41 protein-coding genes and 1 pseudogene (2 of these 42 only partly in view) are annotated in these 57671 nt (G+C 63.3%); 14 read left to right on the top strand and 28 right to left on the bottom strand.

Annotation, left to right across the window (positions count from 1 at the left end; genetic code table 11):
* From GIB19_RS08295 to GIB19_RS08285, 3 genes are all read right to left on the bottom strand, one after another.
* Window positions 1–10405, bottom strand: the 5' portion of a protein-coding gene (locus tag GIB19_RS08295) for a non-ribosomal peptide synthase/polyketide synthase (RefSeq protein ID WP_274885172.1). 1967 nt of this gene lie to the left of the window's left edge; 10405 of the gene's 12372 nt are visible here — the first part of the coding sequence; its start codon is at window positions 10403–10405; its stop codon lies beyond the left edge, outside the window.
* 1 nt (window position 10406) lies between these two features.
* Window positions 10407–16886, bottom strand: a complete 6480-nt coding sequence (locus GIB19_RS08290) for a non-ribosomal peptide synthetase (protein WP_274885171.1) — start codon at window positions 16884–16886, stop codon at window positions 10407–10409.
* Window positions 16887–17250: 364 nt separating this feature from the next.
* Window positions 17251–18234, bottom strand: a complete 984-nt coding sequence (locus tag GIB19_RS08285) for a TauD/TfdA family dioxygenase (protein ID WP_274885170.1) — start codon at window positions 18232–18234, stop codon at window positions 17251–17253.
* A 179-nt stretch (window positions 18235–18413) separates the two neighbouring features.
* On the opposite strand from GIB19_RS08285, the gene azu reads away from it, so the two are divergent.
* Window positions 18414–18866, top strand: a complete 453-nt coding sequence (gene azu / locus GIB19_RS08280) for an azurin (protein ID WP_186703828.1) — start codon at window positions 18414–18416, stop codon at window positions 18864–18866.
* A gap of 46 nt (window positions 18867–18912) precedes the next feature.
* Entirely contained in the window at window positions 18913–20565 is a 1653-nt protein-coding gene (locus GIB19_RS08275; RefSeq protein ID WP_274885169.1) for a cyclic peptide export ABC transporter, read from the top strand.
* A gap of 160 nt (window positions 20566–20725) precedes the next feature.
* On the opposite strand, the gene GIB19_RS08270 is transcribed toward GIB19_RS08275, so the two are convergent.
* Together GIB19_RS08270 and cysK are read right to left on the bottom strand one after the other, a co-directional pair.
* Window positions 20726–21661 carry an aspartyl/asparaginyl beta-hydroxylase domain-containing protein gene (locus tag GIB19_RS08270; RefSeq protein WP_238215933.1) on the bottom strand — a complete coding sequence of 312 codons (936 nt, stop codon included), beginning with the start codon at window positions 21659–21661 and terminating at the stop codon, window positions 20726–20728.
* Window positions 21662–21833: 172 nt separating this feature from the next.
* Window positions 21834–22808: a cysteine synthase A gene (gene cysK, locus GIB19_RS08265; RefSeq protein ID WP_274885168.1), complete on the bottom strand. Its 975-nt coding sequence runs from the start codon at window positions 22806–22808 to the stop codon at window positions 21834–21836.
* A 133-nt stretch (window positions 22809–22941) separates the two neighbouring features.
* On the opposite strand from cysK, the gene GIB19_RS08260 reads away from it, so the two are divergent.
* From GIB19_RS08260 to GIB19_RS08250, 3 genes are all read left to right on the top strand, one after another.
* Window positions 22942–24015: a DUF748 domain-containing protein gene (locus GIB19_RS08260; protein ID WP_274885167.1), complete on the top strand. Its 1074-nt coding sequence runs from the start codon at window positions 22942–22944 to the stop codon at window positions 24013–24015.
* A 229-nt stretch (window positions 24016–24244) separates the two neighbouring features.
* Entirely contained in the window at window positions 24245–25090 is an 846-nt protein-coding gene (locus GIB19_RS08255) for an AAA family ATPase (RefSeq protein WP_027594591.1), read from the top strand.
* Window positions 25091–25100: 10 nt separating this feature from the next.
* Window positions 25101–26279: a vWA domain-containing protein gene (locus GIB19_RS08250; protein ID WP_265968506.1), complete on the top strand. Its 1179-nt coding sequence runs from the start codon at window positions 25101–25103 to the stop codon at window positions 26277–26279.
* A gap of 669 nt (window positions 26280–26948) precedes the next feature.
* Here the strand turns inward: GIB19_RS08250 and GIB19_RS08245 are convergent.
* On the bottom strand, window positions 26949–27509 hold the full coding sequence (locus GIB19_RS08245) for an RHS repeat-associated core domain-containing protein (protein WP_274885165.1): 561 nt from the start codon (window positions 27507–27509) through the stop codon (window positions 26949–26951).
* Window positions 27510–27724: 215 nt separating this feature from the next.
* Here GIB19_RS08245 and GIB19_RS08240 point away from each other — a divergent pair.
* Window positions 27725–28039 (top strand): annotated as a pseudogene (locus tag GIB19_RS08240) (hypothetical protein); the annotation flags it as partial.
* Window positions 28040–28075: 36 nt separating this feature from the next.
* Here GIB19_RS08240 and GIB19_RS08235 read toward each other — a convergent pair.
* The 5 genes from GIB19_RS08235 to GIB19_RS08215 form a co-directional block, all read right to left on the bottom strand.
* The gene (locus tag GIB19_RS08235) at window positions 28076–28867 is read right to left on the bottom strand and encodes an RHS repeat-associated core domain-containing protein (protein WP_274885164.1); all 792 of its coding nucleotides are present in this window, start codon (window positions 28865–28867) and stop codon (window positions 28076–28078) included.
* Window positions 28868–29198: 331 nt separating this feature from the next.
* Window positions 29199–30116 (bottom strand): 5-oxoprolinase subunit C family protein, encoded by a 918-nt coding sequence (locus GIB19_RS08230; RefSeq protein WP_274885163.1) that lies wholly within the window; start codon window positions 30114–30116, stop codon window positions 29199–29201.
* Complete coding sequence (gene pxpB, locus GIB19_RS08225; RefSeq protein ID WP_274885162.1) at window positions 30113–30808, bottom strand: 5-oxoprolinase subunit PxpB; 696 nt, start codon at window positions 30806–30808, stop codon at window positions 30113–30115. The genes GIB19_RS08230 and pxpB overlap by 4 nt, the downstream gene beginning before the upstream one ends.
* Window positions 30805–31584, bottom strand: a complete 780-nt coding sequence (locus GIB19_RS08220; protein ID WP_274885161.1) for a 5-oxoprolinase subunit PxpA — start codon at window positions 31582–31584, stop codon at window positions 30805–30807. Before GIB19_RS08220 ends, pxpB begins: the two co-directional genes overlap by 4 nt.
* Before the next feature lie 9 nt (window positions 31585–31593).
* The gene (locus GIB19_RS08215; RefSeq protein ID WP_099455040.1) at window positions 31594–32880 is read right to left on the bottom strand and encodes an MFS transporter; all 1287 of its coding nucleotides are present in this window, start codon (window positions 32878–32880) and stop codon (window positions 31594–31596) included.
* 131 nt (window positions 32881–33011) lie between these two features.
* On the opposite strand from GIB19_RS08215, the gene GIB19_RS08210 reads away from it, so the two are divergent.
* Complete coding sequence (locus GIB19_RS08210) at window positions 33012–33923, top strand: LysR family transcriptional regulator (protein WP_027594599.1); 912 nt, start codon at window positions 33012–33014, stop codon at window positions 33921–33923.
* 135 nt (window positions 33924–34058) lie between these two features.
* On the opposite strand, the gene GIB19_RS08205 is transcribed toward GIB19_RS08210, so the two are convergent.
* The 3 genes from GIB19_RS08205 to GIB19_RS08195 are packed head-to-tail and all read right to left on the bottom strand — an operon-like array spanning window position 34059 to window position 35875.
* A complete protein-coding gene (locus tag GIB19_RS08205) occupies window positions 34059–34580 on the bottom strand; it encodes a DUF2937 family protein (protein WP_027594600.1) in 522 nt (173 codons plus the stop codon).
* A gap of 9 nt (window positions 34581–34589) precedes the next feature.
* A complete protein-coding gene (locus tag GIB19_RS08200) occupies window positions 34590–35363 on the bottom strand; it encodes a class II glutamine amidotransferase (protein WP_027594601.1) in 774 nt (257 codons plus the stop codon).
* A gap of 14 nt (window positions 35364–35377) precedes the next feature.
* On the bottom strand, window positions 35378–35875 hold the full coding sequence (locus GIB19_RS08195) for an MFS transporter (RefSeq protein WP_274885158.1): 498 nt from the start codon (window positions 35873–35875) through the stop codon (window positions 35378–35380).
* Window positions 35876–36007: 132 nt separating this feature from the next.
* Between GIB19_RS08195 and GIB19_RS08190 the strand changes: the two genes are divergently transcribed.
* Window positions 36008–38050 carry a S9 family peptidase gene (locus tag GIB19_RS08190; protein WP_274885157.1) on the top strand — a complete coding sequence of 681 codons (2043 nt, stop codon included), beginning with the start codon at window positions 36008–36010 and terminating at the stop codon, window positions 38048–38050.
* Between the two features lie 335 nt (window positions 38051–38385).
* On the opposite strand, the gene GIB19_RS08185 is transcribed toward GIB19_RS08190, so the two are convergent.
* A complete protein-coding gene (locus tag GIB19_RS08185) occupies window positions 38386–38664 on the bottom strand; it encodes a hypothetical protein (protein ID WP_274885156.1) in 279 nt (92 codons plus the stop codon).
* Between the two features lie 132 nt (window positions 38665–38796).
* On the opposite strand from GIB19_RS08185, the gene GIB19_RS08180 reads away from it, so the two are divergent.
* Both GIB19_RS08180 and GIB19_RS08175 read left to right on the top strand, forming a co-directional pair.
* Window positions 38797–39168, top strand: coding sequence for a YajD family HNH nuclease (locus GIB19_RS08180; protein ID WP_027594605.1), 372 nt, complete (start codon window positions 38797–38799; stop codon window positions 39166–39168).
* A 71-nt stretch (window positions 39169–39239) separates the two neighbouring features.
* Window positions 39240–39710, top strand: a complete 471-nt coding sequence (locus tag GIB19_RS08175) for an RNA methyltransferase (protein ID WP_027594606.1) — start codon at window positions 39240–39242, stop codon at window positions 39708–39710.
* Between the two features lie 163 nt (window positions 39711–39873).
* Here the strand turns inward: GIB19_RS08175 and GIB19_RS08170 are convergent, their stop codons facing one another.
* The 5 genes from GIB19_RS08170 to GIB19_RS08150 all read right to left on the bottom strand — a co-directional run bounded on the left by GIB19_RS08170 (window position 39874) and on the right by GIB19_RS08150 (window position 45955).
* Window positions 39874–41364, bottom strand: coding sequence for an aldehyde dehydrogenase (locus GIB19_RS08170; RefSeq protein ID WP_099430179.1), 1491 nt, complete (start codon window positions 41362–41364; stop codon window positions 39874–39876).
* A 2-nt stretch (window positions 41365–41366) separates the two neighbouring features.
* Window positions 41367–42269, bottom strand: a complete 903-nt coding sequence (locus GIB19_RS08165; protein WP_027594608.1) for a dihydrodipicolinate synthase family protein — start codon at window positions 42267–42269, stop codon at window positions 41367–41369.
* 75 nt (window positions 42270–42344) lie between these two features.
* The gene (locus GIB19_RS08160) at window positions 42345–43673 is read right to left on the bottom strand and encodes an MFS transporter (protein ID WP_238215911.1); all 1329 of its coding nucleotides are present in this window, start codon (window positions 43671–43673) and stop codon (window positions 42345–42347) included.
* 183 nt (window positions 43674–43856) lie between these two features.
* A complete protein-coding gene (locus tag GIB19_RS08155) occupies window positions 43857–45176 on the bottom strand; it encodes an NAD(P)/FAD-dependent oxidoreductase (RefSeq protein WP_274885155.1) in 1320 nt (439 codons plus the stop codon).
* Window positions 45177–45238: 62 nt separating this feature from the next.
* A complete protein-coding gene (locus GIB19_RS08150) occupies window positions 45239–45955 on the bottom strand; it encodes a GntR family transcriptional regulator (protein WP_274885154.1) in 717 nt (238 codons plus the stop codon).
* A 333-nt stretch (window positions 45956–46288) separates the two neighbouring features.
* On the opposite strand from GIB19_RS08150, the gene GIB19_RS08145 reads away from it, so the two are divergent.
* Entirely contained in the window at window positions 46289–46630 is a 342-nt protein-coding gene (locus GIB19_RS08145; RefSeq protein WP_027594612.1) for a YgaP-like transmembrane domain, read from the top strand.
* A 232-nt stretch (window positions 46631–46862) separates the two neighbouring features.
* Here GIB19_RS08145 and GIB19_RS08140 read toward each other — a convergent pair whose 3' ends face one another.
* The gene (locus GIB19_RS08140) at window positions 46863–48077 is read right to left on the bottom strand and encodes a hypothetical protein (RefSeq protein ID WP_274885152.1); all 1215 of its coding nucleotides are present in this window, start codon (window positions 48075–48077) and stop codon (window positions 46863–46865) included.
* Between the two features lie 41 nt (window positions 48078–48118).
* Complete coding sequence (locus GIB19_RS08135) at window positions 48119–48568, bottom strand: YcgN family cysteine cluster protein (protein ID WP_027594614.1); 450 nt, start codon at window positions 48566–48568, stop codon at window positions 48119–48121.
* A gap of 144 nt (window positions 48569–48712) precedes the next feature.
* Here GIB19_RS08135 and GIB19_RS08130 point away from each other — a divergent pair, with 144 nt between their 5' ends.
* Window positions 48713–49306 (top strand): nitroreductase family protein, encoded by a 594-nt coding sequence (locus tag GIB19_RS08130; RefSeq protein ID WP_027594615.1) that lies wholly within the window; start codon window positions 48713–48715, stop codon window positions 49304–49306.
* Window positions 49307–49422: 116 nt separating this feature from the next.
* Here GIB19_RS08130 and GIB19_RS08125 read toward each other — a convergent pair whose 3' ends face one another.
* The 4 genes from GIB19_RS08125 to GIB19_RS08110 all read right to left on the bottom strand — a co-directional run bounded on the left by GIB19_RS08125 (window position 49423) and on the right by GIB19_RS08110 (window position 53603).
* Window positions 49423–50355 carry a D-2-hydroxyacid dehydrogenase gene (locus GIB19_RS08125; RefSeq protein ID WP_274885151.1) on the bottom strand — a complete coding sequence of 311 codons (933 nt, stop codon included), beginning with the start codon at window positions 50353–50355 and terminating at the stop codon, window positions 49423–49425.
* Window positions 50356–50433: 78 nt separating this feature from the next.
* Window positions 50434–50727, bottom strand: a complete 294-nt coding sequence (locus GIB19_RS08120; protein WP_027594617.1) for a YcgL domain-containing protein — start codon at window positions 50725–50727, stop codon at window positions 50434–50436.
* Window positions 50724–51857, bottom strand: a complete 1134-nt coding sequence (gene rnd / locus GIB19_RS08115; protein ID WP_265970164.1) for a ribonuclease D — start codon at window positions 51855–51857, stop codon at window positions 50724–50726. Before rnd ends, GIB19_RS08120 begins: the two co-directional genes overlap by 4 nt.
* Window positions 51858–51965: 108 nt before the next feature.
* Window positions 51966–53603: a phosphoethanolamine transferase gene (locus GIB19_RS08110; RefSeq protein ID WP_274885150.1), complete on the bottom strand. Its 1638-nt coding sequence runs from the start codon at window positions 53601–53603 to the stop codon at window positions 51966–51968.
* 297 nt (window positions 53604–53900) lie between these two features.
* Here GIB19_RS08110 and GIB19_RS08105 point away from each other — a divergent pair, with 297 nt between their 5' ends.
* Complete coding sequence (locus tag GIB19_RS08105) at window positions 53901–54137, top strand: YdcH family protein (RefSeq protein WP_274885149.1); 237 nt, start codon at window positions 53901–53903, stop codon at window positions 54135–54137.
* 61 nt (window positions 54138–54198) lie between these two features.
* Here the strand turns inward: GIB19_RS08105 and GIB19_RS08100 are convergent, their stop codons facing one another.
* The gene (locus GIB19_RS08100) at window positions 54199–55383 is read right to left on the bottom strand and encodes a trans-sulfuration enzyme family protein (protein WP_265970162.1); all 1185 of its coding nucleotides are present in this window, start codon (window positions 55381–55383) and stop codon (window positions 54199–54201) included.
* 128 nt (window positions 55384–55511) lie between these two features.
* Between GIB19_RS08100 and GIB19_RS08095 the strand changes: the two genes are divergently transcribed.
* A complete protein-coding gene (locus tag GIB19_RS08095; RefSeq protein WP_274885147.1) occupies window positions 55512–55973 on the top strand; it encodes an Lrp/AsnC family transcriptional regulator in 462 nt (153 codons plus the stop codon).
* 122 nt (window positions 55974–56095) lie between these two features.
* Here the strand turns inward: GIB19_RS08095 and GIB19_RS08090 are convergent, their stop codons facing one another.
* Window positions 56096–57671 carry the 3' portion of an FdhF/YdeP family oxidoreductase gene (locus GIB19_RS08090; protein WP_274885146.1) on the bottom strand. It continues 749 nt past the right edge of the window, so the window shows 1576 of its 2325 coding nt (coding positions 750–2325); its start codon lies off the right edge, out of view — the gene reads right to left on this strand; it ends in the stop codon at window positions 56096–56098.

Below are 57671 nucleotides of genomic sequence, written 5' to 3'. Positions count from 1 at the left end.
TGGCTTGCAGCAGATGGCTCAGGTGGCGAGCGACCTGCTGGAGGGTGGCCGGGTTCCACCGCGCGAGGTCATGGCGGTACTGGATCGACAATGTCTCGCCGAGGCTTACCAACAGGGTCAACGGGTAATTGGTCTGCTCCTGAATACCCACATCACCAAACTGCAAACCACCTGGCGCGCCCTGCTTGAGTGCCTCGGACACTGGGTAGCTTTCAAAGACCACCAAGGTGTCGAACAGCGCCTCGCCGCCCAGGCCGGCCCAACGCTGTACATCGTAAAGCGGCGTATGTTCGAACTCGCGCAGGGCCAGGTTGCTCGCCTGCACCTGGGCAATCCAGTCACCCACGGTCTGCTCCGCACGCGGGGCACCGACTACCGGCAGGGTGTTGATGAACAGGCCGATTTGCTCCTCGACGCCCGCCAGCTCAGCCGGACGCCCCGCAACCGTGGCACCGAAGCACACGCTGGCCTGGCCGGTGTAGCGCTGCAGCACCAGCAACCAGGCAGCTTGCACCAAGGTATTGACGGTAACCCGGTTGGCACGGGCAAAGGTTTCGATGCGAGCGGTTTGCTGCGCGTCAAAATGTTGCTCCAGATCGTGCTGGCCCGTGCCGGTGCTTGCCTGCGGTTCGCAAATGGCTTGAACCAGGTGCGTGGGGGCCTGCAGGCCATTCAACTGCACCTTCCAGAAGGCTTCTGCCGCAGCACCGTCCTGGCGTTGCAGCCAGGCGATGTAGTCACGGTAGTTGCCTGCCTGGGCCGGCAGCGGGTAACCGGCGTAGTGTTGCAGCACCTCGCCCAGCAAGCGTGAGCTGCTCCATCCATCCATGAGGATGTGATGGCTGGTGTAGATCAACTGGTGGCGCCCAGCACCGGTACGCACCAGCACCAAACGCAACAAAGGTGCCTGGTCCAGGGTAAAGCCCTGCTCACGCTCGCCTGCGGCAAGTGTCTGCAGCGCGTGCTCCAGTTCAGGCAGGCCGCGCCAGTCATGCTCGGTAAACGGCAGCGCCACGCGCTTGTGCACCACTTGCACCGCCTGATCGAGCGTGCCCTGCCAAACAAAGCCGCTGCGCAGTACAGGGTGGGCGTCCAGCGCCGTTTGCCAGGCCTGCCTGAAGCGCTCCACATCCAGGCCATCCACATCCACCCGCAACTGGTTGATGTAGTTACCCGCCTGCTCTTCATAAAGCGTGTGGAACAACATCCCTTGCTGCATCGGCGAGAGCGGGTAGATATCCGCAATCTGGGTGGCAGGCACCGGCAGGCTGTCCAGCTGAATTTGGTTGAGGCCGGCCAGCGGGAAGTCCGATGGCGTAACGCCACGGCTGTGCTCCAGGCAGCAATGGGCAACGATCTCGGTCAACGCCTGCTGGTAGGCTGTCGCCAGTCGCTCGATGGTTTCGGCCTCATGGATGGCCTGGCTATAGCCCCACTCCAGGCGCAGCTCACCCCCGTAAACCTGACCACTCAGGGAAAGCAGGCTGCTCAGCGCAGACGCTTCGTTCTGCTTGATGCCATCATTTTCCTGCGCGGGCACGAACAGCCCCGACTCATCGAAGCTGCCGTCGAACTGGCCCAGGTAGTTGAACACGATCTCACCCTGCGGCAGTGCCGCCAGGGTTGCGCTGGCCTCGGTACCGCCCAGGTAACGCAGCAGGCCGTAGCCCAAGCCTTTGTTCGGGACCGCTCGCAGTTGCTCCTTGATGGTCTTGATCGAGCTCGCCACGTCAGACTGGGGGCTGAGCTTGACCGGGTACATGCTGGTGAACCAGCCCACCGTGCGGCTCAGGTCGATGTCATCGAACAGGTCTTCACGGCCATGGCCTTCCAGGCGCACCAATACTTCTTCGCGCTGGGTCCAGCCACCGACTACCTGTGCCAACGCTGTCAGTAGCAGGTCGTTGATCTGAGTGCGGTAGGCGGCGGGGGCGTCCTGCAACAGTTGCCGCGTGGTTTCACGGTCCAGACGCGTCGTGAACGAAGCGGCATGGCGCTGCTGATTGCTGCCCTGCAGGTGGTCACAGGGCAAGGCATCACTGGCGTCCTGCAACTGCCCTTGCCAGTAGCCCAGTTCGGCCTGCAATTCTGCGCCGTGGGCGTAGGCTTGCAAGTGCTCTGCCCAGGCCTTGAACGAACTGGTCTTGGCCGGCAGGCTGACAGGCTCGAACGCTGCAAGGGCGCGGTACGCCTGCTGCAGGTCTTCCAGCAGGACGCGCCAGGACACACCATCCACCACCAGGTGATGGATCACCAGCAGCAAGCGCTGGCTGCCATCCGGTAACGAAGCCAGCACAGCTCGCAGCAGCGGGCCCTGTTCGAGTACGAGGCTGCGCTGCGCATCGTTGGCGACGTGCTCCAGTGCCGCTGCGTCCGGCAGGTCAAGCACCCACAAAAGTTGAGCCGCTTGCGCCTGAGCAAATTCGGCCTGGCCCGTCTCTTCAGACTGCACGAAGCGCAACCTCAAGGCATCGTGATGCTCGACCAGGGCACGCAAGGCGGCGTCCAGCTGTGTGGCCTGCAAGCTGGCATTCGGCTTGAGCAGCACGGACTGGTTCCAGTGATGGCGCTCGGGCACCTCGCGCTCGAAGAACCAGTGCTGGATCGGGGTAAGTGGCAACGTACCGGTAACAGCCCCCTGATCGATGAACGTGCTGTCTTCACGGCGGGCCACGGCAGCCAGAGCCTGCACCGTCTGGGCCTCGAACAGCTCCTTGGGCGTGAACTGGATATCCACGAGGCGGGCTCGGCTGACCACCTGCAGCGAGATGATCGAATCACCACCCAGCTCGAAGAAGTTATCGGTCAGGCCGACCTTCTCCAGCTTCAGCACATCCGCCCAGATCGCCGCGATCTGTTGCTCCAGCTCACTCTGCGGCGCCACGTACTCGCCTTGCAGCAGGCTGGCATCCGGTTGTGGCAGGGCCTTGCGGTCCAGCTTGCCGTTCGGTGTTACCGGCAGCTTGCCCAGCAGCAGCAGGTGCGCGGGCACCATGTAATCCGGCAGGCTGGCCTTGAGGGCCTCACGCAGGCTGTCGCGCAATGCGGCCTCGTCTTGCGTGCTGTCGGCGGGTACCACATAGCCCACCAACTGTTTACCGCTCGGCCCGTCCTGGGCCAGCACCACCGCTTCCTGCACCGCTGGCAATTCCAACAGGCGCGCTTCGATTTCACCCAGTTCAATCCGCAACCCGCGGATCTTCACCTGGTGGTCGAGACGCCCGGCGTAGTCGATCACGCCGTCGGCGTTGTAACGCGCCAGGTCACCGGTGCGGTACAGGCGCCCACCGTTGTCGCTGAACGGGTCCGGCACAAAACGCTCGGCCGTCAGCGCCGGGCGCTGGTGATAAGCACGGGCCAAACCTACGCCGCCCAGGTACAGCTCGCCGGCGCTGCCGCGTACTGCCGGTTGCAGGCTGCCTTCGAGGATGTGGGTCTTGAGGTTGTCGATCGGCTGGCCGATCGGCACGCTGATGCTTTCGTCCGCGCGGCAGGTCCAGTGGGTGACGTCGATGGCCGCTTCGGTCGGGCCGTACAGGTTGTACAGGCCGGCGGCTGGCAGGCGTTGCAGGGTCTGGCGCGCCAGCTCGGCCGGCAATGCCTCGCCACTGCACACCACGCGCTTGAGGCTGCGGCAGCTTTCCACCGCCTCGTGGGTCATGAACGCCTGCAGCATCGACGGCACGAAGTGCAAGGTGCTGATGGCGTACTGGTTGATGGTGTCGACCAGCAGCTGCGGGTCGCGGTGGGCGCCCGGCTGGGCCATGACCAGGCGCGCGCCGGTCATCAGTGGCCAGAAGAACTCCCACACCGACACGTCAAAGCTGAACGGGGTTTTCTGCAGCACGCTGTCACTGGCGTCCAGGCCATAGGCCTTCTGCATCCACCACAGGCGGTTGACCAGTGCCTGGTGGCTGTTGCCGGCGCCTTTCGGGCGGCCGGTGGAGCCGGAAGTGTAGATCACATAGGCGAGGTTCAGCGGGACCATGTCGATAGCTGGGTTGGCATCGCTGTAGCCATCGAGGTTTTCGCTGTCCAGGTCCAGGCTGCGCAGCCCAGCCGGGATCGGCAAGGCATCGCGCAGGTGCGACTGGGTCAGCAGCAAGGCAATGCCGCTGTCTTCGAACATGTAGCTGAGGCGGTCCTGCGGGTACTCCGGGTCCAGCGGCACATAGGCGCCACCGGCTTTGACGATACCCAGCAAGCCGATGACCATCTCCAGGCTGCGCTCCATGGCGATGCCCACCAGCACGTCCGGGCCCACGCCCAGTTCACGCAGCTTGTGCGCCAGCTGGTTGGCTTTGCCGTTGAGTTCGGCGTAGCTCAGGGTCTGCTCACCAAACACCAACGCCGGGGCGTCCGGAGTGGCGAACACCTGGGCTTCGATCAGTGAGTGGATACTGCGCTCATTCGGGTACGCCGCGAAGGTGTCGTTCCAGCCCTCGACCATCAACTGCTGTTCTTGCAGGCTCAGCATCGGCAGCTCGCCGACCACTGCATCCGCATCGGCGACCAATGCCTGCAGCAGGCGGGTGAAATAACCCGCCAACCGGCCAATGCTCTCGTCGCTCCACAGGGCACGGTCGTGGCTGTATTGCATCGACAGGGTCGCGCCCAGTTCTACTACCAGCGTCAGCGGGTAGTTGGTCTGCTCTTGCACAGCCACGTCGCCAAAGCGCAACCCGCCCGGCGCGCCTTGTTGCAGCGCCTCGGACACCGGGTAGTTCTCGAACACCAGAATGCTGTCGAACAGCGCGTCACCGCCCTGCCCGGCCCAGCGCTGCACATCGTACAGCGGGGTGTGCTCGAACTCGCGCAACGCCAGGTTGCAGCCTTGAACCTGGGCGATCCACTCGGCCACGGTCTGCTCGGCACGGGGCGCGCCAATCACCGGCAGGGTGTTGATGAACAGGCCGATCTGCTCTTCCACCCCGGCGAGGTCCGCGGGGCGGCCGGCCACCGTGGCGCCGAAGCACACGCTGGCCTGACCGGTGCAGCGCTGCAACAGCAGCAACCAGGCCGATTGCACCAGGGTGTTGACGGTAACGCGGTTTGCCCGGGCGAAGGCTTCGATGCGGGCGGTCTGCTCGGCATCGAGGGCCAGGCGATGATCACCGTAGCCGCTGCCCGCATCGCCTGCGCAACCGGCAATGGCCTGGGCCAGACGCGTCGGCTCGTCGAGCGCGGCCAACTGGGCCTGCCAGTAGGCTTCGGCGACCGCCGTGTCCTGGCTTTGCAGCCAGGCGATATAGTCGCGGTAGTGCGTGGCCTGGGCCTTTGGCGCCATGCCTGCGTAACGTTGCAGCACTTCACCCAGGAGGAGTGAGGTGCTCCAGCCATCCATCAAGATGTGGTGGTTGGTGTAGATCAGGTGGTGGCGGGCTTCGCCCGTTTGCACCAGCACCAGGCGCAGCAGCGGCGCTTCGGTCAGGTCGAACCCTTGTTGGCGCTCGCCTTCGGCCAGCGCCTGCAGGGCCTGCTCAAGCGCCGGCTGGCCACGCCAGTCATGCTCGCTGCACGGCAACGCCACCGATTTGCGCACCACCTGCACGGCCTGCTCCAGCTCGCCCTGCAGGACGAAACCGCTGCGCAGGATGTCATGGGCATCGAGCGCGGCCTGCCAGGCCTGCTTGAAGCGCTGTACATCCAGCCCCTCGACATCGACCCGCAACTGGTTGATGTAGTTGCCGGCCTGTTGGTCGTAGAGCGTGTGGAACAGCATGCCCTGCTGCATCGGCGACAGCGGATACACATCGGCGATCTGCGCTGCAGGTACAGGCAAGCTGTCCAACTGGCCCTGGGTGAGCGCGGCCAATGGGAAGTCCGAAGGCGTCACGCCGTGGTGCTGCGCCTGGCAGCAATGCTCGACCAACTCGGCCAGTGCCTGCTCGTAGGCCTGGGCCAGCTGCTGGATGGTTTCCGGGTGGTAGACGTCTTCGCTGTAGGTCCACTCCAGGAACAGCTCGCCGCCATACACCTGGCCGGTGATGCTCAGCCAGTTGCCCAGTTGCGCACCGGCGCATTGGGTACGCCCGGCGCTTTCGCCGCTCGGGCTGAACACGGCGGTATCGTCGGTCGTGAAACTGCTGTCGAACTGGCCCAGGTAGTTGAAGGTGACGCGTGGCTGCGCAGTGCCGCTGAGCCGCTCGCGGACCGGGGTGTCGCCCAGGTAACGCAGTAGGCCGTAACCGATGCCCTTGTCCGGCACCGCGCGCAATTGCTCTTTGATTGCCTTGATCGACGGGCCCATCGCCTGGCCAGGGGCAAGGCGTACCGGGAACACGCTGGTGAACCAACCCACCGTGCGGCTGAAGTCAAGGTCGTCGAACAGGTCTTCGCGGCCATGGCCTTCCAGTTGCACCAGCACCTCGTCCTGCGCGCTCCACTGGCACAGGGTACGCGCCAGCGCGGTCAGCAGCAGGTCGTTGACCTGGGTGCGGTAAGCGGCGGGTGCCTGCTTCAGCAACTGGGCGGTACGCGCGGCATCCAGGCGCGATGCAGCGGTACGGGCATGCTGGTTGCCCAGGCTGCCCTGCGGGTTGTCACGCGGCAGTTCTGCCGGGCTGCCTTGCAGCACCTGCTGCCAGTAGTCAGCCTGGGCGTGCAGCGCTGGGCTGCTGGCGTGAGTGACCAAGCGCTCGGCCCAGGTTTTCACGCCGCAGGTTTTGGCCGGCAGGCTAACGACTTGCCCGTTCAGGCGTTGCTGGTAAGCCTCTTGCAGGTCCTCCAGCAGTACCCGCCATGACACGCCGTCTACCACCAGGTGGTGAATGACCAACAGCAAACGCTGCTGGCCATCGGCGACGTCGAACAGTTCGGCACGCAGCAGCGGCCCGTGCTCCAGGTCGAGGCTGGCTTGCACCTCAGTGCCCGCAGCGTCCAGTTCGCTCAACGCCGCGAGGCTGCGCTGGCGCAGCACCGGCGAAGCGTCCACGGCCTGGAAGCGGGCCTGCCACTGGCCGCTCTGGCGGCTGAAGCGCAGGCGCAAGGCATCGTGCTGTTCCAGCACCGCACGCAGGGCCGACTCCAGGTGCTCCACTTGCACACGCTGGGCCGGTTTCAGCAGCACCGACTGGTTCCAGTGCGCAGGCTGGGCGATGTCCATCTCGAAGAAACGCACCTGGGCCGGCAGCAGCGCCACCTCACCGCGGGTCGCGGTATCCACGGGGGCTGCAAGCGGTTGCTTGGCTTCGATGCGCTTGGCGACCTGGGCCAGTTGGCCAACGGTCTGCTGTTCGAACAGCTGCTTGGGGGTGATCTTGATGCCTTGGCGCTTGGCCCGGGCAATGATTTGCAGGCTGAGGATGGAGTCGCCACCCAACTCGAAGAAGTTGTCGCTGCTGCCCACGCGTTCCAGCTTGAGCACATCAGCCCACACGGCGGCGAGCTTCTCTTCGACCTCGCCTTCTGGGGCCACATAGCCGCGGCTCACCGCGCCCGGTGTGGGCAAGGCACGCTTGTCGAGCTTGCCGTTGGCGGTCAGTGGCAGGCGCTCGAGCAACAGGATGTGTGCGGGCAACATGTAGTCAGGCAGGCGCGTTTGCAGGTGCGCCTGCAACTGCTGCGTGCTCATGCCCCCTTCAGCCACCACGTAGGCCACCAACTGCAGGCGCTCGGCATCGCCTTCCAGCGGCACGGCCAGGACCACGGCGTCGCTGACACCGGGCAGCCCGGCGATGACTCGGCCGATTTCACCCGGCTCGACGCGATAGCCACGGATTTTCACCTGGTCATCGGCACGCCCGATGAATTCGATCAGGCCTTCAGCACTCATTCGCGCTCGGTCGCCCGTGCGGTACAGGCGGGCGCCATCCGCAGCCGGTACAAAGCGTTCGGCCGTCAGCCCCGGCTGGCCCAGGTAGCCCTGAGCAACACCCTGCCCACCCAGGTACAGCTCGCCGACCACGTGCGGCGCCAGCGGGTTGAGGTAACCATCGAGCACTTGGGCGCAGGCATTGCCCAACGGACGACCGACCGGCACCGTGCGGCAGCCTTGCAGACGCTGGCCTGGCTCGAAGGTCAGCACGCCGACCGTGGTCTCGGTCGGGCCGTAGTGGTTGATCACCCGGCACCCCGGGCGCAACTCACGGACTTTTTCCAGCAGGCTCCAAGGGCACGCTTCGCCGCCCAGAATCAACGCTTCGGCGGGCAGCACCTCGGCGGCGCGGGACGCTTGCAGCAGGCCTTGCAGGTGGCTTGGCACCAGCTTCACCACGCCCACCTGGTGCTGCGCCATGTAGCTGGCGAAACCGTCGGGATCGAAGGCCAGTGCCTGCGGCAACAAATGCAGCAGGCGGCCCGAGGCCAGGGCACCGAACAGCACGGTGTGGCCCAGGTCGGCGGCGGTGGTGGACACCATGGCCATGCTCGCACCGGCGGGCAGTTGCAGGCGCTCCAGCACGGCTTGGATGTAGCTGGCCAGCGCCCCGTGGCTGACCACCACGCCTTTCGGCTGGCCGGTCGAGCCCGAGGTGTAGATGAGGTAGGCCGGCTGTTCAGGGCAGACTGCAACCGCTACTCGGCTGTCGCTACAGCCTGCCCAGGTGGCGGGTTCACAGGCAACCGCCTGCACCCCGTCGAGGCCCGCGAAGCGTGTATCGCCCGGCTCATGCAGCAGCACGGCAGCGCCACTGTCGACGATCAACTGCTGCAAGCGCTCCTGCGGCTGCTGGGTGTCCAGCGGCAGGTAAGCGGCCCCGGTCTTGAGGACTGCCAGCAAGGCTGTGACCCACTCGATGGAGCGCGGCAGGCACAGGGCAACGATGCTGCCAGCACCGACGCCGCGCTGGCGCAGGTAGTCGGCCACGCGGTTGGACGCAGCGTCCAGCCCGGCCTGGGTCATGAAGCGGTCACCTGCGCGCACGCCACCTTGGGCCTGCCCTTGGGCCATCGCCTGGTGCCACAGGGCGAGGAAGTCGCGGTGCGGGTAAGCTGCTGGCGCGGCCTGCTGCTGCGCCGCCACTTCAAGGTGCTCGACGATCGGCGTGTGCGGGGCGTGGCTGAGCACGTCCAGCACGCGCCGCAGCGAATCCGCCAGGCGCTGAATGGTGGCCTGCTCGAACAGGTCGGTGGCGTAGGTGAAGTACCCCTCGATGCCTTCGGGTTTGTCCGAGAAGTCGAAGGCCAGGTCAAAGCGCGCATCGCCTCCTTCGCGGGCAAAGCCTTCTACCTCCAGCTCGCCCAGGCGCTTGCGCGAGGGGTCGCCGGCCGCCACGTGCTGGTTGATCTTAAACTGGAACAGCGGGTTGTGGGCCAGGTTGCGCTCTGGCAGCAAGGCATCCACCAGGTGCTCGAACGGCAGCTCCTGGTGCGACTGGGCGCCGCCGATCACGTCCTTGACCTGCTCCAGCAGCGCAGCGAAGGTCGCGCGCTCGTCCACTTGCACACGCAGCACTTGGGTATTGATGAAGAAGCCGATCAGGCCTTCCAGCTCTTTGCGGTTACGCCCGGCATTCGGTGCGCCGATGCGGATGTCCGACTGCCCGCTGTAGCGCGACAGCACCACCGCCATGGCCGCCAGCATCAGCACGAATACGGTGTGGCCGCCCTTGCGTGCCTGGGCGCGCAAAGCCTCGGCCTGCTCGGCGCCGATGTTCAGCTTGAGCACCGCGCCGCGATAGCTCGGCGTGGCCGGCCGCTCGAAGTCCAGCGGCAGGCTCAGCAACGGCTGCTCGTCACCCAGTTGCGCCTGCCAGTACGCCAGCTGGCGCTGGGCCTCACCGGCCTCCAGCCAGGCACGCTGCCAGATCGCATAATCGGCGTACTGGATCGGCAGGGCCGGCAATACGGCCTGGCGGCCTTCAGCCAACGCGGTGTACAACTGGATGAACTCCTGCACCAGCAGGTCGCTCGACCAACCGTCGGAGATGATGTGGTGCATGCTCAGGGCCAGCACATGGTGCTCGACGTCCACGCGCAGCAGCGTAACCCGCATCAACGGCCCGGCCAGCAGGTCGAACGGCTGCTTCAGCGCGGCATCGACAGCCACGCTCAAGGCGGCTTCATCGTCCTGGCACTCGACCACGTCCAGCACCAGCGGGCAGGCGTCGAGAATGTCCTGATGGAACTCGCCTTCATCCGAGACGAAGCGGGTACGCAGTGATTCATGGCGGCTGACCAGCGCATCCAGCGCCTGCTGCAATACCGCCAGGTCGAGTGCGCCCTTGAGGCGCACGGCCATCGGCACGTTATAGGCCGGGCTGTCGGGCTCCAACTGCCACAGGAACAGCAAGCGCTGCTGGGCAAACGACAACGGAATGCGCGTCAGGCCCTGGCGTGCGGGCACGATGGGCAACAGGCGGAAGCTTTGCCCGGTGGCCTGCATTTTCTCCAGGATCTGCTGACGCTGCTCCACAGGGAGGCCGACGAAGCGTTGGGCAATGCGTTGTGCTGCAGTGAGTTCCATGTCAGGCCTCTGTGAATTCATTCATCATTTTTTCGATATCGCTCAGGCCGTCGTCGCTCAGCGACAGGCCCTGCTCGTCCAGTGCCTGGGCGAACGCACGCAGCTCGGGGTGGGCGAAGATCAGCCGCAGGGGCAGGTCCAGGCCCAGCTCCACGTTGATGCGCGAAACCGCCTGTGCGGCCAGCAGGGAGTGGCCGCCGAGCTCGAAGAAGTTGTCGTTCAGGCCAACCTGGCCGAGGTTCAGCAATTGCGCCCAGATCTGCGCCAGTTGCTGTTGCAGTTCGGTCTGCGGCGCTTCGTAGTCGTGCTGCGGCTGGCTGGGGTCGGGCAGCGGCAGCGCCTTGCGGTCGAGCTTGCCGCTGGGGGTCAGCGGCATGTTCGGCAGGGTCACCAGGTAGGACGGGATCATGTAGTCCGGCAGGCTGGCCTTGAGGTACTGCTTGAGCGCCTGGCGCAGGTCGCCAGTGCTGCCTTCGACAGGCACGGCATAGGCGCACAGCTGCTTGCCGCTGGGCAGGTCGATGGCCAGTACCGTTGCCTCACGCACATCCGGGTGCGCGCGCAGGTACTGCTCGATCTCGCCCAGTTCAATGCGGAAGCCGCGCACCTTCACCTGGTGGTCAGCTCGCCCGCGATAGGCCAGTTGCCCCTGCTCGTCGTAGTAGCCGAGGTCGCCGGTGCGGTACAACCGGCCTCCACCCACGGGGTCGAACGGGTCGGGAATGAAGCGTTCGGCTGTCAGCGATGGGCGTTGGTGGTAACCCCGCGCCAGGCACCCTGCCCCGCCGATGAACAGTTCGCCCGACACGCCGACCGGGGTCGGCGACAGGCCGTCGTCCAGGGCGTGCAAGGTCCGGCCTGGCAACGCGCGGCCAATCGGCACGCCGCCTGCGCTGATCTGCTCAGGCGTCATTGGCGAGCAGTCGAACGTGGTGGCGACCACGGTCGCCTCGGTCGGGCCGTAGGTATTGAGCAGGCGCACCGCCGGCGGCCCGTCGGCCAGCCAGGCGCGCAGGGCATCTTCCGGCACCGCTTCACCGCCCACGTGGATCTGCTTGAGCCGGCCATAGGCCTCGGGTGCGCGACGCTCCAGGGCCAGTAGCCTCCAGTAGGCCGCCGGCAGGTCGGCCACGGTAACCCCGTGGCGGTTGATCTCGTCCACCAGGGTGTTGGTGTCCCACAGCCGCAGGTCGCGCAGCACCACGCAAGCGCCTTGCGCCAGCGGCGGGAAAAACTGCTCGATGAAGCCGTCGAAGCTGAAGGTAGCGAACTGCAGCACACGGTCTTCCGGGCTCAGGCGCGAGTAGTCGCCAGCCACCTGGCAGAACACCGACAAGGCATGGTGATCGACGGCCACGCCCTTGGGCATGCCGGTGGAACCGGAGGTGTAGATGACATAGGCGAGGTTGTGCGGCGCGGCCAGGTTCGGCAGCGGCTCGGCTGGCCAGGCGTGCAGCCACTGGGTGCCGGGTTCGAGCACCACGCAAGGCAGCTGCTTATCCAACTGCAAGCGCGCCAGCGACGGCGCATCGGCCAGCAGCAGGCCGATGCCGCTGTCCTCGACCATGTACGCCAGGCGCTCTTGCGGGTAGTCCGGGTCCAGCGGCACATAGGCACCGCCAGCCTTGTGAATGGCGATCAGCGCCAGCGCCATGCCCAGGCCGCGCTCGACGGCTACACCTACCAGGCGGTCTGGGCCTACGCCCAGGGTACGCAGGCGGTGGGCCAACTGGTTACTGCAGCGGTCCAGCTCGGCGTAGCTCAGTTGCTGGTCGTCGAAAATAAGCGCCACTGCGTCGGGCCGCGCACTTGCCTGGCGTTCCAGCAACTGGTGCGCACACAGGCCGCTGCTGGCCTGCGGAGCCGGGTTCCAGCCATGAGTCAGTTGACGGCGCTCAGCGTCGGCCAAGAAGTCCAGCTCGGCGATGCAGCGCTGCGGCTCGGCACAGATGGCTTCGAGCAGCGCTTGCCAGTGCCCGGCCATGCGCTCGATACGCGGGGCATCGAACAGGTCGGTGGAGTAGTTGAACGAGGCCGTTACACCGTCGGAGCGTTCCAGGGTGTTGAGCGAGATGTCGTACTGCGCGCCCGGCTCCAGCAGGTCCACTTCCCGGACCTTGAGGCCGTGCAGGGCATCGCTGGACACCTGCTCGCCCAAGTCGCGCAAATGGTTGTACAGCACCTGGAAGAACGGGTTCACGCCCTGGTCGCGCTCGGGGTACAGGGCTTCGGCCACCTCAAGGAACGGCACGTCCTTGTTGGCCTGGGCCTGCAACGTGGTCTCCTTGATCGCGGCCAGCAGTTGCGGGAACGGCAGGCTGCCATCAACGCCCACCCGCGCCACCACCACGTTGATGAAGAAGCCGATCAGCCCTTCGAGCTCCAGGCGGTTGCGGTTGGTGACTGGCACGCCGATGTTGATCGTGTCCTTGCGGCTGTAGCGCGACAACACGATGGCATAGGCCGCCAAAAAGACATGGAACAGCGTGGCATTGGACGCCACCGCCAATGCCCGCAGGCGCTCGGTCAGGGCCAGCGGCAGGCGCACATCGAAGCGGCTGCCCTGGTAGCTTTTGACCTGCGGGCGAATACGGTCGGCGGGCAGTTCGAGGACCTCGAAGTCGTCTTCAAGGCGCGCTTTCCAATAGTCGATCTGTGCCTGCATCTGCCCCTCGTCCAGCCATTTGCGTTGCCAGGCGGCGAAGTCGGCGTACTGCACCGGCAGCGGTTCGATGGCCCGCACCTGGCCGCTGGCGGCCGCGTTGTAGGCCGCTGCGAACTCGCGTACCAACAGGCTCATCGACCAACCGTCGGAGACGATGTGGTGCAGGGTCAGCGACAGCAGGTGCTCTTGCGCATGCACCTTGAACAGGCGGGCACGCAGCAGTGGGCCGTGCTCCAGGTCGAACGGGGCGAAGGCTTCGGCCTCGAGCTTGCGCATCTGCGCGGCGTCGTCCTGGCCACTGAGGTCTTCGAAACCGATCGGCACCGAGGCGGCGGGCAGGATGCGTTGCCACGGCAAACCGTTGGCTTCGACAAACACCGTGCGCAGTGATTCGTGGCGCGCCACCAGCGCATCCAGCGCGGCCTGCACCGCAGCACGGTCGAGGGGGCCTTGCATGCGCACGGCCATTGGCGTGTTGTAGGCCAGGCTTTCGGGGTTGAGCTTCCAGAACAGCCACTGGCGGTTTTGCGAGCGGGACACTGGCAGTGGCTGCTCGCGGTCGAGGATCTCGATCTCAAGCCCAGCGCCCTGCTCGCCCTCGGCCACTGCCTGGGCGAAGGCCTGCAGGTCGACCGTGTCGAACAGGGTACGCAGCGGGATGTCCAGGCCCAGGTGCTTGCGCACCCGCGATACGGCCTGGGTGGCCAGCAGCGAGTGGCCGCCCAGGGCAAAGAAGTTGTCGCTCAGGCCCACCTGCGGCACCTGCAGCACTTCAGCCCAGATCTGCGCCAGTTGCACCTGCAGCGGGGTCACTGGGGCCTGATAGGCGGCCTGGATGGCGACCGGCTCGGGCAGCGCCTTGACGTCGACCTTGCCGTTGACCGTGACCGGCAGTTGCGCCAGCACCATCAGGTGGGTCGGCACCATGTGCTCGGGCAGCAGGCCTTTGAGCGTGGCGCGAATCGTGTCCTGCCAAGCTTGGCTGTCTGCCGGCATTTGGCTGGGCACCAGCCAGGCCGCCAGCACCGCTTCCGGTGCCTGGCCCTTGACCCGGACCACGGCGTTGGCGACGCCTTCCAGACTAAGCAACTGCTGCTCGATCTCGGCCAGTTCCACGCGGTAACCGCGGATTTTCACCTGGCCGTCCATGCGCCCGGCAAACTGCAGCTCGCCAGCGGCGTTGTGCCGTACCCAGTCGCCACTGCGGTACAGGCGTTCGCCGTGGGCACCACTTGGGTCGGGCACGAAGCGCTCGGCGGTGAGCGCCGGGCGGCCGAGGTAGCCACGGGCAAGGCCGGCGCCGCCGATGTACAGCTCGCCCTTGGCCTTGGCCGGCAGTGGCTGCAGGCAGCTGTCGAGCACGCTGACGGTTGTGTTGGCCAGCGGTTGGCCGAGCGACGCCTGATCGTCCAGTTCAGCCACCAGCACGCCGACCGTGGTCTCGGTCGGGCCGTAGTGGTTGAACACCTTGAGTGCCGGCGCCAGGGCGCGGATTTTGCCGAGTAGGCCCGGGCTGATGGCTTCGCCGCCCAGCACCAGGCACTGGCCAGGCAGTGCCGCGCGACCGGCGACCAACATGGCCTCCAGGTGCGAGGGCACGATCTTAACGGCGTCCACCTGGTGCTGTGCCAGGTAGGCCGCAAAGCCCTCGGCATCCAACACTTGCTCGCGCCGCATCAGGTGCAAGGTCTGGCCGCCACACAGGGCGCCGAACAGCATGGTGTGGCCAAGGTCCGCTGCCGGGGTCGAGACTTGCGCCATGCTGTGGAACTGCCCCACAGGCAGGCGTGCGGCGATGCCCTCAACGTAGTTGCCCAAGGCGCCATGGCTGATCGCGACGCCCTTGGGCTGGCCGGTGGTGCCGGAGGTGTAGATCACGTAGGCGAGGCTGGCTGCGGCAGCACTAGGGCGTGGCGTTTTTTGGCTTAGGGCTTGGGTATGTTCCCACGCCAGCCGGGAGACGCCTTCAGGCAGTTCCGCCTGCCAGTTGCCAGGCGCCAGCACCCGCTGGGTGCCGCTGTCGGTGAGCAGGTAGGCCAGGCGTTCGGCCGGTTGTTCAGGCTCCAGGGGCAGGTACGCGCCGCCCGCCTTGAGCACGCCGAGGATGCTGGCGAGCATGCCGACACTGCGGTCAGCCAGCACGCCGATGAGGGTGTCTGGCTGCACGCCGGCTTCGACCAGCCTGTCGGCGATGGCCTCGGCGCGGGCATCGAGCTCGGCGTAGCTGGCTGCCTCGCCGGCGGCAATCACTGCGGTGCGCGCGGGGTGGCGGCGGGCGGCGGCGGCAAAGCGCTGGTGAACCAGCAGCGGCTCGACCAAATGACCTGGCACACCCCGAGTGGCTGCCAGGCCCGGCAACGGCAACTCGCCCACCGCGCCAGCGGTGTCATCGGCCAGCGCCTGCACCAAGGCCAGCCATTGCTCGCCCAGGGCCTCGATCGTGGCCGCATCGAACACGTCCAGGGCATAGGTGAAGGCCGCATGCAGCTGCCCGGCACGCTCGTGGGTATCCAGCGCCAGGTCGAAACGGGCGCTGTGCTTTTCCAGGGTGATCGGCGCCAGGCTCAGCCCGGAGCGGGTCTTGATGGCTTCGACATCCGCCACCTGGGCCTGATGGTTGAACAGCACGCGGAACAGCGGGCTGTCGGTGCTGCGGGGCAGGTCCAAGGCTTCGACCAGTTGCTCGAACGGCAGGTCCTGATGGCTCTGCGCGCCCACGGCGGTTTCGCGCACGCGCTGCAACAGGCCGGTGATATCCAGCAACGGGTCGAGCTCGGTGTGCAGCACTTGGGTATTGATGAAGCAGCCGATCAAACCCTGGCTTTCGGCGCGGTTGCGGTTGGCGATGGGCACGCCGACGCGAATCGCGCCCTGCCCGCTGTAGCGCTGCAGCAGCAGCTTGAAGGCCGCCAGCAAAACCATGAACAAGGTAACGTTGTGCCGACGCGCCAGGCCGCGCAGGCGCTCGGCGACATCGGCAGCAATCGGGAATGCGTGGCGAGCGCCGCGGTAGCTTGGCCGGCCTTTGCGGGTGCGGTCCAGCGGCAGCTCCAGTGGGGCGTGATCATCGCCCAGGCGCGCCTGCCAGTACGCCAGCTGGCGGTCCTGCTCACCGGCCTCGAGCCAGCTGCGCTGCCACAGGGCGTAATCACGGTACTGGATCGGCAGGGGCTCGAGTGTGGCTTGGGTGCCGGCCACAGCGGCGTCGTAGAGGTGCAGGAATTCGTCGATCAGCACGTTCATCGACCAGCCGTCGGCGACGATATGGTGCAGGGTCAGCAGCAGGACATGTTCCTGCGCTGCCAGTTGCAGCAGGCGCACGCGCAGCAGCGGGCCGGTGGCCAGGTCGAAAGGCGCCAGGGCCTCTGCTTCGGCAATCGATTCGAGGGTGTGTTGGCGGGCCGCTTCGGCCAGTTCGCTCAGGCAGTCCTGGCGCAATTGCAGCGGGGCCGCGACGGCATCCACGTGCTGACGCACGTCATCGCCGTCGGCGACAAAGCGGGTGCGCAGGGTTTCGTGGCGGGCGACCAAGGCGTCGAAGGCGTGTTGCAGGGCGCTCAGGTCCAATGGGCCATTCAGGCGCACGGCCATCGGCAGGTTGTAGGCTGCGCCTTGGGGGTCGAGCTGCCAGAGGAACCACATGCGCCGCTGGGCGTAGGACAACCGGTCACGCTCGTCGACCTCGACACCCGGCGCAATCGGCAACACCGAGAAGTCCATGCCCTCGCCCTGCAACGCTTTGAGGAACAGGCGGCGCTTGTCGGGGCTGAGTTCGATGAAGCGGCGGGCGAGTTTGAGCGTCTGTTCAGCATTCATGTCGAGCGGTGTCCTGGCAGTCGAGCGGTAACTGTCAGACGAAGGCATGGGGGGCTGATTTAGGGGTTGGGGCTGATAGGTGCATGCCTTGGGTTTTGCAGCGCCGGTGAGATCGAGCGCCGCCCGCGCGGCGCTTCGCAGCACAAGGCTGCTCCTACATCTGTTTCCGGCCAGTAAAGCCTGTGATAGAGGCGCGCGACCGCCTTGTTTGTTCGACTCGATATCGTGTCAGGCGCCAAGGGGCCGCGCGCTGATGCCTCAGGAATAATTGGCCCGAAACAGATGGAGCAGCCTTGTGCTGCGAAGCGCCGCGCGGGCGGCGCTCGATCTCACAGGCGACAAAACCCCCAAGGCATGCACCTCCTCACCGCCCCACCTGCGAATGCCCCTCCGCCATCGCCACCACCACCTTGCGCTTCCCCGTAAACGGCGAACGCGCATGCGCCGCGAGCATGTTGTCGAGCATCAGCACATCATTCTCCAGCCAAGGGAAACTGATAGTGCACTCATCCAACACCCCGCGTACCTCATCAAGCAACGCGTCCTCGATGGCCGACCCATCGCCGTAATACACATTACGCGGCAGGTCCTCTTCCTCGACGATGTCCATCAACGACTCCCGCACCTCCGGCTGCAGGTTAGACACATGGAACAGGTGCGCCTGGTTGAACCACACGTCCTCCCCCGTCACCGGATGACGCGCCACCACCTGGCAGCGTTGGCGTGTGCGCAACTCGCCATCCTCCTTCCAGATGCATTCAATGGCATGCGCACGGCAGTAGGCCTCTACCTGCCGCGGGTCTTCGGTGTTGAACACCTGCGACCATTCCACGTCCAGGCCGTTGCCGTAGTTACGCACATACATCAGGCCCTTCTCGACCAAGCGCTCGCGAATACGCGCTGGCATCCGCCGATACACCTCGCGGCTGTCGGCAATCGGCGTCTCGCCGCCGGTCTCGGCGGGGATCACGCTGTAGAACCAGATCTTCATCGGCCACTCGAGGGTGTAGGCCTGCTCGTTGTGCAGCGGGATGCTCTGGTGCGCCGGGTACTCGGTCGAGGTGTAAACGCCTTGGGTCACGTTGCTGCGCGGCGTGGAGCCGAACTCGTAGTTGAGCAGCGGGTGGCCGAACGCGGCGGCGAACTGGCGAAAAGCCTCAGCCCCGCCCACCTGGAAGCCCCTGAACAGGATGCCGCCTGTGTGCAGCAGGTGGCGGTCAACCAGCGGTTTCAGCTCGTCGAACGCGTCGAGCAGGTCGATGCCAGGCTCCGGCGCGCGCACCAACAACGGCAGGTCGCCGCGGGCAGCGTCCAGGGGTTCGATCGCAAAGCTCAGCAATTCACTCATGTACCGTCACCTCAAGCCAGGGCCGCCGTGGCGGCGAAAGGGATGCTGCGCCATCAGGGCGCCTGACTAGATGAACGAGCATGCCCGGCAGAAATTCACCCGCGCGAACACACAGGTAAAGCGAACGCGCGCCGGTTCGTCTGAACGATGTGCACCCTTTTATCGTCCAGGAACCCTACATGACTCGCCAGCTTCTGCTCCTCGCCTTGCTTGCCGCGGCCCCTGCCGTCGCCTGGTCGGCCGAGCACTGCGCCGTGGACATCCACGGCACCGACCAGATGACCTTCGACAAGGCCGAAATCACCATCCCCAAGGCCTGCACGTCGTTCACCGTCACCCTCGCCCACCCTGGCGAAATGCCGAAGAACGTCATGGGCCATAACTGGGTCCTGAGCACCCAGGCAGATATGCAAGGCGTGCTGGACGACGGCCTGAAGGCAGGCGAGGCACAGGACTACGTGAAGCCAGGCGATACCCGGGTCATCGCCCATACCCGCCTGATTGGCGGTGGCGAAAAAGACAGCGTCACCCTCGACACCCGTTCGTTGAAGGCCGGCACTGCCTACAGCTTCTACTGCTCGTTCCCGTTCCACAGCACCTTGATGAAGGGCACCCTGGCCCTCGGGAGCTGACCCCGCTGCGCCGCCCACCTCCACTCCCTCACCGAGATCGCGCTTCATGAAAACGTCTTCCCCCGGGGCCATCCGCGAATTGCTGAGCCTGCTAAAACCCTACCGCCCAGCGGTCATTGTCTCGGTGCTGCTGGGCATGGTCGGCGGCCTGGCCGTGACCGCGCTGCTGGCCACCGTCAACCAGGGCCTGCATGCCCCCGACGGCATGAGCCAGGGCGTGATCCTGGCCTTCGCCGGCCTGTGCGTGCTGGCGCTGGTGAGCAGCGTGGCCGCCGACAGTGGCACCAACTACGTAGGCCAGAAGGTCATCGCCCGGCTGCGCAAAGACCTCGGCGCCAAGGTGCTATCGGCGCCGATCGAGCAGATCGAGCGCTACCGCACCCACCGCCTGATCCCAGTGCTGACCCGCGACGTCGACACCATCAGCGACTTCGCCTTTGCCTTCGCCCCGTTGGCCATCTCGCTGACCACGGTGATCGGCTGCATGGCCTACCTGGCCTGGCTGTCGTGGCCGATCTTCCTGATCACCCTGGTTGCGATCGGCATCGGCAGCGCCGTGCAGTACGTGGCCCGACAAAAAGGCGTGGCCGGTTTCAACGCCGCCCGCGATGCCGAGGACAACCTGCAAAAGCACTACTCGGCGATTGCCGAAGGCGCCAAAGAGCTGCGCATCGACCGCCGCCGCCGCCATGCCATGCTGACCCGCAACATCCAGGGCACCGCCGACTTCATCGCCAACACCCACATCCGCGCCATCAACATTTTCGTGGCCGCCAAGAGCCTCGGGTCGATGCTGTTCTTCGTGGTCATCGGCCTGACCCTGGCCCTGCAGTCGCTGTGGCCGAGCAACGACCCGGCCGTAATGAGCGGGTTCGTGCTGGTGCTGCTGTACATGAAAGGCCCGCTGGAGACACTGATCGGCAACCTGCCGATTCTCGGCCGCGCGCAAGTGGCGTTCCGCCGCATCGCCGACCTGTCCGAGCGCTTTTCCTCGCCCGAACCGCACCTGCTGCTGGACCAGCCGGTCAAGCACACCGCCCCCGGCAGCGCGCACCTGGAGCTGCACAATGTCGAATACGCCTACCCACCGGTGGACGGTAACGAACCCTTCCGCGTCGGGCCGGTGAACCTGAGCATCGCGCCGGGCGAGATCCTGTTCATCGTCGGCGAAAACGGCTGCGGCAAGACCTCGCTGATCAAGCTGCTGCTGGGCCTGTATACCCCGCAACGCGGCGAAGTGCGCCTGAACGGCAAGGCCGTTGACCCGCAAGGGCTGGACGACTACCGCCAGCTGTTCACCACCGTGTTCGCCGACTACTACCTGTTCGAAGACCTGCCCGAGCACGAGCACAGCCTGCCCAGCGATGCCACGCGCTACCTGGAGCGGCTGGAAATCGCCCATAAGGTGAGCGTGCGCGATGGTGCGTTTACCACCACCGACCTTTCCACCGGCCAACGCAAACGCCTGGCGCTGGTCAACGCCTGGCTGGATGGCCGGCCGGTATTGGTGTTTGACGAATGGGCGGCGGACCAGGACCCGACCTTCCGCCGGGTGTTCTACACCGAGCTGCTGCCGGACCTGAAGCGGTTGGGCAAGACCATCATCGTGATCTCGCATGATGACCGCTACTTCGATACGGCGGACAAGGTGGTGCACCTGAGCCGCGGGAAGGTGGTCGAGGCGTTGGAGCCGGCGTGAAGTAGCGTAGCGCGGGCTTGGCTAGGGGCGGTCACGACAATGGCCGCCCTTTTTTGCGCTATCTATAACGGCTCTATAATCGATCTATAAATCACTATAAACCCCGAAAAAGGGTCGTCTGCAAGCGCCAGGAACACCTGGCGCTGCGGGCAAATAGCAATCAGATCAACCAGCGGTACAACAGATACGCCACCACCACCGCCAACACCGGCCGCAAAATGCGGTAAGCCTTGGGGTTGGCGCGCTTGAACTGCTTCACGTGGCTGCTGATCTTGTTGCTGAAGCGCTTGCTCCAGGCATACGCCTGGTTGATCCCGCCGACGCGCTCGTCGTCGGTGTTCTGCGGCGCGGTGGCGCGGCCGAGGAAGGCACTGACTTGGCGGTTGATGCGGGTCATCAGCGGGCTGCTCAGCGGGCGTTCGATGTCGCAGAACAGGATTACGCGGGTGACGTCGGTCTCGTTCTTGACCCAGTGCACGTAGGTTTCGTCGAACATCACGTCCTCGCCGTCACGCCAGGCATACACCTGGCCATCGACGTAGATGCGGCAGTCGTCGGAATTGGGCGTGGACAAGCCCAGGTGATAGCGCAAAGAGCCGGCGAACGGGTCGCGGTGCGGGTTCAGGTGGCTGCCACCGGGCAGCAAGGCGAACATCGCGCCCTTGACGTTAGGGATGCTGCTGACCAGCTCGACGGTGCGCGGGCACAAGGCCTCGGCCGACGGCAGCGGTTTGTCGTACCACTTCAGGTAGAAGCGCTTCCAGCCCTTCTTGAAAAACGAACCGAAGCCGGCGTCGTTGTCTTTTTCGGCTGCGCGAATGTAGCCCTCGTCGAACAGGCGCATGGCCTCTTCACGGATTTCCTGCCAGTTGTCCTTCAGCACATCCAGCTCAGGGAAGCGCTGGCGGTCCAGGTACGGCTTGGACGGCACGCCAGAAAACAGGTACATCAAGGCGTTATAGGGGGCGAACAGCGCCGAATGGTTGACGAACTGGCGCAACACCGGCAGGCGCGCCTTGCCGCGCAGGTGCACGAACAGCACGCTGCCGAAAAACACCAGCAGGACACCCGCCTTGGCTGCAAAGGAAAAGGTCATGCAACACTCCTTGGAAAGGAAGCAGGCCTGCGCCGCCTGCTCCCGAAAAAATCATCCGGCCATCATAAACCCATCCCGCCCCGGTAAAAACAACCTGGGCGGGATCTCATTCATGAAGATTCTGCAATAAACCGGATTACCGAGTGTTGCGCCTGATCAGAGGACAAGGCGATTACTGCTGGTTTTCCTGCTCGCTGAACATATCGCTGAACAGCATGCTCGACAGGTAACGCTCGCCAGAGTCGGGCAGGATTACGACGATGGTCTTACCCTGCATCTCTGGTTTTTCGGCCAGGCGCACTGCCGCCGCCATCGCTGCGCCACAGGAAATACCGCACAAAATGCCCTCTTCCTGCATCAGCCGAATGGCCATGGCCTTGGACTCTTCGTCGGTCACTGTCTCGACCTGGTCGACCATGGTGAGGTCGAGGTTCTTCGGCACGAAGCCCGCGCCAATGCCCTGGATCTTGTGCGGGCTGGGCTTGAGTTCTTCACCGGCCAGGGTCTGGCTGATCAGCGGCGAGGCCACCGGCTCCACCGCCACCGACAGGATCGACTTGCCCTGGGTCTGCTTGATGTAGCGCGAAACGCCGGTGATGGTTCCGCCAGTGCCCACACCGGCCACCAGCACATCGACGGCGCCGTCGGTGTCGTTCCAGATCTCCGGGCCGGTGGTCTTTTCATGGATTGCCGGGTTGGCCGGGTTTTCGAACTGGCCTGGCTGAAAGTACTGGGCCGGGTCGGAGTTGACGATTTCGTTGGCCTTCTCGATGGCGCCCTTCATGCCCTTGGCCGGCTCGGTCAGCACCAACTCGGCACCCAAGGCCTTGAGCACTTTGCGCCGTTCAAGGCTCATCGAGGCCGGCATGGTCAGGATCAGCTTGTAGCCACGGGCGGCGGCAACGAACGCCAGGCCAATGCCGGTGTTGCCCGAGGTGGGCTCGACGATGGTCATGCCGGGCTTGAGCTTGCCGCTGCTTTCGGCGTCCCAGACCATGTTCGCGCCGATCCGGCATTTGACCGAGTAGCCCGGGTTGCGCCCTTCGATCTTGGCCAGGATGGTCACCCCACGCGGGGCGATGCGGTTGATCTGCACCAGCGGCGTGTTACCGATGGAATGGGCGTTGTCTGCGTAGATACGGCTCATGGCAGGGGTCCTTGAACATGAAGATGCAGGGAAAGACTTCAAGGGTAAGCCTGCCCCGTTGGCCCGTAAAGCCTGTTCGAACTCCCAGGCGGCGGCTGCGGTCAACCGCACATCCAGCCTAGGAGAACCTTCGATGAAAGGTCGCTACCGCTGGCCGCTGGTCGGCCTGTCCAGCCTGGTCGTGCTGCTGGTGGCCCTGCACCTGGCCCTGCCCTACCTGGTGCGCGACTACCTCAACGACAAGCTGGCCGACATGGGTGACTACCGCGGCCAGGTCGTCGACGTCGACCTGGCCTGGTGGCGCGGCGCTTACCAGATCAACGGCCTGAAGATCGTCAAGACCAGCGGCAAGGTCCCGGTGCCGCTGCTTGATGCGCCCTTGATCGACCTGTCGGTGAGCTGGCACGCGTTGTGGCACGACCGCGCCGTAGTGGCCGAGGTGACCTTCGTGCGGCCAGCGCTGAACTTTGTCGATGGCGGCAGCAAGCAGGCGTCACAGACCGGCCGCGGCACCGATTGGCGCCAACAACTGGAAAAACTGCTGCCGATCACCCTCAACGAAGTGCGCATTGAAGACGGCGTGCTGACCTTTCGCAACTTCACCTCCAAGCCCCCCGTCAACCTCAAGGCGACCCGGCTCGACGCCAGCATTCGTAACCTGACCAACGTACGCAACGAAAAAGGCCGGCGCGACGCCAGTTTCGACGCCAATGCCGTGTTGTTCGGGGATGCCAAGGTCGAGAGCCGCGCTACCTTCGACCCGTTCAGCGACTTCGACGACTTCGAATTCCGCCTGCGCGCCTCCGATATTCAGTTGCGCAAGCTCAATGACTTTGCCAGCGCTTATGGCAAGTTCGACTTCAATGCCGGGCATGGCGACCTGGTGATCGAAGCCCAGGCTGAGAAGGGCCGGCTTACGGGCTATATCAAGCCGTTGCTGCGCGATGTCGATGTGTTCAACTGGCAGCAGGACGTGCAGAACAAGGACAAGGGCTTTTTCCGCTCGGTGTGGGAGGCGCTGGTGGGGGGCACCGAATCGGTGTTGAAAAACCAGCCGAAAAACCAGTTCGCCACCCGGGTGGAGCTAAGTGGCAGCGTGCACAAACAGGATGTCAGTGCCTTCGAGGCGTTTTTGCAGATCCTGCGTAATGGCTTTGTACAGGCGTTCAATGCCCGGTATGAGCAGCCTGCGCCCAAGTCCGACTGAAAGCGCGTGACGGGGCATTCAGGGACTGAATACCCGGTCTGCGTTTGCAGGCGCCGAGCCCCGCGTTATAGTCGGTAACAAATCAAAAATAGGTACTGGCTGTCATGGCCCTATCGCCAGCAAGCCGGCTCCCACAGGGATACCACAGTTCTCAAGGCTTGTGGTGCTCCTGTGGGAGCGGGCTTGCCCCGCGAAAAGGCCGGCACAGCCACCCGCAGAGGACACTCCCATGAAGTTCGAAGGCACCCGCGACTACGTCGCCACAGACGACCTGAAACTGGCGGTAAACGCGGCCATCACCCTCGAACGCCCGCTGCTGGTCAAAGGCGAACCGGGCACTGGCAAGACCATGCTCGCCGAGCAGCTCGCGGCCTCCTTCGGCGCCCGCCTGATCACCTGGCACATCAAGTCCACCACCAAGGCCCACCAGGGCCTCTACGAGTACGATGCGGTCAGCCGCCTGCGCGACTCGCAGTTGGGCACCGAAAAAGTCCACGATGTGCGCAACTACCTGAAAAAGGGCAAGCTCTGGGAAGCCTTCGAGGCTGAAGAGCGGGTCATCCTGCTGATCGACGAAATCGACAAGGCCGACATCGAGTTCCCCAACGACCTGCTGCAAGAACTCGACAAGATGGAGTTCTATGTCTACGAAACCGACGAGACCATCAAGGCCAAGCAGCGCCCGATCATCATCATTACCTCGAATAACGAAAAAGAACTGCCCGACGCCTTCCTGCGCCGCTGCTTCTTCCACTACATCGCCTTCCCCGACCGCGCCACGCTGCAACAGATCGTCGACGTGCACTACCCGAACATCAAGCAATCGCTGGTCAGCGAGGCGCTGGACGTGTTCTTCGACGTGCGCAAGGTGCCGGGCCTGAAGAAAAAGCCCTCCACCTCCGAGCTGGTCGACTGGCTCAAGCTGCTGATGGCCGACAACATCGGCGAAGCGGTGCTGCGCGAGCGTGACCCGACCAAAGCCATCCCACCCCTGGCGGGCGCCCTGGTGAAGAACGAGCAGGACGTTCAATTGCTCGAGCGCCTGGCGTTCATGAGCCGACGCGGCAACCGCTGAGGGGCCGGCCATGCTGCTCAACCTGTTCAACGAAATGCGCGCGGCCAAGGTGCCGGTGTCGGTACGCGAATTGCTCGACCTGCTCAATGCCCTGCAAAAACGCGTGGTGTTCGCCGACATGGACGAGTTCTACTACCTGGCACGGGCGATCCTGGTGAAGGACGAGCGGCATTTCGACAAATTCGACCGAGCATTCTCGGCCTACTTCAAGGGCCTGGAAAACCTCGACCGCCACCTTGAAGCGCTGATCCCCGAAGACTGGCTGCGCAAGGAATTCGAGCGCTCGCTCACCGATGAAGAACGCGCGCAAATCCAGTCGCTGGGTGGCCTGGACAAGCTAATCGAGGAATTCAAGAAACGCCTTGAAGAGCAAAAGGAACGCCACGCCGGCGGCAACAAGTGGATCGGCACCGGCGGCACCAGCCCATTCGGTTCAGGCGGTTTCAACCCCGAAGGCATCCGCGTGGGCGAGGCTGGCCAGCGCCAGGGCAAGGCGGTGAAGGTGTGGGACCAGCGCGAGTACAAGAACCTCGACGACCAGGTCGAGCTGGGCACGCGCAACATCAAGCTGGCCTTGCGCCGGCTGCGCAAGTTCGCCCGTGAAGGCGCTGCCGAAGAGCTGGATATCGACGGCACCATCGACCACACCGCACGCGACGCCGGGTTGCTGAACATCCAGATGCGCCCGGAGCGGCGCAACACCGTCAAGCTGCTGTTGCTGTTCGACATCGGTGGCTCGATGGATGCCCACGTCAAAGTCTGCGAAGAGCTGTTTTCGGCCTGCAAGACCGAGTTCAAGCACCTGGAGTACTACTACTTCCACAACTTCGTGTACGAGTCGGTGTGGAAGAACAACCTACGGCGCACCTCGGAGCGGTTCTCCACCTTCGACCTGCTGCACAAGTACGGCGATGACTACAAAGTGGTGTTCGTCGGCGACGCGGCCATGGCGCCCTACGAGATCACCCAGCCTGGTGGCAGCGTCGAGCACTGGAACGAAGAAGCCGGGTATGTGTGGATGCAGCGCTTCATGGAGAAATTCAAGAAGATCATCTGGATCAACCCGTATCCGAAGCAGGCGTGGGACTACACGGCATCTACGCACCTGGTGCGGGATTTGATCGAGGACAAGATGTACCCACTGACCTTGCAGGGGTTGGAGGATGGGATGCGGTACCTGTCCAAATAAAGCTGTACCTTCAGCTCCCTCCATCCCAGTGGACCCAAGGGCGGCGGGGCTCAGAACGACTAGACGCCGATGCCGCCAATAATCTGCCAACCTTGGATCAAGGGAAGCAAGGATGCTTTCATTCGATACCGCCGCCGCAACACAGCCGTTTGACAATACGGCTCCAGTCCTTTTGTCGCGTTGCAGCGACCCACGACAAAGCCTTGGACTTTTTAAAGAGTTCGCTCATTTTCGATCCGCTGCCCTACTCCGGAAAATGCCGCCGCATTCTTATGTTTTGCTCTCTAATCCTTGGCCCTTCAAGATCCTGTTTACGCCAGAATTCTCTTGCGAACTCCATACCCGCACTTTCGTTTTCGTTAAGCATCTCCAGCCGCCTCCGAAAGTGCTCTGACAGCTACACATTATTCACCGCAAAGTTATCGGTATTTTGCTCAAGCTCTGCACGCGACAGAGACCTGGACGCGAGACCACCACTAGATCTAGAACGATCCATGCGTACATCTCTAATAGCATCAAGCGCCCAAAAATCTCGAACCACAACATCAGCCAAGGAACTTTCGCTACCTTTCAAGTACTTAAGTGCAGCCTCAGTAAGCTTTCGCCAATCACTCCCACTCAATACACCGCTATCAAGCAAAGCCTGTCGATCATAAATGTCAAGCCCATCTATACCTGACTCCAGATAGCGATTATATACCCCCACCTATTCCTGCGCTCATAACCATCAATACCATAGGGCAATAAGTAATTATACGCACCTCTGACAGAACGATAAATATCAGTCAAAAACTGTGGAACCGCACCTGAGGGATCCACATTATTGACAGGATCACCTTGACAATACGCATACGCATTTACACCGCCCGCACCAAATGGGCTTAACTTGTCTGCCGAGTAGAATCTACGCAATGAAGGACTGTAGCAACGACGGCCATTCCCCAGCAAGTAGCAACCTGAGACCGAGTCATTGTCTTCACCGTTAAACCTAATCAAAAATGAGTGATCGCCACTTGGTGCATACCCATATGGTGTATAAGCAAGCCTTACCTTAAACGTTCCAAAAACAGAGTGACTTTGCCCAAAGACCATGCATTCAACAACCTTAAAGGTTGCGGCGCTTTGAATCCCACCCAAGGGCATAGCACCCACTTTGAAGTGACGGTAATTTTGCAATTCCGAAATCTCCGCGACTCGCTGGCTATGTTCATAAAAGAAACGTGAGCTCATTGGCATTGCACCTTTTAATTACGGCATACCTATCACCTTTAATTATCGTGCATAACGAACGTGCAATCCGCAACTCGTAAAATTGCCAGGTGCGGCGCCAGCGATAATGTGCTTTCCAACCATGTGAATCACTCAATTGTTATTTATTGCCACGTGCACAAGTCATCATCGACACCAAATAGAGTTGCCCGTACCGCCCTCAGTGACAACGGTACAGGTATTCCACCTTCGACCTGCTGCACAAGTACGGCGATGACTACAAAGTGGTGTTCGTCGGCGACGCGGCCATGGCGCCCTACGAGATCACCCAGCCTGGTGGCAGCGTCGAGCACTGGAACGAAGAAGCCGGGTATGTGTGGATGCAGCGCTTCATGGAGAAATTCAAGAAGATCATTTGGATCAACCCGTACCCGAAGCAGGCGTGGGACTACACGGCGTCTACGCACCTGGTGCGGGATTTGATCGAGGACAAGATGTACCCGCTGACCTTGCAGGGGTTGGAGGATGGGATGCGGTATCTCTCCAAGTAAACACGTAGCCTGGCTGCGTCTCACCTGCATGCGCAGCTAAGGTGTGTAACGCTCATTCCAGAAGCCAGCGTGCCAATCCTTTTCGATCAACGGCTTGCCATCCCTTATGTTTGCAAGCCGTTCCTTGAAAATATGTATAACTTCTTCTTTGAGCTGACTATCCCCGACTTTTAGGGACTGACGTACCTCCGCGAACCTTTGGGAAGGAATACCGTTATCTGTCAGGTACATCACCATATCACCATCTCGTTTCGTCATTCCTTGACGAAAGCGTTTTTCGACAAATGCGCTTTGGACTGTGACTTTCCCCGTTAATCGTTTCAGCGCACGCTCTGTCATATTGATCATGATGGCGTCTGCCTGACCAGGGTAACGTTTGATCAAAGGTTCGAAATTTCCAGGAAGCAAGCGCTCAACCACAGGCCCGACATCACCGCTTTTGAAGCGAGCTTCAACGGCGTAACCGTTGAAGCCGCTGTCGATACCCAAGTTCGAGAAAGGTGCTTTTGTCCCCGCAGGAAAAACATTTCGCTGGATTTTTGAATTTGCCCAATGTGCCAGGTCTACAAGCGTATATCCTCGCCCGCTGGGATCAACTCTGTTTACCGGGTCTCCGGTACAGTAGGCATAGGCATTGATACCACCTTGGGCGAAGGGGCTTTCTGCATCTGCAGTGAAGAACCTCATCAACAGAGGGTCGTAGAACCGGTAACCGCGACCCAAGTGATAACCGCGCAGGTTTTCATCCAGATGTTCACCATTGAATGCCTGTGGATAGGCGGACTCGTGTCGGGAATGATCGCCATAAACCGAGTATGCTGCTTTCACGCCACCTGTTTGATACGCCCCCAGGACTGAGCGGGAACGGTCGACTGCAAGGCACAATATTTCAAGCTTGAAACTGGCAGAAGACCGGATAGCCAAAGGCACCGTATCGGTACCAAAGTATAAAATGCTCCCCGAGTCATGCAGCTCGCAGTGTCGTCGTTTTCCCGCATAGAAAAATGTTTTCTTAAAGATGAGCCACCTCCAGCAGTGGAGCATTGCCAAGCAATGAAGGGCAATGTTCGCAACATCGCAACGCGCCTACAACTGGCAAAATTAACAGCTCCGCGTTGGTTGTTACGACTGCACTGCGTTGATCTTTACCGGCTGCTCATCAGCACCAACGCTTCAGATAATCACGATGTGCCTGCCACGCGGTATCCTGCACGACCGCTTGAAACCTGACGACCGCCCCCGGCATGCACTGCGCCAATTGCGCCAGCGCCAACGGCGTCAACGCCCCCAGCCGCGGATACCCGCCAATGGTCTGCCGGTCATTGAGCAGCACGATCGGCTGCCCATCTGGCGGCACCTGCACCGCGCCCAGCGGAATCCCTTCGGAGATCATCGGCGCACCCTGGTAAACCAGCTGTGGCCCAAGCAATCGGATCCCCATGCGGTCTGCTCGGCTGTCCAAAGTCCAGTCACTGTTGAACGCTTCAAACAGGCTCATGCCGCTGAAGTCACCGATCTGCGCGCCCATCACCAGGTCGAGCACAGGCTTCGCCGAATACACAGGCCGCAACGCCCCAGGCACTTCGCGCAAGGCCGGGGATGAACCGGCAAATGTCAGCCCCTGACCTTTGCCAAGCGCGTCCCCTCGCCCATCGATGCCGCCAAGTCCTTCACGTACAACGGTGGCGCAACTGCCCAGCACTGCCTCGGCCTGGAACCCGCCAGGCGCAGCAAGATAAGCGCGTACGCCCTGCTTGGGCTGCCTCAAAGTCAGCTGCTGGCCCTTGGCCAGAGTAAAGCTGCGCCAAGGCGCCAGGGGCTGATCATCAACCCGCGCATCCAGGTCGGCGCCCGCCAAGGCCAGGACGCAATCCTGCTCCGCCACCACGCTGAATCCGCCCAACGCCACCTCGATCACTGGCGCACCCAGCGGGTTGCCCAGCAACCAGTTGGCCCAATTCATCGCCACCCAGTCCAGGGCCCCGCCCTGGGTCACGCCCAAGTGGCGCACGCCAAACCGCCCGGCATCCTGCAATTGGCACAGCGCGGTGCTGGCCTCGATGTTCAACTGCGTCATGCCTGCGCCTCCAGTGGGCTGTCATCCCCCCCCAACGCCCTGAACTCGGCGTGGGAAACCGCCACGAAACGCACCCGGTCACCCGGTTGCAACAAGCTGTAGCCTTCGCGTTCACGGTCGAACAGGCGCACCGGGGTACGCCCGATCAGGTTCCAGCCGCCTGGCGATACCGCCGGGTAAGCGGCGGTCTGGCGCTCGGCGATACCCACGCTGCCCGCCGCCACACGCTTGCGCGGGGTGCTCAGGCGCGGCGATGCCAGCCGCTCGTCCACCAGCCCCATGAAGCCGAAGCCTGGGGCGAAGCCGAGGGCGAATACCGGGTACTCGCGCTCGCTGTGCAGGCGGATCACCGCTTGCTCACTCAGGCCGGCGCGCGCCGCCAATACGGGCAATTCAGGGCCAACACTGGCGTCGTACCACACCGGAATCTGATGCCGACGGCCACCGCTGCCGGTGTCCGGCTGCAGCCCCTCCAGCGCTTGGGTGATCAGCGCCCTCGCCTGCCCAGGCGGCAGATCGAACTGCACCATCAGCGTGGTGTAGGAAGGCACCAAGTCCACCAGGTGCTTCCCGAACGCGGTATTCAAGCGCTGGCTGGCCGCGAGCATCCACGGCATGTTGGCTTCATCGATGGTGTCGAACAGGCGCACCATCAGGCTGTCGATCGCGACCACTTCAACGCGCACCTTCATGCTTGCTCCAGCGCATCGAGGGCCTGGCGGATCTGCCGCACCGCTGCCACTGAACTGTCGTTATCGCCGTGCACGCACAGGGTGCTGGCGCGCAGGCGCAACGCGCTGCCATCGTCCGCTACAAGGGTTTCGCCGCGGGCCAGGCGCACGGCCTGTTCGACCACGAGGGCCGGGTCATGGTGCACGGCGCCGGGCAGGCGCCGCGAGACCAGGTGGCCACTGGCGGTGTAGGCGCGGTCGGCGAAGGCCTCGAACCACAGCGGCACGCCAATCTTCTCCCCCAGGGCCTGTGCCGCACTGTCGTCGGCAGTGGCCATGAGCATCAACGGCAAGCCGCTGTCATAGGCCGCCACGGCTTCGAGCACCGCGCGCAACTTGAGCGGGTCGGCCATCATGTCGTTGTACAGCGCGCCATGGGGTTTGACATAGGCCACCCGGCTACCAAGCACCTTGCAGATGCCGTCCAGCGCACCGATCTGGTAGTGCAGCAGGTCGCGGATTTCCTCAGGGCTGCAGGCCATGGAGCGGCGGCCGAAGCCGACCAGGTCCGGGTAGGCCGGGTGCGCGCCGATGGTCACGCCATGGGCCAGTGCCAACTCCACGGTACGGCGCATGATGCTGGGGTCGCCGGCGTGGTAGCCGCAGGCGATGTTGGCGCAATCGATAAACGGCATCACTTCGGCATCCAGGCCCATGCGCCAGCTGCCAAAACTCTCGCCCATGTCACAATTGAGAAGCAGGCGTTCCACCACACAGACTCCCTTGTCGCTGTTCATAGGCCTACCTTACCGCGCCTGAAGGTGTTTGCCGCGTGTTTCCGGCAGGCTGAGCGCTGCCAGAATCACCACGCCGTACGAGACAGCCGAGAAAACACCAATCCCCAACCCCAGTGGCACCTTTTGGCTGAGCACGCCGATCAGCAAGGGGAACAGTGCGGCGATAACCTTGCCGATGTTGTAGCAAAAGCCCTGCCCCGAGCCACGAATGCGGGTGGGGAACAGTTCGGTCAGGAACGCGCCCATGCCACTGAAGATGCCCGAGGCGAAGAACCCCAGCGGGAAGCCCAGCCACAGCATCACGCCATCGCTGACCGGCACCTGCGTGTACAGCAGCACGATGATGAACGAGCCCACGGCGAACAGGATGAAGTTCTTCTTGCGGCCCAGCAGGTCGGACAGGTACGCGCTGACCACATAGCCGATGTAGGAACCGACGATCACCATCGCCAAATAGCCACCGGTACCCAGCACGCTGAGGCCGCGCTCGTTTTTGAGGAAGGTCGGCAACCACGAGGTGATCGCGTAGTAACCGCCCAGTGCTCCGGTGGTCAGCAAGGAGGCACGCACGGTCGTCCAGAGCATGCCGGGGGCGAAGATTTCGTAGAAGTGCGACGGTGCTTCGACCGCCTCAGCCGCCTTGGCCTGGCGGTACACCTCCGGGTCCTTGACCAGGCGGCGCACGAAGATCACGAACACGGCCGGCACCAGCCCCAGCAAAAACAGCGCGCGCCAGGCCTGCTCGGCCGGCAGCCAGGAGAACAGCAGCGCGTACAGAATTGCGGTCAGGCCCCAGCCGATGGCCCAACCAGACTGCACCATGCCCACCGCCTTGCCACGGTCCTGGGCGCGGATCACTTCGCCGATCAGCACCGCGCCGGCGGTCCATTCGCCGCCAAAGCCAAAGCCCATCAAGGTGCGGGCAATCAGCAGCTGTTCGTAGTTTTGCGCGAAGCCGCAGAGGAAGGTGAAGAACGCGAACCACAGCACCGTGAGCTGCAAGGTGCGGACCCGGCCAATACGGTCGGACAGGATGCCGGCGACCCAGCCGCCGATGGCAGACGCGATCAACGTACTGGTATGGATCAGCCCGGCCTCGGCGGTGCTGATGCCCCACAGCATGATCAGCGTGGGGATGACGAAGCTGAGCATCTGCGTGTCCATGCCGTCCAGGCCATAGCCGATCTTGCAGCTCCAGAAGGTGCGTCGTTGCTGCTTGTCGATGTCGCGGTACCAGGCGAAAGGCCCGGTCGAAGAAGGTGAAGCGACCTGCTGCTGCACGCCGGTGGGGTTCATGCTTGCCTCGGCTTGTTGGTATTGTTTTATGGGGCGACCTATTGCGTCGCGGCCTGGGCATCATTGTTCAGAGACCGCGCCGGGTGCGTCCAACGAGAAAAACCGCCGGTCTGGAACAAGAAAAACTGATCATGAACCTTCGTTTCCTCGAAACTTTCGTCTGGGTCGCCCGGCTCAAGAGCTTCCGCCTGACCGCAGAAAAGCTGTTCACCACCCAGGCCTCGGTCTCCAGCCGCATCGCCGCGCTGGAAGCCGACCTCGGCGTCAAACTGCTGCTGCGCGACTCGCGCGGCGTCAGCCTGACCCCGGAGGGCAGCAAGGTGCTGGAATACGCCGAGCGTATGCTCGACACCGCCAAGGCCATGAAGCAATCGCTGGACAGCGACCGGGCCAAGGTCGGGCGCATTCGCATCGGGGTGATGGACACGGTGATCCATACCTGGATGAGCGCGTTGGTAGCGGCGTTGACCGAGCGCTACCCGCAGGTAGAGATCGAGCTGGTGGCTGATACCGCGCTGAACCTGCGCGAGCAGCTGCAGAAGGGCTTTTTGGATGTGATCCTGCAGACCGACCTGTTGCGTGAACAGTCGATCCGCAGCCTGGACCTGGCGCGTTACCCGATGGGCTGGATCGTGGCCGCAGGCTCGCTCCAGCACCGTGATTACGCCTCGCTGGCGGAACTGGGCCGCGAGCGCATCGTGACCTTTTCGAAAAACTCGAGGCCACACCAGGAAGTGCTCAGCCTGTTGCAAGGCGCCGGGGTGCAAACACCGCGCTTGAACTGCGTGAACTCGGTGGCAGCGATTACCCGGCTTTTGCGCGACGGCTTTGCGGTGGGTGCGCTGCCACCGGCCTTGGTGGATGCGGAGCTAGGCTTGGGGGAATTGGTGCTGCTGGAAGGGCTGCAACCACCGCCCAGCCTGGAGCTGGTGGTGGCCTGGCAGACTGGCGTGGCATTGGTGGATGAGGTGGTCGAGGTGTGCCGGCAGGTGCTTGAGCGGTATGCGCAGGATGTGGGTGGGCAACGGATTGTGCTGGTCTAGGGATTATCGCTGCCTTTACCGGCCCTTTCGCGGGGCAAGCCCGCTCCCACAGGCTGCCCACTGAGCCTGAGAGCAGTGGGCAACCTGTGGGAGCGGGCTTGCCCCGCGAAGAGGCCCGCACAGGCGCTACATGACTCAGCGCCAGCTTTCCTTCACCACCCGGCGCCGCCCGCCCATGATCACCCAGCCAAGCGCCAGCAACAGGCTCTCGACCACAAAGGCCAGCACAAACCCGGCACCAATGCCCCAGCCAACCGCCTCTGGCACCAGCAGAATCTGGTAGCTGTAGCCCTTGAGCGTTTCTTCACGCATTTGCGGGTCCGGCTGTACCAACACATGCCAGGTACGGCTCACCCACGACCCTTGCAGCGCCTGCCATTCGTTTTCCAGCAGTTCGTTGCGGATCATCAGGCTTTCGATGCTGTTGGCATCACTGTTGAACACCGGGTCATCACTGCTGCGGTAATGCCGCAGCAGCGCCTGGAGGTCGCCATTGAAGAAGCGTTCGGCCGTCTGCTTGAAGCCATCCAGCGCCTGGCGTGATTCGAACAGGTGCGCCTCGACCCGCTGGGTGTAGTCATTTACCAGCCCCGGAACCTGGATACCGGCCAGCAGGCCGAAGGTGAACAGCAACAACCGCAGGTAACTTCTGAACATGCAGCGTCCTTAGCTCTGGCCTTGCGAAACGCACTCTCCGTGCCGCCACAGTGCCCACTCGCCCGGCGCGTAACGCGCCCAGGTCTCGTTCTCGGTCAGGGCCTCGGTGGCAATCACCGTGACCACGTCATTGGGGGTCGTTTCGGTGTGAAAATCGACGATCAGGTCGACATCTTTCAACCGTGCCGCACCAAAAGGTGCGCGCCGGGTAATGTGCACCAACTTGGTCGAGCAGAAGCAGAACAGCCAGTCGCCGTCACTGAGCATGCAGTTGAACACGCCCTTGCCACGGTAGCCGGCACAGGCTTCGACCAGCACTGGCAGCAGCTGTTCCACGGCTACCGGCTCTGGGAAGGCCGCGCGGATGCGGTTGAGCAGGTCGCAGAAGGCCGCTTCGCTGTCGGTATCGCCCACGGGCCGATAGAAGGTCGCTTCACCCTTGAAGTCGCCCAACTGGCCGTTGTGCGCGAAGCACCAGTTGCGGCCCCACATTTCGCGGACGAACGGGTGGGTGTTGGACAGGCACACCTTGCCGACGTTGGCCTGGCGGATGTGGCCAATGACCACTTCGCTTTTGATCGGGTAACGCTGCACCAGGTTGGCGACTTCCGACTCGCTGCTCGCGGCGGGGTCCTGGAACAGGCGCAGGCCACGCCCTTCATAGAAGCCGATGCCCCAGCCATCACGGTGCGGGCCGGTGCGGCCGCCGCGTTGCATCAGGCCGGTGAAGCTGAAAACGATGTCGGTGGGGACGTTGGCACTCATGCCCAGCAGTTCGCACATGCGCGTGTCTCCGATTACAGGCGAGGCTCGACCCGACCGCCGCCCGCAGGCGCGGCAGGGGGTGGATCGTTGCGGTAACGGTCGCGGCGCTCGGCCGCCAGCGGGGCGTCGACCCGGACCTCGTCATCTTCGGCGGCCTGGCGCTTGGCGGCGGCCTCGGCTTGCTCGCGGCGCTCACGGGCACGCTTTTCCAGCGGCCAGCGCACCAGCACGAAGAGCAAGTACAGGCCAAAGGCGATCATGCCGTACATGGCAAAGTCGGACACCGCGCGCCAGGCGTTGTTGCCGACCTTGAAGGCCACGTCCAGGGCGGTAATGGCGATGGCTGGGGCAAAGCTGTCCTTGACCGGGTCGACGATGGTCGGGGTCAGCAGCAGTACCGCCAGGATCACCCGCAGCGGTTCGCGCAGCCAGCGCCACATCCAACCCGTGAGCTTGAAGCCCACCAACAGGCAGCCCAGGGCGGCAATGGCGTACAGGCCCCAGGCGAGGGTATAGTCGTTCTCGGTCATGGTGTTCGTGCAAGCCAGGCAAAGAGTTGCCTATGATAAACACTTTTCAGGGCGCAGACAGCGCTTCCCTGTTCAGGCTTGCCCGCGAAGCGGCCTGAACAGGCACCGCAAGCCCTCAGCCAAGGACCCCCGATGCCCACCAAGCCCCAGCCCCCCATCGCCCGTGCAGACCAAGCCGCCGACCCATACGCCTGGCTGCAACAGCGCGACGCGCCCGAGGTGCTCGAATACCTGCAGGCCGAGAACAGCTACCAGGAGGCCTGCCTGGCCGACCAGGCGCCCCTGCGTGAACAGCTGTTCGAGGAAATCAAAGGCCGCATCCAGGAAACCGACCTGTCGCTGCCTTCCCCTTGGGGCCCGTACCTGTACTACACCCGCACCACCGCCGGCGACGAATACCCGCGCCATTACCGCTGCCCGCGCCCGGCTGACGACTCCAACACGGTGGATGAAAGCCGCGAACAGCTGCTGCTCGACCCCAATGCACTGGCCAACGGCGGCTTCCTGTCACTGGGGGCGTTCAACGTCAGCCCCGACCATCGCCTGCTGGCCTACAGCCTCGACACCAGCGGCGACGAGATCTACACCCTGTACGTCAAGGACCTGGGCGACGGCAGCATCACCACCCTGCCCTTCGAGGACTGCGACGGCAGCCTGACTTGGGCCAATGACAGCCAGACGCTGTTCTTCGCCGAACTGGATGACACCCACCGCCCTTGGCGCCTGCGTCGTCACACCCTGGGTAGCAGCGGCGCGCCAACCGTGTTCGAAGAGCCCGACGGCCGTTTCTTCCTGCATTGCTACCGCACCAGCTCCGAACGCCAGTTGGTAATGCTGCTGAACAGCAAGACCACCAGCGAGGCCTGGGTACTCGACGCCGAAACGCCGCAGCTGCCGTTCACCTGCCTGGCGCCACGGGTTGAAGACCATGAGTACTTCCCGGACCACGGCCAGCTCGATGGCGAGTGGCGCTGGTTCATCCGCACCAACCAGGACGGCATCAACTTCGCCCTGTACCACGCCCCGGCCGATGACGTACCGACCCGTGATCGCTGGCAGTTGCTGGTAGCGCACAGCGACGAGGTGATGCTGGAAGGCCTGAGCCTCAACGCAGGGGCATTGACCCTGAGCCTGCGCGAAGGTGGCCTGCCGATCATCGAAGTACGCCCCCAGGGCCTGGCGGCTTACCGTGTCGAATTGCCGGATGCTGCCTACAGCCTTTACGTGCAGGCCAGCCTTGAGTTCGTCAGCACCCGCGTACGCCTGCGCTACGAAGCGCTCAACCGCCCGGCCCAGGTGCGGCAGCTGGAACTGGCCACCGGTGCACAGGCGGTGCTCAAGCAAACCCCGGTGCTGGGTGCGTTCGATGCCGACGACTATGTCAGCCAGCGCCTGTGGGCCACCGCCCAGGACGGCACACAGGTGCCGATCAGCCTGGTGCGCCGCCGCGAAGACCTGGGCAAGACCGTGCCGCTGTACCTGTATGGCTACGGCGCCTATGGCGAAAGCCTCGACCCGTGGTTCTCGCATGCCCGCCTGAGCCTGCTGCAGCGAGGCGTGGCCTTTGCCATTGCCCACGTGCGCGGTGGTGGCGAGTTGGGTGAAGCCTGGTACCGGGCCGGCAAGCAGGCACACAAGCAGAACAGCTTCACCGACTTCATCGCCTGTGCCGAGCACCTGATCACCGAAGGCGTGACCTCGCCCGAGCGCCTGGCCATCAGCGGCGGCAGCGCGGGTGGGTTGTTGATGGGCGCTGTGCTCAACCTGCGCCCCGAGTTGTTCCGCTGTGCGATTGCCGAAGTACCTTTCGTCGACGTGCTCAACACCATGCTCGACCCCGACCTGCCGCTGACCGTCACCGAGTACGACGAGTGGGGCAACCCGCAAGAGCCCGAGGTGTATGAGCGCATCAAGGCCTATGCACCGTACGAGAACGTAACAGCCCAGGCCTACCCCGCCATGCTGGTGGTGGCCGGCTACAACGACAGCCGCGTGCAGTATTGGGAGGCCGCCAAGTGGGTCGCCCGCCTGCGCACGCGCAAGACCGATGCCAACTTGCTGCTGCTCAAGACTGAAATGGGGGCTGGGCATGGCGGCATGAGTGGGCGGTACCAGGGGCTCAAGGATGTGGCGCTGGAGTATGCCTTTGTGTTTGGCGAGTTGGGGGTGGTGTAGCGCAAAGGTGAGACCGCGCAGTGTTTTATAGGTGCATGCCGTTGGGGATACAGCGGCTTTGAAACCGAGCGCCGCCCGCGCGGCACATCGCGAGCAACGCTCGCTCCTACGTTTGTTTCTGGCCAATTATTACTGAGGTATTGGCGCGCGGCCCCTTGGCGTACACCTCAATATCGGGACGTATAAACAAGGCGGTCGCGCGCGCTGCCACCGGCGTGACTGGCCCGAAACGAACGTAGGAGCGAGCGTTGCTCGCGATGCGCCGCGCGGGCGGCGCTCGATTTACGCCACACCGCAAATTCCACGGCCATCCTTTCCCGCCCAAAACCGTCACTCTAATCCTCCTCCACCGGCACCTTCGGCGGCTCTGGCCGCAAGCCTGGCAACGGCTGGTCCTTCGGCGGCCCAGGCACCGGCATTGGCGGCAACAACGGTGCGCCAGGCTGGCTGTCATAAGCCTTCGGCGGCGTACTCGGGGTGATCTGCGGATAGGGCGTGGGCGTGGGCGTGCCGGGGGCGCCGGGCACGGGTGTATTGAGCCGGGGTGGCGCGCTGGCGGCTTCGGCCATGGGCAGGCCAGCCAGGAGCAACGCGGTGAGGATCGCATGCAACATCAGCAACCTCCTGTCGGGAACCTTCCTACAGGCTACGCCTAAATGGAAGCTTTCGCCTGTCCGCCTGGCCTGCAAGCGCGCTAGACTCAGTGGCATAACCGTCATTTGCCTGATCAGAACAAAGGAAACACCATGAGCTCGGCCTCTACCTCCGCCGCCACCGCACGCCTCGACCGCATCCTTGCCGACGCCAAGCGCGACAAAGAGATGGGCTACCGCGACAAGGCCCTGAAAATGTACCCGCACGTGTGCGGCCGCTGCGCCCGCGAGTTTGCCGGCAAGCGCCTGAGCGAGCTGACCGTGCACCACCGTGACCACAACCACGACAACAACCCGCAGGACGGTTCGAACTGGGAGTTGCTGTGCCTGTACTGCCACGACAACGAACACTCGCGCTATACCGACCAGCAGTATTTCAGCGAAGGCTCGACCAGCACCCCGAGCATCGCCAAGGCTACCCATAACCCGTTTGCCGGGCTGGCTGGCCTGCTGAAAAAAGACTGACCATCGACACAGCCCCCGCTGCGGCCGGCGAGCCCGTATAATCGCGCTTTTTTTGCGAAGGGCCCCGGCACGTGGCAAACAAACGATACAGCTGCATCGGCCTGTTCAACCCCAAGTCGGCGGAAAACGTCGGCTCGGTGATGCGCGCAGCGGGTTGCTACGGCGTCAACTCGGTGTTCTACACCGGCAAACGGTATGAGCGCGCCCGCGACTTCGTCACCGACACCAAACGTGTGCACTACGACATCCCGCTGATCGGCATCGACGACCTGCAGCGCATCATTCCGCTGGGCTGCACGCCGGTGGCGGTAGAACTGGTCGACGGCGCACGGCCGCTGCCCGAGTACACCCACCCGGATCGCGCCATCTACATTTTCGGGCCAGAAGACGGCAGCCTCGATGCGGATGTGCGGGGGTGGTGTGAAGAGACCATCTACATTCCGACCCAGGGGTGCATGAACCTGGCGGCGACAGTGAATGTGGTGCTGTATGACCGGATGGCCAAAGGGCTGAATACCCGGTCGGGGCCCAAGTTCAAGTAAAAAAGCCGCCTCTAAGGGTGCCTGTACCGGCCTCTTCGCAGCACAAGGCTGCTCCTACATCGTCCTGTAGGAGCAGCCTTGTGCTGCGAAGAGGTCGGTAGAGGCATCACCAGAGGCGGCCAGGTGCTGAGCTCCGTCAGAACAGCACCGTCCTGCAGTCAGCTCACGAAGCGTTGATCCAGATGGTCTTCAACTCCGTGTACTGATCGTGCGCCCAGATGGACTTGTCGCGCCCACCAAAGCCGGACTCTTTGTAGCCGCCGAACGGCGTCGAAGCATCGCCTTCGCCGAAGCAGTTGACCGTGACCACACCCGCGCGGATTTCCCGCGACAAGCGCAGGGCATTGCGCAGGCTGCCGGTGTAGGCCGAAGCCGCCAGGCCGTAGATGGTGTCGTTGGCCAGCTCGATCGCTTGGTCAATGGTTTCGAAGCTGGTCACGCTCAGCACCGGCCCGAAGATTTCCTCGACGAACAACCGATTGTCAGGCGTCACCCCGTCAACGATGGTCGGTTGCACGAACACGCCCTGCTCGGTCTCACCGCCCTGCACCACGTTGAGCTTCTGCTCGGCGGCATATTCCAGGTAAGACTTCACCTTCTCGAAGTGCGCTTTGCTGACCATCGCCCCCAAGCGGTTTTCCGGGTCCAGCGGGTCGCCCAGCTTCCAGTCCTTCAAGTGCTTGCCGATCAGCGTCAGCAGCTCGTCCTTGACGTCCTTGTGCACGATCAGGCGCGAGGACGCCGAGCAGTTTTCGCCCATGTTCCAAAACGCACCGGCGGTAACGAACTGGGCCACTTCGTCCAGGTCTTCACAGTCGTTCATGACCACGGCCGGGTTCTTGCCACCCAGCTCCAGCACGATGCGCTTGAGGTTCGACTCGGCGGCGTATTTCAGGAACAGGCGGCCGGTGTCGGTGGAACCGGTGAAGCTGACCATCGGGATGTCCATGTGGCGGCCGATGGCTTCGCCCACTTCACGGCCACCGCCTGGCACCAGGTTGAACACACCCGCCGGTACGCCGGCCTGATGCGCCAGCTCGGCCACGCGCAGGGCGCTGAGGGTGGTTTCCTTGGCCGGCTTGACCACGATCGAGCAACCGGCCGCCAGCGACGGGGCAATCTTCCAGGCCAGCATCAGCAGCGGGAAGTTCCACGGCAGCACCAGGCCGACCACACCGATGGCTTCACGCACCACCATGGTCACGGCCGCATTGCCGGTGGGGGCGGTGTTGTCGTAGATCTTGTCGATCAGCTCGGCGTGCCAGCGAAGGGTGTGGATGGTTTCCGGCACGTCGACGTTCTGGCATTCGCTGACCGGCTTACCGCTGTCCAGTGCCTCCAAAACCGCCAGTTCGTGGCTGTTGTCTTCCAGCAGCTGGGCGAACTTCAGCAGGATGTGCTTGCGCTCAGCGGGTTGCAGTTTCGACCACGAGCCGTCTTCGAAGACACGCTTGGCCGCCGCCACGGCAACGTCGACATCCTGCACGTCGCAGGCGGCGACTTCGGCCAGCTGTTTGCCAGTGGCCGGGTTGGTGGTGACGAAGGTACGGCCCGAGACGGCATCGCGGAACTCACCGTCGATGAACGCCTGGGTGCGCAGTTGCAGGTCGGCGGCGATGGCCGCGTACTGTTCCTTGCTCAGCAATTCAGCCATGGTCAGGCACCTCCGGTGATCTGGGCGATGTTGCGCTTGAGTTCAGTGACCACGCGCTCGAGTGCCTGCTTCTCGGCGGCATCCAGGTCGTACAGCGGTTTGCGCACGCCACCGGTGCTCAGGCCGTTCAGCGCGCAGCCGTACTTGATCGACTGGACGAACTTGCCACCTTCGAGGAAGTCCATCAGCGGCATCATGGCGGCCATGATGCGGCGGCCTTTGGCGAAGTCCTTCTCGATCACGCAGGCCTCGAACAGGGCCACGTGCTCACGCGGGATGAAGTTGGAACCGGCGCAAACCCAGCTCTGCGCGCCCCAGGCGAAGAACTCCAGGGCCTGGTCGTCCCAGCCGCACGACAGCTGGATGTTCGGGCGCTGGATGGCCAGGCGGTGCAACTGGGCCATGTCGCCCGAGCTCTCCTTGATGGCGACGATGTTTTTCACATCGGCGACCGCATCGAAGAATTCCTCGCCCATGCCCACGCTCATGCGGCCTGGGTAGTTGTAGAGCATGATCGGCAGGCCGGCAGCCGCGTCGACCGCTTTGACGTGCAGGGCGATTTCCTGTTGGGTCGGCAGCGCGTAGGGCGGCGTGCCCACCAACAGCGCGTCGGCCTTGATTTCCTTGGCGTGCTTGGCGAAGGCCACGGAGTCTTCGGTGCGGATCGCGCCGGTGCCGATGATCAGCGGCAGGCGGCCATTGAGCACGTCCTTGGCCTGGGCGGCCAGTTCGATGCGCTCTTGCGCGGTGTGGGCGTAGTACTCGCCGGTGGAGCCACCGATGATCACGCCGTGGATTTTCGATTCGACCAGGTAGTCGAGTACTTCGGCGAACGCCGCCTTGTCGATCGAGCCGTCCGCAGCCAGCGGAGTGATTGCCGGGGTGTAGATGCCTTCGAATTTCACGGTAGGTTCTCCAGTGCGTTGTTCAGGGGTGTAGAAGCCACAGCGGTTCTACGCTGCGGCGGCTTTTCGAATAACTCAGCTCAGCGATGCCGCTTGCTGCAGGTTCAATGAACGGGTTTCCGGGGCCAGGGCGACAGAGACGGCCAGGCCGACAAACGTGACGGCGGCGGCGGCATACATGGTTGCGCCGATGCCATAGTTGTCGAGGGCGATGGGTACCAGCCAGGTACCGACAGCAGCACCGACCCGCGACATGGAGGTGCCCACGCCCACGGCGCCGGCACGGATTTCGGTGGGGAACAGCTCGTTGGGATAGACCAGTTGCAATACCTGGGCACCGCCGATGAACAGTGCATAAGCACCGAACAGCACCAGAATCAGCAGCTCGCTGCCATGGCTGAACGCCGCCAGGCCCAGCAGCGCCAGCCCCGACCAGAAGAAGCTGTGCAGCAGCGTGGTGCGCCGACCGAGGGTGTTGAGCAGGCGGGTGCCGATGATGCAACCGACCACGAACAGGAAAGTGATGGCGACCGAACCGATCGATGCCCAGTCACCCTTGAGGTTGAGCGCGCCCAGCACTTTCGGGGCGAAGGCATACACGGCGAACACCGGGATCACCGAACAGGTCCAGAACAGGGTGACGAACAGCATGCGCTTGCCATACCCGGAGTGCAGCAGGCTGAGAAACGACAGCTTGCGGGCCTTGGGTTCTTCCGGCAGGTTGCGCAGCGAGAAGCCATTGCCATAGACCCGCTTGATCACCTGTTCGGCCTCGGCCGAGCGGCCCTTGCTGATCAGCCAGCGTGGCGATTCCGGGGTGCCCAGGCGAATGGCGAACAGCAGCGCGCCAATGACCGCTGCACTGGCCAATACCAGGCGCCAGGCATCATCGCCACCGTGGCGCAGGATCGCCTCACCGACCATGTAGGCGGTCGCGGCGCCGGCGAACCACAGCACCGTCAAGGTGGCCAGGCGCGGGCCGCGGTTCTTCTTGGGTAGGAATTCCACCAGCAGCGAGGTGGCCACCGGGTACTCGATGCCCACCGCGATGCCGATGGCAAAACGCAACAGGAACAAGGCCAGCGCCGACTCCACCCAGAACTGCGCAAGCGACGACAGGATGAACAGGGTCGGGCCGACGAAAAAGACACGCTTGCGGCCAAAGCGGTCGGTCAGCCAACCGCCGAAAAAGCCGCCGAAGAAAATGCCGATCAGCGCCGAGGCGGCGATCATGCCCTGCCAGAAGCTGGTCAGGCTCAGGCCCGCGGACATTTGCACCATTGCCACGCCGATGATGCTCAACACATACCCATCGACGAAAGAGCCCCCGCCGGAGCGCAGGGTCAAAAACTGGTGAAAACGGTTGATCGGTACATCTTCAATCGAAATATTCGGACTTGTCATTGTTGTTCCTACCACTTCTTCTGCATGCACGTTTTCAAGGCGAGCGCGTCCGCGAAACTGAAAACAGCCTTCAGCCCCGGGTCATCGGACATGACATCTCGATCATCAATTTCGGGCAAAGCGCGCCCGTGCCGGGCAAAGCCGCCCGACGTCAAATATTCAATGGCCTAACTTACAAAACGATCAGCTTTCTTTGCCCGCGCGCAGTTGCCCCCACATCAAGTTGGCGTTCAAGCCCAGGGATACCAAGGGCTGCGGTGGATTCGCGCAAGGCCCGGGGGCATTGAGCAAAAACTCGATAAGTTCGTGTTTGTCACCGGCCAGCCAGTCGGCCAGCAACTTCCCGGTGACCGTGCCGCGGGTAACACCCAGGCCGTTACAACACAGCGCGCCGACCACATTGGGCGCCAACTGGCCAAAGAACCCCATGTGATTACGCGACAACGCCAGGGCGCCGCCCCAGGTGTATTCAAAGTTCACGTCGGGCAACATCGGGAAGCGACGGGCAAAGGATTCGCGGTGGCGTTGAACGAAACGGTCCAGGTACTTGCGGTTGCTGCGCCCGTCCGGGTTGAAGCTGAAGCTGTTGCGCACCAGCAGGCGGTTGTCGACGGTGCGCCGCAGGGTGGTGCCGAATGGGTCGGCTGGGATCACGCCCCAGTAGGGTTTGCCACCCAGGCGGGCTTGCTCGTCTTCGGTCAGCGGGCGGGTGATGCTGCCATAGGTGAACACGGGCAACATGCGGCCCTTGAGGAAGCCGAAGCTCATGCCAAAGGCATTGGTGGTGAGCACCAGCTTGTCAGCAGTGATCGAGCCCTTGGCGTGGCGCAGTACCACCTTGTCGCCGTACTCGACGTCAGTGATCGGCGTGTGCTCGTACAGCGAAACGTTGCTCGGCAAGCTGTCGGCCAGGCCTTTGACCAGCGCCGAAGGCTGCAGCAACGCGGTACCCGGCGTGAACAAACCCTTACGGTAGAAGTCCGTGCCGATGTGTTCGGGCAGGTCGCGACCTTCGATCACTTCATAGGGCTGGCCGAGTTTGTCCAGGCCTCGACGGTAGGCATCGAGCACGGCAATGCCACGATCCTCGACAGCGGCCTGGTATTTGCCACAGTGCCGAAACTGGCATTCGATGCCATGGCGCTCGATCAGCTCCTTGAGGTACGACTGCCCACCCAGGTTGAGCTTGAGCACAGTCTTGGCAGTATCGATATCGCCGATGTAGTCCTCGGCGCCGATGTCATGGGGCAGGTCGATGGCAAAACCGGCGTTGCGCCCGGAGGTGCCAAAACCGACTTCCTGGGCCTCGACCAGCACAACCTCGTCATGCGGAAAGTTCGTTGCCAGCTGGCGCGCAGCGGCCAGCCCGGTGAAGCCGGCACCGACCACCACCCAGCGCGCCTGGCTATGGCCACTGTGGGCCGGCCGTGGCGTGCGGGGTGTGCTCAGGTGATACCAACCACAGGTGGCATCATCGGCAGGTAACGAGCTTATTCTTGTCATGTCAATAACCTGGATCTTGTTGTTGACGAGCGATCAGCGCCAGTGGCGACGACCTGGAAACCTCATATCTGAATCGGTACATCCAGCCCTTGCGGTGCGGCGTATTCAGCCATGCGCCGGCGCGACAGCTCGAAGTGCTCACGCACCAGTTGCCCGGCGCGCGCGGGGTCGCGGCGTTCGATGGCATCGATCATCTGGTCATGCTGGTCGCAGGCGGTTTCAAGGTCCTGTTGCATGTCATCAGTGGTCGGGTGGCGATAAAAAATCTTGCCCAGGCGGGCATGGTCGATAAGCAGGCGGCGCAGGCTCGGCATCAGGTAGTCGTTGTGCGCCATCCTGCCGATTTCCAGGTGGAAGGCGTCGTTGTAGACCACCCGGTTTTCCACATCACGCGCTTCGATGGCCTGGCGGAACTGCGCCTGGATAGCCTTGAGCGCCTCGACCTCCGCTTCGCTGGCGTAGGTAGCGGCCAACTGGGTGGTGGCGATATAGATGAGCGGCGCCGCGACGAAAAAGCTGTGCAGCGAATCGTGGTTCATCGCGGCAACCCGTGGCGCGCGGTTGGCCTCGAGCTCGATATAGCCTTCGGCGGCAATCTGGCGCAGCAGCTCACGCACCGGTGGGCGCGACAGGCCGAACTCGTCACACAGGGCCAACTCGTCCACCACAGCGCCGGGGGCCAGTTCCATGCTGAGGATCCGGCGGCGCAGCGCTTCGGCGAGGACGGCCTTGCGGTCCTGCGGCGCTTCTTCGCTGCTGGCTTGTACGGTGGCTTTCATGGCGGCCTTCTTTGTTGTCATAGCGCTGTGTCTACTATTTGTATAACGACTATAGGGCACTGTTAGACAATGTGTCTACAGCATTTTAGATGAACGGTTGAATCTCTGGATCGCCCGTATTTAAAGGGCTTCGCGGTTTTAAAGGGTGAGATTAAACACCTGGGGGGCTGCATTGCCAAACCGGACAAATAACTGCCCAGACAAGACATTTTTCAGGTGCTGGCGCTGAATGGCAATGCACAGGCCGTGCGCCTGGCAACCATTCGGCACAGCGAATGAACGGCTGCGAGCCCCTTGCGGTCAGCTGCTTACACTTCATACGGAGGGCTTGCCATGCTCGATATCCATTCCGCTGCGGCGTCGCCGGAGCACAATGTCCAGGGCCTGGAAAGGGTCGGTTCGCTGGCCGGCGGGGCGCTGATGTTCAGCAAGGGGCTGCGCCATGGCGGCCTGGTCGGGTTGCTGCAGATGGTGGTGGGCGGTATGGCCGTGGCGCGCGGGGTCAGCGGGCATTGCTCGACCAAGGCCTGGTGGCAGCGGCATCGTCAGGAATACAACCGGTTGCGCGCGGACATCGAAGACAGTGCAGCGCAGTTGCAGGCGTTGAAGGCGAGTGCCAAGGCAGCTACCCGAGGGGTGACGGTGACAGGGAAGGACCCGTTGACTGGCCTTTGATTTTGTTTTTGCCTGTGCCGGCCTCTTCGCGGGCAAGCCCGCTCCCACCATTACTTCACTGATCCTGAGAGCAGTGCATTGCTCCATTGGTCCTCAGAGCAGTGCATTGCTCCATTGGCCCATTGGTCCTCAGAGCAGTGCATTGCTCCATTGGTCCATTGTTCCTCAGAGCAGCGCAATCCTGTGGGAGCGGGCTTGCCCGCGAAGAGGCCGGCACTGGTGACACAAATCGCTAGCGCAACACCTTGCTCTGCAACACCTCAGACCGCCGCCCCAGCACACGCTCGCTGATCTGCACGAACTCCTCGGTGCTGACACTCGGCAAGCGCATCAGCGCCCGCGCCACGTCATCCAACGAACGCTTGGCCTGGGTGTGGATGCGGATCTCCTTGTCCAGGGCCTGCAGCAACAGCACCCCTCGGGCAACCTGCGCCGGGTTGGCCTGCTCTCCCTTGAGCTGGGTAACCTTGGCAGCCTGCTTGCTCAAGCGCGCCTGCCAGGCCTCGTAGCGGTCATCGCTGACCCCGCCTGCCCGGCGCAACAACTCACTGGCGTAGTAATCAGTCAGGCTCTCGATCAGCCAGTCACTGCCTTCACGGCCATGAATCTGCGCAAACAGTTGCACCAATTCGCGCAACAACGGGCTGCTGCCATTTTCGCTGATCATCGGCCGGGCACTGTGCATGTACAGCGACCCCTGCGCCGCCATCGCCCCGCGCCACATACCATCCCGGGCGCCGACCAACAGCAGTTTGGGTGGGTTACGCGGGAACACGGCCTGCAATTGCCGCCAGACGAAGGTCAGCAGGGTCAGGCTGTCCATGCGCCGCATGCCCTGCCCGACTGGCGCGGCAACGGTAACTTCAGTCTCGCCCAGGCGAGCCCGGCGGCTGCCCAGGTCTCCCGCCAGCATCCAGCCAGTGGGGCGGTCGAACAGGCGCGAGACGTTGTCGATGCGGAACTTGTCCTTGCCAATGCGCGGCCAGGAAGTTTCGATGCTTTTCCAGCCTTCTGGCAGGTCGAACCACAGGCGTGCCACCAATTCGGTACCGTCCTGCTGATCGAGGCGCGCGGGCGGTACCAGTTGGTCGCCGAGGAACAAGGCCCAATGGGGCGTGATACGCGACGAATAAGCGCCACTGCGCAGCTTTTGGTCCAGTTGCACGCGGTAGCTGAGGCTGGTCTTGCCGGGCGCCGGGTGCCACACACCGCGCTCGCCCTTGTCTGCGACTTGCCATTGGCCGTCAGCCTGGAAGCCACTGTAGGTGCCGGCCTTGCCCAGCTCGAAGTCGAGGCTGCGCACGCTGCTGCCTTCGGCCAGGGTCAGGCGCACTTCGGCCTGGCCATTGGCTGGCAACAGGCGCACGTGATAATCCAGGTCGACTTTCTTCGCCCAGGCCGGCGAACAGGCCATCAGGCTCAGCAGCAACAACAGCTGGCAACGCATACAGAAACTCCTTGTTTCCCAGAGGCGACGGGGCGCGCCGGTCAGCTGGCGCGAAAAATCAGGTGGTCTTCCCAGTCGTCTTCATCGACATCATGCTCACTGAGCATACGCCCTGACTGGGAAATACGCTGTTCATGGACCTGCTGGCGATCGCCGCAGATCAAGTGGTGCCAGTCAGGCAGGTCCTTGCCTTCGCTGACCAGGCGGTAACCGCAGGTGCTTGGCAGCCACTTGAACTGGTCGGCCTTGCCTGGGGTCAGCTGGATGCAGTCGGGCACGTGGGCGAAGCGGTTGGGGTAGTCGCTGCACTGGCAGGTGTCGAGGTCCAGCAGTTTGCAGGCAATGCGCGTGTAATAGATGCTGTTGTCGTCCTCGTCCTCGAGCTTTTGCAGGCAGCACAAACCGCAGCCGTCACAGAGCGATTCCCACTCTTGCGGGCTGAGTTGTTCGAGGGTTTTGCGCCGCCAGAACGGCGCGCTGTCAGCGATCATCACACGGGTTTCCTGCATTCATCATCAGTGCGCGGCGCGCGGCGGCGCCAGTCTAGAGCCTGGCCTTCGGCAAAGCCAGACCGCTTGTCAGTCATGACGGGACGCAGTAGCGTGCGGTTTTCCCATCCGCTTGCAGGAACAGCCATGAGCGCCACCCCCCGTATTGCCGATTACGCCATCAACGAGCAGTTCATCAACCGCTGGTCGCCACGGGCCTTCACCGCCGAGCCGATCAGTGAGGAGACCCTGCTGAGCTTTCTGGAAGCCGCGCGCTGGGCGCCTTCGGCGTACAACTCGCAGCCTTGGCGCTTCCTCTATGCCCGTCGCGACACTGCGAACTGGGAGCGTTACCTGAGCCTGCTGGTGCCGTTCAACCGCAGCTGGGCGCAACAGGCGTCGGCGCTGGTGCTGATCATTTCCAAAACCACCTTCGCAGCGCCTGGCGCCGCTGAAGAAAGCCCTGCCCTGTGGCACACCTTCGACACCGGCTCCGCCTGGGGACACTTGGCCCTGCAGGCCAGCATCAGCGGCTGGCACACCCACGGCATGGCTGGCTTTGACAAGGAGCTGGCACGTAGCGAACTGAAGGTGCCGGAAGGCTACGAGCTGCATGCCATGGTGGCGATCGGCAAGCTGGGCGACAAGGCGACCTTGGCTGAGGCGCTGCAGGCGCGTGAAGTGCCGAGCTCGCGCCGGCCGCTGAGCGAGCTGGCGGCTGAGGGTGATTTTAGCCTGTAAGGCTTTTTGTTGGCTGTACCGGCCTCTTCGCGGGGCAAGCCCGCTCCCACAGGTATTGCGCCATCCCTGTGGGAGCGGGCTTGCCCCGCGAAGAGGCCGGTACAGGCCACTAGCAATCAGTAACCCCGGGCGAAATTCACTTCCCCGCGCAACCCCTGCCCCGCCTCATACGCCCGCACATTCTCGACGAACAACCGCACCATCGCCGCCGGCGAGGTGGGCGCCGAGCTGTGCCCGGTCAGCAGCAACCCCCAGGCGGTCCAGAATGGGTGACGCTGGGGCAGTGGCTCCTGGCGGCACACATCGATCACCGCGCCCGCCAGATGCCCCTGCTTCAGTGCTTCCACCAGGTCGCCATCGACCACCGCCACTCCACGCCCGGCATTGATGAACAAGGCACTGGGCTTGAAGCGCTGGAACAGCGCCGCATCGTACAAATCGTGGGTGGCAGGCGTGTCCGGCAGCAGGTTGATCACGTAGTCGACCTGCTCGACCATGCGCGGCAGGTCCGCCAGGGCCACCACTTCGACGAACGGCAGCTGCTCGCGGGCGCTGCTCGCGACCCCGTACAAGGTCACGCCGAATGGCAGCAGAAACTCCGCCACACGCTGGCCGATATCACCGGTGCCGACGATCAGCACCTTGCGCCCCTCAAGGGTGCGCCCTGGGCGGTCGTCCCAGCGCCGCTCGACCTGGCTCACCAGGCGCGACAGCACCTCGCGTTCATGGCCGAGCAGGTAGGTCAGCATGTACTCCGCCATGACCTGGCCAAAAATGCCAACTGCGCGCGTCAGGCGATAGTCCCGTGGCAAACCCTCGGCCAGCAACGGGGTGATGCCAGCCCAGGTCGACTGCATCCAGGCCGGCTTGTGGCCCTGGCGCAGCAGGCTCGCCAACAAGTCGGGCTGGCCCAGCCACACCGGGCACTGCGGCGCCTGCAGCGCCAGCTCGGCAGAGTCGCTGCTGGTCAGGATTTGCAGGTCAGGGGCCGCTTCGCCCAGCAGCTGGGTGTACTTGGCATGATCCTGTTCGGCGATCAGAACGCGCATCGTGAAAACAACCTTGGCAGACAACGAAAGCGGCCCGACAGGCGGGCCACTTGGCGAATGAGAGAAACCGGGCCTGGGTCAGACCGGGTCGTTACGGCGCAGCAGCTCTTCGGGCAGGTGCTCGATGTACTCATCCTCGGCCGGCGGCATCTGCAGGTGATAGCCCTGGTTGTCGAGGTTTTCCAGCACCTTGGTGATGTCCTCACGCGCCAGCTTGCGCTCGGGGCTCAGCACCAGGTCGAAAGCATGCACGGGGGTGCCGAAGAACGGCAGCAAGGCCTCGGGCACGCGCTCCAGGCCTTCGGCCTTGAGCACATACAGGTACATTTCGTTCTTGCGGGGGCTCTTGTAGATCGAGCAAATACGTTTCATCGGGTCTCTCCGGCGCCTGCCAGGTTGTCCAGCAGGGCCTGGCCCATGCGCTCGCGACGCCAGCCGCGCAGCGAATCGGGCAGTTGATAGGGGCCATTGGGGTAGCCGCTCTTGAGCAGCGCTTCCAGGGTTTTCTTGCGCAGCATCAGCTCGGGGGCAATGCCTAAGCGCTCGCCTTCGGCCTGGCCGATGGCGCGCAGCTGCTTGAGGATGCCGGCCGCTTCGATCGGCAATGGCTCAGGCAAAACCTGCGGCCACTGATCGGCGGGCAGGCTGGCAGCACGCTTGATCAGCTGGACGAGAAACTCCCCGTCCTGGCGGATGGTGCGCGGGTGCATCTCGTCGATCTTGGCCAAGGCCGACAAGTTAGAGGGCTGGGACTTGGCCATCGGCCACAGCGAGTGCTCTTTGAGGATGCGGTTGCGCGGCACGTCGCGGTTGCGCGCTTCGCGCTCACGCCAGGCGCACAGCTCGCGCAACACGGCCAGCTGCTGGGGCGCCAGCTTCCAGGCCAGCTTGACGTCGCGGTACAGGCTCTCGGGCTCGACTTCCCGGCGCAGCTGGGCCACCAGCTCGGCGCCGTCTTCCAGCACCCAGGCGTACTTGTCATCGGACAGGCGCGGGCGCAGCGCGATGAACAGCTCGGCCAGGTGCACGGCATCTTCGGCGGCGTAGCTGACCTGGGTGTCGGACAGCGGGCGTTGCAGCCAGTCAGACCGGGTTTCGCCCTTGGGCAGCTCGAGCCCCAGCACGTCCTGGACCAGGCGCGAGTAACCCATGGAGAAACCCAGGTTCAGGTAACCGGCGGCCAACTGCGTGTCGAACAGTGGCTGTGGCAGCTTGCCGGTCAGGCGCAGCAACACTTCGAGGTCTTCGCTGCAGGCGTGCAGCACCTTGACCACGCCGCTGTCTTCAAGCAGCTCGCCCAGCGGCTGCCAGTCCTTGATCAGCAGTGGGTCGATCAGAAAGGCACGTTGACCGTCGCCAATCTGGATCAGCCCCGCCTTGGGGTAGAACGTGTCTACCCGCATGAATTCGGTGTCGAGCGCTACGAAGGGCAGTTGGCGCCACTTTCGGCAGAGGTCGGCCAGGGTCTGGTCGTCACGGATCCAGTGAATTTCGATGGCCACGAGGCTCTCCCACTAACATTGGCGCGCAGTATATACGGCGCGGGCACTGCGGGTGAAACCTGCGCCATCCCTGGAATAGATAAACGGTGGTGTAAAAGCCATGCGCGATCAGCGCTTGGCTGCCAGCCACGGCCTGCAGCTGGCGAACATGTCCAGCGATTGCTGATAGACCTCGGTGCGCACCTGCAACAGGCCGAGCATCGAGTGGAACAGGTTGTCCTGGGACAGCGGCGCATCACTGAGCTTGGCCAGGCAGTCGGTGTCCAGGCCAAAGTCCTCTTTGTAGCTGTCGGAGAACCAGGTCAGCAGTGGCACGTGCTTCTGCTGCTCCGGGGCAATGGCGTAAGGGGTGCCGTGCAGGAACAGGTTGTACTCACCCAGCGACTCACCGTGGTCGGAGAGGTAGATCATCGCTGTGTCGACCTTGTCCTGTTTGCTGCGCAACGTGTCGATCAGCGACGCCAGCACCTTGTCGGTGTAGGCCAGGGTGTTGTCGTAGCCGTTGATGATTTCCTGCTCGCTGCACTGGTTCAGTGCATTGCTCTGGCACACCGGGGTAAAGCGCTCGCTGGCGTTGGGGTAGCGCTTGAAGTACTCGGGGCCGTGGCTGCCCATCTGGTGCAGCACCAGCACGGTGTCCTTGTCGAGGTTGTCGATCAGCTCACCCAGGCCCTGCAACAGGATCTCGTCATGGCATTCGCCGTTGGCGCACAGCGCCGGGTCGGTGAGGTTGCTGACATCGATGAACTGCACCCGATCACAGGTGCCCTTGCAGCCCGACTGGTTGTCGCGCCACTGCACGGCCAGGCCTGCCCGCTGCAGGATATCCAGCAGCCCTTCGCGGTTTTTCGCCACGCGCGCGTCGTAGTCTTTGCGCGGCATGCCCGAGAACATGCAGGGCACCGACACGGCGGTTTCAGTCCCGCACGAATGCACATCGGAGAAGGCCAGCAGGCCCTGCTCCTTGGCCAGGTTAGGAGTAGTGTCGCGGTCATAACCGAGCACGCCGAAATGGTCGGCCCGCGCACTTTCGCCGACGACCAGCACCGTCAACGACTTGCGTTCATGGTGCTGCCAGGCGGCATCGCGTTTCGCATCCGTACCATAATTCTGGAAGGGCCTGGCCGCAGTACCGACGCGTTCGCTGACATAACCAATGGAGGCACCCACGATATTGCTCGGGGTGAGCATCAGGCGCAGTTCGTGATGATTGCGAAACAGTGACGACAAGCCCTGGTAGTTGACCAACGCCACCGACCCGAGGGCGACCACACAGGCGCCGCTGACCACCAGCTTGCCCAACAGCTCACGGTGCCAGGCGCGGTAGGCGATCGGTGTTTTCCACAGCACGACCGAGGGCAATACGCCCAGCAACAGTATATAAGCGGCAAACTTAAACGACATCAGGTCGCGCACTTCCGCAACATTGGTCTCTGCCATGTTACGGAACATGCCAGAATCAATAAGCACCCCGTACTGATTCATGAAGTAAGCAACACCCGCGCCACTCATGAACAGCACAATAAGTACCGGCTTCAATACATACCGGAAGGCAAACAAGGTCAAAATCAGGTTGAATGCGAACAGCATCAGCACGGCAAACGCCAGGCTCAGCCAAAGCCCCGCCAACCCTGGCGGAACCACGTGCTCCAGGTGCTGCCAGAGAAAGAAATTGAAGCCGATCAGCAGGTACAGGCTGGCCAGCAGCGTGACCCATTCAGTCCGCAGGGATTTAAAGTTGAGCATCAGTGTTCGCAATCAAGAGTGATTATCAGCCCACGGGCCTGTGCGGCACCGCGAAAAGTTGGCTGAACTCTAGAAAGGCCACCATCAATTTTTCGTGAAAAAGACGCCAACAAAACCGTGAGATGGCGTTTTTCCAACATTAAATGAAGTTTATTCAGCCGCCATTCAGCCTGGCAGGCCAAGTTTGCTGCCCGGTTGCGAGAAGGCTGCGCCGGCCTCCCCCAGCTCCCCACCTGCGCAAAGGCGACTATCCTCAAAGGTCAGGACCGTTCGCCAACCCCCACGAGAGGTGAAGAAATGCCCGTTCCGCATGATCTGCTCGCTGACCTGAACATCACTGCCGAGGATTTCCAGAAGCGCATCGACAAAGACCATGACCTGCACAAACTGCACAAGGAGTACAACGCCAAAGACAAGGAAGTGCTGGCCGCTGAAGGCAACGCCAGCACCGATGACACCGTCACCCGACTGCGCAAGGAGCGGCTGCTGATCAAGGACAAGATCGAACGGATCATTCATCCGCCGAAATCTTGAGGGGTTTCTGCTGAATCAACCGGCCCTATCGCCAGCAAGCCGGCGATAGGGCCAGCCGCTTTTATACGCTAGCCGACGCCTTCAACGCCGTATCCAGATCTTCGATCAGGTCCCGATAGTCCTCGATCCCCACCGACAGCCGCAGCAAGTTCTCACTGATGCCCATCACGCCCTTCTGTTCCGGGCTCAGGGAGTTGTGCGACATGCTCCAGGAGTGGTTGATCATGCTCTCCACGCCGCCCAGCGAATCGGCAAGTACGAAGATCTGCAGCGCCTCGACCAGGCGATTGAGCGCCGCCCGGTCGCCACCCTTGACCTTCATGGCCACCACAGCCCCGCCCGCACGCATCTGGCGCTTGCACAGCGCATGCTGGGGGTGGCTTTCAAGCCCTGGATAAAACACCTGCTCGATCTGCGGATGGCTTTCGAGAAAACGCGCCACCTGTAGGGCATTGGCGCACTGGCGCTCCATGCGTACATCCAAGGTTTTCAGGCCACGCAGGGCCAGGTAGCAGTCGAACGGCCCTTGAATCGCCCCGACGGCCATGCTGATCTTGCGCAGCCGCGCCAGCAGCGCGTCATTGGCGGCCACCACCACACCGCCGGTGAGGTCGGAATGGCCGCCGATGTACTTGCTTGCCGAGTGCATCACCAGGTCCACGCCCAGGGTGATCGGGCGCTGGTTCCAGGGCGAGCAGAAGGTGTTGTCGATGCAGGTGAGGATACCGCGCGACCGCGCCAGGTCGCAGACCGCCTTGATGTCGACCAGGTGCAGCAAGGGGTTGGTCGGGGACTCGATCCAGATCAGCTGGGTTTCTGGGCGAATCGCCGCGGCCACAGCCTGCACGTCGTTGAGGTCGACGTAAGTGGTGGTCAGCCCCGATGTGTGGCTGCGGTAGTCCTCCAGAATACGGAAGGTGCCGCCGTATACGCCGTTCATCACCACCACGTGGGCATCCTTGGGCAACAGCTCCAGCACCGTCGCCGTGGCGTTCACGCCGGAGGCGCAGGCCACCGCGCCGACACCTTCTTCCAGCGCCGCGACGCAGCTCTCGTAAGCATGCCGGGTCGGGTTGCCGACGCGGCTGTAGGCATACTCGGGGTTGTCGTCCAAGCTGCGCTTGATGTACGAACTGGCGGTGTAGATGGGCGGGAAGATCGCGTTGTCGGCAACGCTATCCTGCTCGCCGGCGTGGATGGTACGGGTGGCGAAATTACGCGGCTTGTCGGACATGATCCGGTCCATTGACTGAGGTAAGCCTGCAACTATCGCACAACCATTGCCGGCGGCAAGGACGTGCAACGGGGGTCACGCATTTTTCCGGTTTTGCAGTAATCTGGAGAAAATCATTCTCTGGCCAGCCTGTAATCGACATGGACAATTTCGACCAACACATCCTCACCTTGCTGCAGCGCGACGCGTCCATTTCTCTCAAGGACCTGGCCGAGGCGGTAAACCTGTCCACCACGCCCTGCTGGAAGCGGGTCAAACGGCTGGAAGAAGAGGGTTACATCCTTGGCCGCGTCGCCCTGCTCGACCCCACGCGCCTGGGGCTGGGCCTGACCGTGTTCGTCCAGCTCAAGACCCAGCGCCACGACAGCGCCTGGCTGGAGCAGTTTGCCGCGACGGTGACCGGTTTCGAGGAGGTGATGGAGTTTTACCGCATGTCGGGGGATTGGGATTACATGCTGCGGGTGGTGGTAGGTGACATTGCCGCCTATGACCGGTTCTACAAGAAGCTGATCACCCGCACCGACGGGCTTTCCAACATTACGTCGAGTTTTGCCATGGAGCAGATGAAGTACACCACCGCTTACCCGGTGCGCCGGCCCTAGCGCGATCGTCTGTAGGAGCGGCCTTGCGTCGCGAAAGGGCCGCGAAGCGGCCCCAACAATTTATGCCGCGAAGCTGAAAACCTGGGGCCGCTGCGCGGCCCTTTCGCGACGCAAGGCCGCTCCTACAAAGACCGCGCCTCGATCCGGTTCCCCGCCTTGGCTTTCTCTACCCTGATCGCGATGAACTTCGAGGTCGGCGTATACGTCCCCTCGCCATAACTCTCCAGCGGCACCAGCGGGTTGGTCTCCGGGTAATACGCCGCGGCCTGCCCCTGCGGCACGTCATACGCCACCAGGCGGAACCCGGACACCCGCCGCTCGCGCCCGTCCTCCCACAGCGACACTAAGTCCACGTGCTCGCCAGGCTCGAACCCCAGGCGACGGATGTCGGCCTCATTGACGAACACCACCTCACGCAGGCCAAACACCCCACGGTAGCGGTCATCCAGGCCATACAGCGTGGTGTTGTACTGGTCGTGCGAACGCAAGGTCTGCAGGATCAGGTCCGGTTTGTCGCCACGGGCCAGCACCTGGGCATTGACCAGTTGCTCCGGCAACTGGCTGGCACTGAAACGCGCCTTGCCGGTGGCGGTACGCCACGTGCGATCCGCCGCGTTGTTGCCCAGGTGGAAGCCACCGGGGTGCTGCAAGCGCTCGTTGAAGTCGGTAAAGCCGGGGATCACATCGGCGATCATGCTGCGGATGCGGCTGTAGTCAGCAATGGCGTACTCCCAATCGATCGGCTGCTTGCCCAAGGTCGCCTGGGCCATGCCGGCCACGATGGCTGGCTCCGAACGCAAGTGTGGCGAGCGCGGGCGCAATTGGCCGTGGGAGATGTGGACCATGCTGAAGGTGTCCTCCACGGTCACGCCCTGCGGCCCGTCGGCCTGCAGGTCGATCTCGGTTCGCCCCAGGCACGGCAGGATGAGCGCATCACGGCCGGTGACCAAGTGCGAACGGTTGAGCTTGGTGGAAATCTGCACGGTCAATGCACAGTTGCGCAGGGCCGCGTGGGTTCGAGGGGTGTCTGGGGTAGCCTGGGCGAAGTTACCCCCCAGGGCGATGAAGACCTTGGCCTGCCCTTCTTCCATGGCCTTGATCGCCAGCACCGCGTTATGCCCGTGGGCACGGGGCACACGGAACTGGAAGCGTTTTTCCAGGGCATCGAGCAGCCCGGCCTTGGGCTTCTCATCGATGCCCATGGTGCGGTCGCCCTGCACATTGCTGTGGCCACGCACCGGCGACAGGCCAGCACCGGGTTTGCCAACGTTGCCCCGCAGCAGTTGCAGGTTGACGATTTCCTGCACCGTGGGCACCGAGTGGCGGTGCTGGGTGACGCCCATGGCCCAGCACATGATGACCCGCTCGGCCTTGCGGTACATGCGCGCTGCCAGCTCAATCTCGGCCTGGGTCAGGCCCGACTGCTCGACGATATGCGCCCAGGAGGTGGCATCCACCGCCGCCAGGTAGGCGTCGACGCCGCTGGTGTGGTCGGCGATGAAGGCATGGTCGAACACCGCCGGTTCACCCTTGGCCTGGGCCTCACGTTCCCATTGCAGCAAATACTTGGCGATGCCACGCATGGCCGCCATGTCGCCGCCCAGGGCCGGGCGGAAGTACGCGGTGTTGGTCGGTTCGGAGCCGTTGCTGAGCATTTCGAACGGGTGTTGCGGGTGCTGGAAGCGCTCCAGGCCACGC

Source organism: Pseudomonas sp. ITEM 17296 (assembly GCF_028895205.1).
GTDB lineage: Bacteria > Pseudomonadota > Gammaproteobacteria > Pseudomonadales > Pseudomonadaceae > Aquipseudomonas > Aquipseudomonas kermanshahensis.
Note: the sequence above shows the minus strand (reverse complement) of the source record. Positions and strands in the feature narration are given on the sequence as shown.

Bases quoted from the DNA above. Each gene is read 5' to 3' on its own strand.
- GIB19_RS08290 (WP_274885171.1), bottom strand. From the start codon at position 16,886: ATGAATGCTGAACAGACGCTCAAACTCGCCCGCCGCTTCATCGAACTC.
- GIB19_RS08285 (WP_274885170.1), bottom strand. From the start codon at position 18,234: ATGAGTGAATTGCTGAGCTTTGCGATCGAACCCCTGGACGCTGCCCGC.
- azu (WP_186703828.1), top strand. From the start codon at position 18,414: ATGACTCGCCAGCTTCTGCTCCTCGCCTTGCTTGCCGCGGCCCCTGCC.
- GIB19_RS08275 (WP_274885169.1), top strand. From the start codon at position 18,913: ATGAAAACGTCTTCCCCCGGGGCCATCCGCGAATTGCTGAGCCTGCTA.
- GIB19_RS08270 (WP_238215933.1), bottom strand. From the start codon at position 21,661: ATGACCTTTTCCTTTGCAGCCAAGGCGGGTGTCCTGCTGGTGTTTTTC.
- cysK (WP_274885168.1), bottom strand. From the start codon at position 22,808: ATGAGCCGTATCTACGCAGACAACGCCCATTCCATCGGTAACACGCCG.
- GIB19_RS08260 (WP_274885167.1), top strand. From the start codon at position 22,942: ATGAAAGGTCGCTACCGCTGGCCGCTGGTCGGCCTGTCCAGCCTGGTC.
- GIB19_RS08255 (WP_027594591.1), top strand. From the start codon at position 24,245: ATGAAGTTCGAAGGCACCCGCGACTACGTCGCCACAGACGACCTGAAA.
- GIB19_RS08250 (WP_265968506.1), top strand. From the start codon at position 25,101: ATGCTGCTCAACCTGTTCAACGAAATGCGCGCGGCCAAGGTGCCGGTG.
- GIB19_RS08245 (WP_274885165.1), bottom strand. From the start codon at position 27,509: ATGAGCTCACGTTTCTTTTATGAACATAGCCAGCGAGTCGCGGAGATT.
- GIB19_RS08230 (WP_274885163.1), bottom strand. From the start codon at position 30,116: ATGACGCAGTTGAACATCGAGGCCAGCACCGCGCTGTGCCAATTGCAG.
- pxpB (WP_274885162.1), bottom strand. From the start codon at position 30,808: ATGAAGGTGCGCGTTGAAGTGGTCGCGATCGACAGCCTGATGGTGCGC.
- GIB19_RS08220 (WP_274885161.1), bottom strand. From the start codon at position 31,584: ATGAACAGCGACAAGGGAGTCTGTGTGGTGGAACGCCTGCTTCTCAAT.
- GIB19_RS08215 (WP_099455040.1), bottom strand. From the start codon at position 32,880: ATGAACCCCACCGGCGTGCAGCAGCAGGTCGCTTCACCTTCTTCGACC.
- GIB19_RS08210 (WP_027594599.1), top strand. From the start codon at position 33,012: ATGAACCTTCGTTTCCTCGAAACTTTCGTCTGGGTCGCCCGGCTCAAG.
- GIB19_RS08205 (WP_027594600.1), bottom strand. From the start codon at position 34,580: ATGTTCAGAAGTTACCTGCGGTTGTTGCTGTTCACCTTCGGCCTGCTG.
- GIB19_RS08200 (WP_027594601.1), bottom strand. From the start codon at position 35,363: ATGTGCGAACTGCTGGGCATGAGTGCCAACGTCCCCACCGACATCGTT.
- GIB19_RS08195 (WP_274885158.1), bottom strand. From the start codon at position 35,875: ATGACCGAGAACGACTATACCCTCGCCTGGGGCCTGTACGCCATTGCC.
- GIB19_RS08190 (WP_274885157.1), top strand. From the start codon at position 36,008: ATGCCCACCAAGCCCCAGCCCCCCATCGCCCGTGCAGACCAAGCCGCC.
- GIB19_RS08185 (WP_274885156.1), bottom strand. From the start codon at position 38,664: ATGTTGCATGCGATCCTCACCGCGTTGCTCCTGGCTGGCCTGCCCATG.
- GIB19_RS08180 (WP_027594605.1), top strand. From the start codon at position 38,797: ATGAGCTCGGCCTCTACCTCCGCCGCCACCGCACGCCTCGACCGCATC.
- GIB19_RS08170 (WP_099430179.1), bottom strand. From the start codon at position 41,364: ATGGCTGAATTGCTGAGCAAGGAACAGTACGCGGCCATCGCCGCCGAC.
- GIB19_RS08160 (WP_238215911.1), bottom strand. From the start codon at position 43,673: ATGACAAGTCCGAATATTTCGATTGAAGATGTACCGATCAACCGTTTT.
- GIB19_RS08155 (WP_274885155.1), bottom strand. From the start codon at position 45,176: ATGACAAGAATAAGCTCGTTACCTGCCGATGATGCCACCTGTGGTTGG.
- GIB19_RS08150 (WP_274885154.1), bottom strand. From the start codon at position 45,955: ATGAAAGCCACCGTACAAGCCAGCAGCGAAGAAGCGCCGCAGGACCGC.
- GIB19_RS08145 (WP_027594612.1), top strand. From the start codon at position 46,289: ATGCTCGATATCCATTCCGCTGCGGCGTCGCCGGAGCACAATGTCCAG.
- GIB19_RS08140 (WP_274885152.1), bottom strand. From the start codon at position 48,077: ATGCGTTGCCAGCTGTTGTTGCTGCTGAGCCTGATGGCCTGTTCGCCG.
- GIB19_RS08135 (WP_027594614.1), bottom strand. From the start codon at position 48,568: ATGATCGCTGACAGCGCGCCGTTCTGGCGGCGCAAAACCCTCGAACAA.
- GIB19_RS08130 (WP_027594615.1), top strand. From the start codon at position 48,713: ATGAGCGCCACCCCCCGTATTGCCGATTACGCCATCAACGAGCAGTTC.
- GIB19_RS08125 (WP_274885151.1), bottom strand. From the start codon at position 50,355: ATGCGCGTTCTGATCGCCGAACAGGATCATGCCAAGTACACCCAGCTG.
- GIB19_RS08120 (WP_027594617.1), bottom strand. From the start codon at position 50,727: ATGAAACGTATTTGCTCGATCTACAAGAGCCCCCGCAAGAACGAAATG.
- GIB19_RS08110 (WP_274885150.1), bottom strand. From the start codon at position 53,603: ATGCTCAACTTTAAATCCCTGCGGACTGAATGGGTCACGCTGCTGGCC.
- GIB19_RS08105 (WP_274885149.1), top strand. From the start codon at position 53,901: ATGCCCGTTCCGCATGATCTGCTCGCTGACCTGAACATCACTGCCGAG.
- GIB19_RS08100 (WP_265970162.1), bottom strand. From the start codon at position 55,383: ATGGACCGGATCATGTCCGACAAGCCGCGTAATTTCGCCACCCGTACC.
- GIB19_RS08095 (WP_274885147.1), top strand. From the start codon at position 55,512: ATGGACAATTTCGACCAACACATCCTCACCTTGCTGCAGCGCGACGCG.